The organism is Halomonas sp. WWR20 (genome assembly GCF_054602495.1).
In genome coordinates, this window is sequence record NZ_JBTRHR010000005.1 from 56,796 (window position 1) to 114,175 (window position 57,380).

Sequence of the window (57,380 nt, forward strand, 5' to 3'; positions counted from 1 at the left end):
CAACGGGCTGGGTTGTGCTCCACTGCCTCCGGGGCGTCAAGCCCCGGAGGCAAGAGTCACTCAAGATAGGTATAGCCTTCCAATCCGGCGACCAGATCGGCCATGAACAGCTCGCGCTCGTCCTGTGGCAGGCCGCTGCTTTTCAGCTGCATCTCGAGGTGCTCGCGCAGCACCTTGGCGTCGAAGTTCACGTAGTGCAATACATCGGCCACGCTGTCGCCGTACTGCAGGTTCGAGAAGCGCATCTGGCCGTCGGCATCGAGGGCGGCATCCACCGAATCGGTATCGCCGAACAGGTTGTGCAGATCGCCGAGAATCTCCTGATAGGCGCCGACCAGGAACAGTCCCAGCAGCTTGTCGTCCTGGTCGTCCCATTCGGGCAGCGGCAGGGTGCTTTCCAGGCCTTGGCCATCGACGTAACGGTCGATACGTCCGTCGCTGTCGCAGGTGATGTCCTGGATCACGCCGCGGCGGGTCGGCTCGCGGTCCAGCCCGGTCAGTGGCAGCACCGGGAAGACCTGCTTGATGCCCCACACATCGGGCAGCGACTGGAACAGCGAGAAGTTGACGAACAGCTTGTCGGCGAGTTTCTCGCCTAGCTCGTCGGCAATTTCACGGTGGGCGCGATTGCGGCTGTCGAGGCGCGAGCGCAGGCGCTGACAGGCGGCGAAGTACACCGCCTCGCCCTCGGCGCGGGCGTCCAGGTCGGCCATGCCCATCACGAAGCGCTCCTGTAGCTCGCCGATGGCCTGGACCAGATCGTGATACGCCTCGACCTGGCCGCGCGGCTCGCGCATGGTCTCGAGCCGATCATAGACGCGCCACAGTTCGTCGACTTGCGGGTCGTCCTCGGCGCGCCGGCGTGGAGGTGCGGTCTCGCCGATGCGCTCCTCGTCGATGACGTTGGTGACCAGCACCGCATGATGCGCGGTCAACGCCCGGCCGGATTCCGAGATCAGGTGCGGATGGGGCAGTCCGGCGGCCTCGCAGGCCTGATGGAACGCCCACACCACGTTGCTGGCGTATTCGCGCATCGAGTAGTTGATCGAGCAGAAGCTGCGCGAACGGGTGCCTTCGTAATCGATGCCCAGCCCGCCGCCGACGTCGACGGTATCCACCGGTGCGCCCATCTCGCGCAGGCTCTGGTAGAAGCGTGCGCACTCGCGCAGGCCGCGCTGGATGTCGCGGATATTGGCGATCTGCGAACCGAGGTGGAAGTGCACCAGCTGCAGGCTGGCAAGCGCTCCGGCGTCGCGCAGTCGCTCGACCACGCCGAGGATCTGCGTCGCGGTGAGGCCGAACTTGGATTTCTCGCCACCGGAGTCCTGCCATTTGCCCTTGCCCACCGACGCCAGGCGTGCGCGCAGGCCGATGCGCGGGCGCACGCCGATACGCGCGGCCTCCTCGAGGATCAGATTGAGCTCGGAGAACTTCTCCACCACCAAGTAGACCCGGTGGCCGAGCTTCTCGCCCATCAGCGCCAGGCGCACGTACTCGCGATCCTTGTAGCCGTTGCAGACGATCAGCGACGAGTTGTCGGTGGACAGCGCCAGCACCGCCAACAGTTCGGGTTTGCTTCCGGCCTCGAGGCCGACACGGCCGCGGCCGCGCTCCTGGGTGGCGAGGATCTCCTCGACCACCCGGCGCTGCTGGTTGACCTTGATCGGATAGACCGCGGTGTAGCCGCCCTGGAAGGACTCCTCGCGCATCGCCGTATCGAAGGCCGCGCACAGCTGCTCGACGCGGTCGTGCAGGATGTCGGTGAAACGCACCAGCACTGGCAAACGCAATCCGGCTTGGCGCAGCTGATCGACCAGGGTGTCGAGCGACAGGGCGGGACCCTCGACCTCGCTGCCCAGCGGGCGCACGACGGCATGGCCGCGGTCATCGACGTCGAAATAGCCACTGCCCCACTGATCGATATTGTAGGTGCGGCGGGCCTGGGCGGCGGTAGCAGTCATTGAGCTCTCCTGCGAAACGGCGTGACCTGCAAAGAGGCCTGAACAAGAGTGGCCGGACCTGAGGCCGGTCGTGGTGCGAAAAGCAAAGGGGCCGCATTATGACGCTGGCGGCCCGGTATTCCTATGGTTTGTTTGCAAAGTGTCTGCGCTTGCCCAGAGGGTGTTAGAAATCGGCGCGTGCACAAATCCGGTCAAGAGCCGGTTCTAGCCTTGTCTGGATTGCGCGTATCGGCTTCCCAGACGAAACCTGGCTGAATCGGCGTGGCGACTATTCAGCATCGGGCAGCCCCAGGGCGCCGTGGACGATACGTTGATGCAACAGGGTGCGGTACTGTTGCGGGTCCTTGGGCGTCAGGGCGTGCGCGGGCGGGTCGACATAGACGACCAGCAGCCGGGACAGCCAGTAGCGTAGCGCGGTCATGCGCAGCATCATCGGCCACACGCGGCGCTCGTCATCGCTTAGCGCACGGCGCGCCTGATAGGCGCTAAGCAGCGCGGTGTAGCGCAGTCGGTTGAGCGTACCGTCGTCTTCACTGGCCCAATCATTGACGACGATGGCCAGATCGAACAGCAGGTCGCCGGTGCAGCCATTGTAGAAATCGATGATGCCGCCCAGCCGATCCCCGTCGAACAAAGTATTGTCGCGGAACAGGTCGCCATGCAATGCGCCTTGGGGTAGCTCCGGCGTGGCGGCAAACGTCTCTTGGTAGGTGTCGATCTCTTCCGCCATCAGCCGCTGATCGTCAGCGGACAGATAACCCATCACCTTGGGGTGGGTCGCTGTCAGCCAGTTCAGGTCGCGGGGGTTGGGGCGCTGGCCCTCGAAGTGCTGTGAAACCCGGTGCATGCGCCCCAGAGCGTCGCCGAGAGCTTGGCACTGCGCCAGGCTTGGCGCATGCGGGCTCTTGCCGGGCAGGCGTGGAAACAGCAGCGCCGGCTTGCCAACGAGACGCTGCAGGGCGACGCCTTCGCGGTCGTGTACCGGGCCGGGTACCGGCAGGCGATGTTCGGCGAGGTAATCCAGCAGGTCGACGAAAAACGGCAGCTCCTCGTACTCGCCCTGCTCGAAGAGGGTCAAGACCATGCGGGCCTGATCGGTGGTCACGAAGAAGGTGGAATTCTCCGTGCCGCTGGGAACGTCTTCCAGCGATGCCAGCGAGCCGACATCGAAGCGTTCCAGAAAGGTCGCAACCTGCGACTCGCTCAAGGGGGTGAATACGGCCATGTCTCTCTCGCCCGGATTGCCAAGCGCGCTATTGTAGCGGCTCGCTGCGGGCAGTCCTACCGTATCATGAGGTGACCGGAGCGAGGCCGGCTACCAGCGGATCAGCACCCAGCTCGGCGGTACCACCCGGTTGGCATCGTCTGCACGTTCGAAATTGCCGTTCCCGTCCCTGTCGATCAGATAATATGACGGTCCCGCGGCAGGTACGATCTCGATGGCGTAGAGCTGGCCATTGATACGGTACTCCTTGACGGTGCGATCGTCCTCTTGGCGAATAGTGACGTCCGGCGCCGGGCCTTCGCCTTCCTGTTGCTGAGCGGACACGAGTGGCGTGGCGAACAGCGTGAGCAGGCCCAGCGCCAGGGCGGGAGCAGTGCGCAGTATCTTCATGGCAGGTTCCTCAGGGCCAGATGCAACAGGATTTGCTGTTACTAGTGTATGACCAAACGCTACGGACAACTACCTTTCTACACGTGGCGAGCCGCGGTTTTTCCACGTGTTGGTTAATGCGTGTGAGGTTTGTCGAGCCTGGCGATGTCGCGCTGGGCCAGTGCCCAGGCTATGGCCAGGCAGGCGAGAATGCCGCCCATCAGCATCGGGAATGTCGCACCGGCTTGAAGCAGCAGGCCGAACACTGCGGGGGTCAATCCCGTGGCGAAGACCATGGCCGCGCTGAGCGTGGCGCGAACGCGCCCCAGATGCTCGCTGCCCCACAGCATGACCAGCAGCGAGTTGACGACCGGTTCCTGCAGGCCCACGGTCAGTCCGCTGCCCAGCATCAGCGCCCAGATTCCCAGATCGCCGCCCAGGGTGACGACGGCCAGCAGGCCCAGCGCAAAAGGCACCAGATAGAGCCGGGCGAGCAGCCGCGCACCCAGGCGGTCGACCCAGCGTCCGCCGAGCAGCGCGCCGGGAAAGCGGATCAGTCCGCGCCCGGTCAGCGCCAGCGCATAGGTGGCGATAGCCGCGTCCAGATCGCGGGTCATCTGCGCCTGGTAGAGAAAGATGCCGGTCATGGTCACCGGCAATAGCAGCAGGAGCGGCAGCAGACGCCAGAAACGCGCCTCGCGCAGCGGACGCGGGCCTCTGGGTCTCGCCGAAGTCGCGTCTACCCGCACGGTGGCAGACGGCCAGTGAGCTGTGCGTGTGAACAGCCACAGCCAGACAAGCGCCAGCAGGGCGGTCAGCGCCCACCACAGCTCGCGCCAGCCGAACCACACCAGCAGCACTGCGACGAGGGGCGCGAGCACGACCTCGCCCAGCGGCACACCGAGGCTGACCACGCCCAGCGCCCGGCCTCTGAAGTCGGGGAACTCGCGCCCTGCCAGCGTCATGCCGAAATGCAGCAGCAACCCCTGACCGCATAGCCGCACCAGGCCGAGTCCGAGCAGCGCCAGCGGCACCCAGGGCGACAGGGTGAGAAGCAGCGCCCCGAGCAGCACCCCGCCGACGATACCCAGCGCGTAGCGCCGTGGAGCGACCCAGTCGAGGCGCGGCCCCACGTACAGCATTGCCACGCCGGCGCACAGCGACAATAGCGAATAGGCGGTGCCGAACCCGCCGAGGCTCAAGCCGAGCCGCTCGGCGATCGGTGCCTGGAACAGGCCGATGAAGAAACTCTGACCCAGATTGCCGCTGAACACGGCGAACAGCGCGATGCCCAGCAGCATGCCCTGTTGACGAAACAGTTCTCGATAACCCACTCAGGCTCCTGCCGGCAGTCCATGAAGTCAGAACCCATCATAGCCGAGTCGCGAAGCAGAGTGCGCCTGACGCCGCCGCCGCCCTTGCGTATCATGGGGGGATTGAATGTTTCGCAACGGATGCCTTTTCCATGGCCAGCACTCCCATCGTCCTCGTCGACGGTTCTTCCTATCTGTACCGCGCCTTTCATGCATTGCCGCCGTTGAACTCCTCCAAGGGTCAGCCCACCGGCGCCATCAAGGGCGTGATAGGCATGCTCAAGAGCCTGATCAAACAGTACCCGGACAGTCCCATGGCGGTGGTCTTCGACGCCAAGGGCAAGACCTTTCGCGACGAGTTGTACGCGGAGTACAAGGCTCACCGGCCGCCGATGCCCGACGATCTGCGCGACCAGATCGAGCCGCTGCATGCCTGTGTTCGCGCGCTGGGCCTGCCGCTGTTGTGCATCGAGGGAGTGGAGGCCGACGACGTCATCGGCACCCTGGCGCGCCATGCCACCGAAGCCGGGCGCGACGCGGTGATTTCCACCGGCGACAAGGACATGGCCCAACTGGTCAATGGCCATATTACGCTGGTCAATACCATGAAAAACGAGACACTCGACGCGGCCGGCGTCGAGGCCAAGTTCGGTATCCCGCCGGCGCTGATCATCGACTATCTGGCGTTGATGGGCGACAAGGTCGACAACATTCCCGGCGTGCCCGGCGTCGGTGAAAAGACCGCGCTGGGGCTGTTGCAGGGCATCGGTGGCGGTCTGGACACGCTGTATGCGGATCTCGACCGGGTCAAGGCGCTCGGCTTCCGGGGTGCCAAGTCGCTGCCCAAGAAGCTCGAGGAGCACCGCGAGCAGGCCTTTCTCTCCTATCGGCTGGCGACGATCAAGACCGATTGCGAACTGCCGGTGGGGCTGGAGGATCTCGACATCGCTCATCCCGATCGCGAGGCATTAAAACAACTCTATAGCGAGCTGGAGTTCAAGGGCTGGCTCTCCGAGCTGCTGGCCGGCCAGGATACAGGCGTCGACGACGTGGCCTCAGGCACCGCGGCCCGCCGCACGCCGGCGGGCGGCGAAGTGGGAGAGAGCTTCGATAGCGATGCGCCACCGGCCAGCGTCTCCGCCTGCCAGAACCGTTTGATTCTTACCCAGGCCGAGTTCGACGATTGGCTTAAGCGGCTCGCGGCGGCCGAGGCGTTCTGTTTCGACCTGGAAACCACCAGCCTCAACTACATGGAGGCCGAAATCGTCGGCGTGGGTCTAGCGCTGGAGCCCGGCGAGGCGGCTTACATCCCGCTCGCCCACGACTATCTCGACGTGCCGGATCAGCTCGATCGCGACAGCGTACTCGCCGCGCTCAAGCCGCTGCTCGAAGACCCAGCCAAGGGCAAGATCGGTCAGAACCTCAAATACGACATTTCGGTGCTGGCCAACTATGCCATTCGCGTGGCGGGGCCGCTCACCGATACCATGCTCGAGTCCTACGTGCTCAATTCTACCGCCACGCGCCATGACATGGATTCGCTGGCACTGAAATATCTCGGCCAGAAAACCGTCAGCTTCGAGGATATCGCCGGCAAGGGTGCCAAGCAGTTGACCTTCAATCAGATCGCTCTCGAGCAGGCGGTGCCCTACGCCTGTGAGGACGCCGACGTTACCCTGCGCCTGCACTGCGCGCTGCGCCCGCGTATCGAGGCCGAAGGGCGGCTGGCGGAAGTGCTCGACATCCTGGAGCGACCGCTGATCCCGGTGCTCTCACGCATGGAGCGCACCGGTGTGGCACTCGATGTTGAGCGCCTGCATACCCAGAGTCGGGAGCTCGAGGCGAACATTCGCAAGCTGGAGGCGGAAGCCTTCGAGCTGGCCGGGCGTGAGTTCAACCTCGGCTCGCCCAAGCAGTTGGGCGAGATCCTCTTCGAGGAACAGAAGATCCCGGTGATCAAGAAGACCCCCAAGGGCGCACCGTCTACCGCCGAAGCGGTACTCGAGGAACTGGCGCTGGACTATCCGCTGCCCAAGGTGATCATGGCCCATCGCGGACTGAGCAAACTCAAGTCGACCTATACCGATAAGCTACCGCTGCTCATCAACAAGCGCAGCGGGCGCATCCACACCAGCTATCATCAGGCGGTCACCGCCACCGGGCGGCTGTCCTCCTCGGACCCCAACCTGCAGAACATTCCTATCCGCACCGAGGAAGGGCGCAAGATCCGCCAGGCGTTCGTTGCCCGGCCCGGCTACGCCATCGTGGCCGCCGACTATTCGCAGATCGAGCTGCGCATCATGGCGCATCTCTCCGAGGATAAAGGGCTACTCGACGCCTTCGCCGAGGACCGCGACATCCATACCGCCACTGCCGCCGAAGTGTTCGGCACCACGCCCGACAGGGTGCTGCCCGATCAGCGCCGCAGTGCCAAGGCGATCAATTTCGGGCTGATCTACGGCATGAGTGCCTGGGGGCTGGCCAAGCAACTGAGGGTCGAGCGCAAGCAGGCGCAGACCTACATCGAACGTTACTTCGACCGCTATCCCGGCGTGGCGCGGTTCATGGACGACATTCGCGCCCAAGCCGCCGCGGACGGCTATGTCGAGACGGTATTCGGCCGGCGTCTCTATCTGCCGGAGATCAACTCGCGTCAGCACGCCCGTCGCCAGGCCGCCGAGCGCACTGCGATCAATGCCCCCATGCAGGGCACCGCCGCCGATGTCATCAAGCGCGCGATGATCGACGTCGACGCCTGGCTGCATCCGCTCGAAGGCGAGAGCGAGTTCGATGCCTGGATGGTCATGCAGGTCCATGACGAGTTGGTCTTCGAGGTCAAGGCCGAGCAGGTCGAGGAGTTCATCGGCGCGGTGAAGCAGCGCATGCAGAATGCCTGCTCGCTCAAGGTCCCGCTGATCGTCGAGGCGCAGAGCGGTGCCAATTGGGACGAGGCACACTGACACACTGCGACTGAACGGCCCGGGACTGCCGGTCGCTGTTTTCGCGTGGTTCAGGGTTCTTGCGGGGGAGGAAAAACCACATCGAAGCCGCGAGCGTCGAGCTGGCGAATCATGCTGGGACGGCCCTGCTCGTCGAGGTCCACCAGCCCGATGCCGGATCCGTTCCACAGCCGCTCGCCGGCCTTGGCCCGGTCCGGGTCTCGCGGACGGATCTCCATGGGCCGGCGCTGGGTGAACCAGTTGAGCGGCGAGCGCGGCGAGTACAGCCAGCGGTTGGCGCGATCGAACCAGTCGAGCAGAGTGTCGGGGAAGGCGTTTTTCACTCCGCTGGAGGTGATCTGCCAGAGTCGGGGGCCTTCGCGGCGCTGACGGATGCGCACGTCATAGACGAAGGAGTAGTGCACGTCGCCGGAAAGCACCACGTAGTGCCCGGGGGTACGCGAATGACGAAAAATATTGAGCATCACGCTGGCGGCGCCCCGATGGGCCATCCAGTTTTCGGCGTCGACCAGCAGCGGCTTGCCGATCAGGGTGAACAGCTTCTGGATCACCTCGATCAGCTTGACGCCGAACATCGGCGCCGGCGAAACGATGACGACCGAGGGTGCGTCCAGAATATGCTGCTGCAACTCCGACAACGCCTCCCAGTCCATCAGGCCCGAGGGGCGGGTGGGGCTTCTCTCGCTGCGCCAGCGCCGGGTGCGGGTGTCGAGCACGATCAATGGCGGTGAGCCGGGGATCTGGTACTCCCAGCCTTCGAACCGCAACAGTTGCTGAATCATGGCGTCATGGGGCGCGGCGGGCAACCGGTCCTGACGGCGCGCCGCATCCTCCAGCAATCGGGCGGTTTCCTCGAGTGGCGCGGCCAGGCGGTCCGGATCATTGCCCCAGCCCTGGCAGAGCAGGTAGCCCAGCAATGCGTTGCCGATGATGCGGCGCGAGAAGGGATGGCCGTAGGCGGTCGTCTCCCAGTCGGCCGTCAGGTTCCAATCGTCGGTGATATCGTGGTCATCGAAGATCATTAGCGTCGGCAGGTGTGCCAGCAGCCGTGCGCCCGCCGGGAGCCCCTCGACGAAGCGCTGAAGAACGGCTTTTTCCTCCTCGAAGCTTCGAGCGTTGTCGGCATCCAACGGCGGCGGTGTCATCTCGACCAGCCGCCAGGGCACCGGTGACCACACCAGCAGGTACATGGCGATGATTTCGCCGAAGGTGATCAGGTGATTGTTGGCATTGTCCGACGTGAACACGGGTTTGCGCACGCCGCTGAAGAGGCGTGCGCGCAGGGCGGCGCTGCCTTTGACATTGGTGGGCAGCAGTTCCTGGCGCCGATAGTAATGGGCATCAGTCCCATGCAGCGCCTGGCTGTCGTCCACCGTGGCGCCCTCGAGGGGTTCGTCGAACAGCCCCAGACGGCGGATAAGCGCATGAATCGCCACCAGCATCGGGCCGGCCACATCGTCGGCGTAGATCTGATCGCCAGTCATCAGCAGCCAGGCGGGCCACTCCTGCGGCGTGTCGCGCCGCTCTGCGAGCCAGGCATCGGCACGCACCAGCCCATCCGGCCCGTCGTAGTGAGGACGACGGCAGGAGCCGTGCAGCAAGCGATGGTGACGCGCGGCGATCACGAAGGCGGGCAGCGCCGCGCCGTCGTGCAGCAGATGCGGCGCCCAACTGGCAATGCCGGTGTCGCCCTGCTCGTCGATGAGCTTCAGATCGTAGGCGATGCGCACCCCGGTGGGGAGTGGCGTGTCCAGGGCGACATCGATCAGGTGCAGCCAGGCGTGACGTCCTAGCGGGAGGCGTCTGACGCGGCGCTGATTTAGCGTCAACCGGCGCGGCGGCTGACCGGCGGGCTGCAGCACAAGCTTCATTTCGAGCGCGCGCGAGCCCACCAGCCAGATCAACAGCCGCTGGGGGGTGATTCGCCTGAGCAGAGGCCCTGCGAGCACGGCGGGAAGAGACTCACTAGTGCTGTCGGGACCCATCAAAGTCGACCTGCAAGAAGCGTGAATGAAACGATGGCGTTGCCTGGCGTTGCGCTGGGGGCAATCGGCTTCGGCGGCGATGGCCTCGGTATCCGGCCTTAGGCGCCTCCGTTGGCGATACTAACATCACTTGCCTGGGGCCGCTTAGTTGACCGGCGGCGCGAGCGGCCCGTCTTGGCAGGGAGACGTGGCTTCTCCGTAAAGGGTAACGCATCCCTTTCCCGGCGTAGAGTGCCGCGTCGGCATTGGCCATGACGGCTACCGCCGTGTCGCCATGCTCCGGCCACAGCGTCACGCCAATACTACACCCTACGCGGGTATTGCCTCCCGGGGTCCCTGAGGGGGTCGGCCCATTCGGCTATCGAGAAGGCTGTTGTTAAATCGATTGCAGGAGCCATCCTCCCGCCCCGCAGCCGAGCACCACCAGCCACGGCGGCAGTTTCCAGGCCGTCAGCGCGATAAAGGCGAGCAGAGCCAGGGCGACGTCTCGCGGCTGATGGATCGCGCTCGTCCACACCGGATGGTAGAGCGCCGCCAGCAACAGGCCGACCACTGCAGCGTTGATGCCCATCAGCGCTGCACGCACATGGGTGTTGCGGCGCAACGGCTCCCAGAACGGCAGCATCCCCGCCACCAGCAGAAACGATGGCAGGAAGATGGCGAGCAAGCACAGTACGCCGCCGAGCCAGCCGCCGGCTGCCGGATTCATCGCCGCACCGAGAAACGCGGCAAAGGTGAACAGCGGACCGGGCACGGCCTGTGCCGCACCATAGCCGGCCATGAAGGTATCGCTTGTGACATCGCTGGGCACGACTTCGGCCTGCAGCAGCGGCAGCACGACATGCCCACCCCCAAAGACCAGCGCGCCCGCGCGGTAGAAGGTATCGATCATATGCATTGCCTGGCTCGGCCAAGCCGTTGCCAGCAGCGGCAGCCCGACCAGCAGCACGCCGAAAATGCTCAGCCAGAGACTGCCCGTGCGACGATCAAGGGACGTAGACACAACGTCATGTTCGCGGGTGGGGGGTGGCCTGCACAGCAACAGCCCGGCGACACCCGCCGCCACGATAGCGCCGATCTGTATCCCCGGACCGGACCCCAGCAACAGCATGCACGCCACTGCCGTCATCAGAGTCTGGCGGGCAATATCCGGACAGAGCGTGCGCGCCATTCCCCATACCGCCTGAGCAACGACGGCAACCGCGGCGATCTTGAGCCCTTGCAGCAGCCCGGCGGGGGCAGCCTCGCCCCAGGTCGCAAGTCCCAACGCGAAGAGTATCAGCAAGATTGCGGACGGCAGGGTAAACCCGGCCCAGGCCGCCAGGACGCCGGGATAACCGGCCTGGAGCAGGCCGATGGCCATGCCGACCTGGCTGCTGGCGGGGCCGGGCAGGAACTGACAGAGCGCCACGAGATCCGCATAGCGCTGCTCGCTGAACCAGCGGCGGCGATTGACGAACTCGTCGCGAAAATAGCCCAGGTGAGCGACGGGGCCGCCGAACGATGTGAGCCCCAGACGCAGGAATATCCCAAAGATCGTCCACGCACGGATGTGGCCGGCGGGCGGGGCGGCAGCAGATGGCGAGGAGGCCATACAGACTTCTCCGATGTTGAGCGGGGCATGACAGGCTAGTGGTACGCCATGACATTTACATCACCAGAAGGCGCCCTGCGTTGCGCCTTTCGGCCAGTGGCCTCTACGAACAAATCGTTACGCGCGTTTTTAACATAGGTGCTCTAGCGGCAGCTGAGCATTCACTAACATGCAGCATCTGGCATCGAGTGCTTATTGGTCGATTTGCATGCGGTGTCATACAACTGAGATATGCATGGCGTGTAATGCCGCCCACGGACGGGCTTATGGTCATTGAAGCTCTCGCCGTGCCATCAGGGAGATAGAATCACCATGTACCCAACGACGCAAACGACGACTTTTCCCACTGGGCAGACGGCCCACCTTTTCTTGTCCCGAGACCTGCTGGTCATGGCCTCTGCGCATGAAACCCGTGAGACGACGCGTTACCGGCAACTGTCGCTGCGCTTTTTGCCGTTCAATACCGGCATTCACCGCCTGCTGGCAATGCTCGCCAGCGAAAGCGAGCAGCGCCTTGCAGCGCTGTGGCAGGCAGCGGAGAAATTGCAACTGAGTGACGAATTGCCAACACCGGAGCCTGCCCGGACTTCACCGGAGACGGCTCTGGCACAGCAGTTTTTCGTGACGAATGAAGCCATGGCGGCCGCAACATTGACGCAGGCGTTACATGACCAACAGCAGTCAGTGCTTTTCTATCGCCAACTGCGTGAAGGCAGCGGGATGATGGATCTCGACCGCCTGCTCGCGGCGTTCACCAAGCAGGCATTGATGCAGTGCCGCATCCTGCAGGAAAATCAGGGCCTGCTGGGAGTCAATATGCAAGCCTGCCGCAAGCAGCATGCCGCATGATGCATCAGCCCTGTCGGTGACGCCCCGGTGGCGCCATCGCCGGGGCGGTAAACTCCCCCAGCTCTTCCCAGCCCATGTTGCCGCCGGTAATCACCACCACCACATCGCCCGTCGGCGGCAGATCGGGCAACCGACCCTCGAGTAGCGCGGCGATACCGACCGCCGCACCCGGCTCGGCAAACAGCTTGCTGTGGCCGAGTAGCCACTGCATGGCCTGGTAAATGCCTTCCTCGCTGACACTGATCAGGTCATCCACATGCGCTCGGCACAGGGCATAGGTGTGCCGTCCGACCAGGGCGGCGCCGAGGCTGTTGGCCCGGGTACCGAGCGCGGGTAGGCGGGTCGGGCCGCCATGGGCGAAAGCGTAGCCCATGCTTGCCGCGCCGGCAGGTTCCACGCCGATCAAGCGAATATCGGGACGCAGAGCGCGAATGGCCACGCCGAGACCCGAAAGCAGCCCACCACCACCGACCGGGCACAGAATCGCCGCGGCATGCGGGGCCTGCTCGATAATTTCCAGAGCCAGTGTGCCCTGGCCGGCAATGATGCGTTCGTCGTCGTAAGGGTGGACCAGCGTCAGTCCGCGCTCCTCGACGAGTTGCTCCATCAGCGACCAGGCCTCGTTGATGCCACCGTGCAGGATCACTTGCGCGCCGAGCGCGCGGGTACCGGCCACCTTGAAGGGGCTGGCGTCCTCGGGCATGACGATGGTCACCGGTGTATGTGAGGCTTGCGCCGCCCAGGCCAGGCCCAAGGCATGATTGCCCGCCGAGACGGCACCCACGCCCTGGGCAAGCTCGCTTGCGCTGGCGGTGCGCATCCAGTTGAGCCCGCCGCGAGCCTTGAACGAGCCGGTGCGCTGAAACAGCTCGGCCTTGAGACGGATGGGGCGCTGATAGCGCTCGGAGAGTCCGAAATCCGTGAGCATGGGGGTCGCTTCCAGCCTATCGGCGGTTCTTTCGCGGGCTTGCTGTATCTGCTCGAGGGTGACCATGGCGGAATCTCCGAAGCGTTAGGCAATCTGTCGCGTAGCGAACGCATGGCATTACACTGGCCAACAATTGTCCGCCCTTCAAATGCATTGTTCAGAAGCATGAGGTTTAACACTCCATCGATGGTCCTGGCGGGACTCATTCTTCTGCTATTCCCGTTAGGCGCAGCGGCAACGCTGGTGCGCATCCCAAGGACGCTGGTCTTCTGCCATTTGTCATTCAGCACGCCGGTACAGCCCCAGGGGCCGCTAAGTGACCTGGAAGTGAACATGGCATCGGCCGATATACTGGCCCGCGGCGAGCGTGGCTGCGGAGCAGACCGGGCGTTTCACGTTCTGGACGACAGACGCTCAGTCTGACCTTCGGAAATGTTTTTCAGTCAGCCGTGGCGCGGACGATAATATTCGCTTTAGCGAATGGGACAGCTGTTTTTCGACGATCTCGAAGCTCAGCCAGGACAGTGCAACAATGACCGGCAGGCAGAGTGCCAGCGTCGTGTAAGGGGGGATGCCGAGCCGCTGGCGCAGGACGTAGTCACCGACCCACAGCACGATGATGTGAACCAGATAGACCGAGTAGGACCAGTCGCCCATCGCCTTGAACACGCGGTTGCCTCCGAACAGGGCCTCCATCGAAATGAACGAGGCGACCAGCAGGGCGCTGGGAACGCCCCAGGTCAAAAGGCGCAAGTCGTTCTGGTCGTTGAATGACAGCGGCGTGGCGAAGGAGGCCGCGGCGATGAGGGCGGGGGACCAGGTGGCGGCCGGGATCCAGCCGCGCTTGTAAATTACGCCGATAACGATGCCGAACAAGAATTCGAAAATGATCGGGTTGGTGTAGAAGTCGCTGACGAACGACTGCGTGGCGAGCAATGGGCACATTATCACCACCAGTCCGGCGGCGACCCACAGGCGATAGCGTTCGGCGACCAGAAGCGATAGCGCAAAGATCACATAGAACAGCATCTCGAAGTTCAGCGACCAGCCCACCGGCAAGATTGGATAGAGACCGAAACCGCCGGGGTTCTCGCTCGGCAGAAACAGCATCGACATCACCAGCTCCTTGGCGCTGAGCCCATAGACCGGCATGACGTCACCAGCATAGTAGATGATCAATGCAGTGATTGCTGTATAGAGCCAGTAGGCCGGTACAACACGGGCGATGCGGTTGAGCAGGAACTTGCGCGACGGGATGTGCTTGCCGGCGGTGGAGACGTAGATCACGAAGCCACTGATCACGAAAAAGATATCCACACCCACCTGACCTCGGGTCGAAAGTAGGTGTCCCATCAGTCTGTCGGCTTCGAAATCGAAAAAGACCTGCATGAAATGATGAAACACCACCAGCCATGCAGCGAATGCTCTGAGTGCCTGTACCGAAATTAGCATGACAACGTTGTCGTCCTTCCAAGAATTTCCATGACGTCCTTGACCGTGAACGGCGTTCTAGCGATACGGGAAGAGGGACCATGCAAGACGAGAAAAGATCAGTCGGAGCAATAAAAGACAATCGACAGTGAGTTACGCTCAATAAACCTAGATATGAAAGCCGAGAACGACTCACCGAGCTTCCAAGCCAACTTTACTGCGTGCAGTTCTATGCAGCGCACAAGCCATACTCGGTACGACGCAGCGGCATATCCGGCCGCAGAGATAACTTGAAAAGGGGTGGTCCGGCGAAGCTTGAGAGTATTGGCAGGCCCCATCCTTCTGCTGGTCATGGCGACGATACGGGTGGAGTCGCGCTGGGCGTCATGGACTTTTTAGTGTCGGGTGAATACGAAGGCAGTGCGGCGGCGGCTAGTGCGGGCGACACAGCCATAGCACAACGCCGCGATGCTCACCGCGGCATTGTGTTACGACCGATCACTTTCGATGGCGAAGCCGGACGCTTACATCGCTTCCTTGATACCGCGTTTGATCAGCCACCAGTTGACGGGGTAGGACGTAATGAAACCGGCGATCATGGCGATCTGCATCATGAACCAGAATTCTACCGAGGCGACGTGCAGGCGCTCGCCCAGCAGCGTGGCGAACAGGTAGAAATGCGCGAAGGCCATGAAGCCGTACATGCCGACCTGCCAGGCGGTCAGCGACAGGAAATCCGCCTTGGTCGCCTGAACCAGTCCCTGGCCGGGCGATAGCCCGCGCATCGGTTTGATGGTGAAATACTGGAAGGCGATGCCGAGCAGGAAGGCCAGCGCATAATCGAGAATCCACACCGCGTACATCTTTTCGCCGAAGATCGTCTGCCAGCCCAGCCAGATGGCGATGACGGGGAAGAACAGTGCCAGTGATTCGGCAATGATATCGCCCAGCGTACAGCCACTGCCGCAGTGCAGGGCGCCCTTGGCCACCTTGAGCGGAAACGGAGTCTTGGCCTTGTGTGGCGGTGTCTCGTCGTTCTGCATCGCCGGATGGGCCACTTCATGGGCCGCCAGGCGACCGTACTTGAGGTAGAACGCCACGATCACCACGTGGCCGAACAGCGCGCACAGCGGCCACACGTAGTTCATGATCGACATGTGCTGCGGATGGCGGCGTACGTCCATGGCGATGTAGGCGGCGCAGGCCAGGCCCAACAGGACGGATATCCAGGCGAGTAGGTGTAGCCAGGTCGGTATCATGCAAGAACTCCTTTTCATTGCCGGATGGAACCGATCAGTCAAAACCGAGCGTCGCTAAACTGATGGATGAAACGGCTGGGCAACGTCCAGCCTTCTTAACATTAGTGACTCCGGCGGTGATGTCGCAAACCGTCGGAATAATCGACCCGATAGATGAAGTTATATCGCCCCGTCATGTCTGAAACTCTTAGGAACATGCCTAGAACTACGGGAAAGAACGCATGATGCCGGCGGGTGCGTCTCGCTGCGTTTGTCGTCCCCGCCATCCTCACCTAGGGTTGTGGTAAACCCGTCCGTGCCTATCCCAACCAGAACCTGCATGGACGCGCTTCGCGGCCCTGACCCTTGCCGCATTTACCAGACCGTACCGCTACCGATGAGGAGTCGGCATGATGGACCATTCCGAACACGCATCGCCCGTGTCTCGCGCCGAGGCATCGTCCTCGATGGCTGAAAAGACCCGGGTTTCTTTTACCCTCAACGGCGAACCCTGTGAGTTGTACGTCGAGCCCAATGTGGTACTGCTCGATGCGCTACGCGAAGTTCTCGATCTGACCGGCACCAAGAAGGGCTGCGACCACGGCCAATGCGGCGCCTGCACCGTGCTGATCAACGGCCATTCGGCCAACTCCTGCCTGACGCTGGCGGTAATGCAGGAAGGCAGCGAGATCACCACCGTCGAAGGGCTGGCCAGGGGCGAGCAGTTGCATCCGGTTCAGGAAGCCTTTATCGAACATGATGCCTATCAGTGCGGTTACTGCACGGCCGGGCAGATGATGGCGACGGTATCGATGCTCGACGACACGCGCATCGGCAGCGACGACGCTTCGGTCAAGGAGGCGATGAGCGGCAACATCTGCCGCTGCGGGGCCTACAAGAACATCCTGAGCGCGATTCAGTCGGCACGCCAGAAAGTCTGAGGAGGCATCAACCATGCGCAATTTCTCTTATCAGCGCGCCGGTGATGTCCACCAGGCGTGTTCCCTGCACGGCGCGGCAAGTGAGGCGTATTTCGTCGCGGGCGGCACCAATCTGATCGACATGGTCAAGCTCGATATCATGCGCCCCGAGCGCCTGGTCGACGTCAATCAGCTGCCACTGACCGATATCGAGGTCCTCGGCGACGGACGTCTGAAGATCGGCGCGCTGGTCAGCAATACCGACCTTGCTTATGACGACCACGTGACGTCTCACTACACGGTGCTCTCCGAGGCACTGCTGGCGGGGGCCTCGACCCAGCTGCGCAATGTCGCCACCACGGCGGGCAACGTCATGCAGCGCACCCGCTGTCCGTACTTTCGCAACCCGGCGCGGGCCTGCAACAAGCGTGAGCCGGGCAGCGGGTGCGACGCGCTGGCCAAGATCAATCGCAACCACGCCGTACTCGGGACCAGCGACCAGTGCATCGCCGTGCATCCTTCCGACATGTGCGTGGCGATGCAGGCCCTGGGGGCGACCATCACCGTCGAGGGGCCCGAAGGGTCACGCGAAATCCCTTTCGAGGACTACCACCTGTTGCCGGGCGACACACCGGAGCGTGAGCACGACCTCAAGTACGGTGAGTTGATCACGCAAGTGACCCTCGACGCACCGATTCCCGGGGCGAGGAGCCACTATCTCAAGCTGCGCGACCGTTCCTCCTTCGAATTCGCGCTGGCCTCGTGTGCCGCCGTGGTCGCTCTGGATGGCGACACTATCCGAGAGGCACGCCTGGCGTTGGGCGGCGTGGCCACCAAACCATGGCGGGCCCACAAGGCCGAGGAAGCCCTGAAAGGTCACCCGGCGACGCGGGAAACGTTCGAGCGTGCCGCCGAGATCGCGCTCGAAGATGCCACGCCCTATCGCGACAATGCGTTCAAGATTCCCCTGGCCAAGCAGGCCATCGTCCGCGCATTGACTACGGTGACCCAAGGTTGAGGAGAATTTCATGACGGAAGCAGTCATTGGCCACCGCACGACCCGCGTCGACGGCAAGCTCAAGATGACCGGCAAGGCGGACTACGCCGCCGATCACAATCTCGCCAATCAGGTATATGGCTATCCGGTGCCCAGCACCATCGCCTGCGGCAAGCTGCTGGGGCTCGAACTCGACGAGGCGCTGGCGGCGCCGGGAGTGATCGAGATCGTCCATCGCGGCAACCTCCCTACGCTGGCGCGCTCGGCCAACAATCCGGCGTGCGGCACGGCGCAAAAGATCTACCGTTCGCCGAGCACCATGGGCGAGGAGAACAAGGTGGGCGAGATCCGCCTGCCGTTCGAGGACGATGGCATTCACTACGAAGGGCAGTACATCGCGCTAGTGGTCGCCGATACCTATGAACATGCCCGCGCGGCGGCACGCCTGGTCAAGGCGCGCTATGAAGAGCATGCGGCCGTGCCCGGGCTCGATTTCACCGACGCTGAGGGCGAAGAGGCCGAAGACGAGGCCAACTCGCGCGGCGATCCCGTGCAGGCGTTCGATGCTGCACCGGTCAAGCTCGATCAGACCTATTACATCCCCATGGAAACTCACGTGGCGATGGAGCTGCACGCCTCGATCGCCACGTGGGAGAACGACCGGCTGACCATGTACGAATCCACCCAGGGGGTGATTTTCCAGCGCAACGCCCTGGCGCAGATCTTCGCCATTCCCCCCGAGAAGGTCACGGTCATTGCGCACTACATCGGCTCGGGCTTCGGCAGCAAGCTGTTCATGTGGCCGCATGCGGTGATTACCGCCGTGGCCGCCCGGATGGTGGGCCGCCCGGTCAAGACGGTGCTGTCGCGTCAGCAGAACTTCTGCAATGCCGGCAGCCGCCCGGCGGCGCGCCAGCACATGCGCATCGGCGCAGACCGTGACGGCAAGCTGCTGTCGATCCGTCACGACAGCCAGAACGAGACCTCGTTCGTCGACAGCTACACCGAGTCCGTGGGCAGCGGCACGCCGCGCATCTACGCCTGCGACAACGTTGCCGTATCTCAGCGCCGCGTCTCGGTCAATCACGGCACGCCGACCTCGATGCGCGGCCCGGGCGAAACCACCGGCAACTTCGCCCTCGAAAGCGCTCTGGACGAGTTGGCCGTGGCGCTCGACATGGACCCGCTCGAACTGCGCCGAAAAAACTACGCCGAGAGCGATCCCATGGCGCAGCTGCCCTGGTCGAGCAATCATCTGCGCGACTGCTGGGAGGATGGTGCCCGGCGCTTCGGCTGGGATCGGCGCAACCCGCAGGTCGGCTCGATGCGTGACGGTAACGAGATCATCGGCTGGGGCATGGCCACCGCCACCTGGGAGGCGATGCGCAGCCACTGCAGCGCCCGCGCCGAGCTGTTGGCCAACGGTAAGGTGCAGATCGCCTGCGGCACTCAGGATATCGGCACCGGAACCTATACCGTGGTCGCTCAGACCGCCAGCGAACTGACCGGCGTGCCGCTCGAGCGCATCGAGGTCAAGCTGGGCGACTCGATGCTGCCTGCCGGACCGCTCTCCGGCGGCTCGATGGCCACCGCCACCACGCTGCCGGCGGTCGCCGGCGCCACGCGCAACGCCATCGCGCAGTTGAAACAACTGGCCGTCGGCGAGGGCGCGCCTTTCGAAGGCAAGGAGGCCGATGCACTGACCTTCGAGAACGGCGAGCTGTCCGATGGCAGTCGGTCGGTCGCCTTTGCCGAACTGCTCAACACGCTGCAGCGCGGCATGGTCGAAGGCGAGGCCAGCAGTGCGCCGGGCGACGAGCAGAACCAGTATTCGTTCCGCTCCTTCGGCGCACACTTTATCGAGGTGCGCTGGGACCCGGAAATCTCCCTGCTCAAGGTGGCGCGCGTGGTCAGTTCCATCGATGTGGGCCGGGCCATCAACCCGCTCACCGCGCAAAATCAGGTCGAAGGCGCCATCGTCATGGGCCTGGGGATGGCGATGTTCGAAAAGACCGAATTCGATGAGGACGGCAATATCTACAACAACAACTACGCCGACTACATCGTGCCGGTGAACGCCGACATGCCCGATATCGAGGTCGAGGTACTCGACAATCCCGACTTCAATTTCAACGAGTTCGGTGCCCGGGGGATCGGCGAGATCGGCATCACCGGTGTGGCGGCGGCCGTGGCCAATGCGGTGTATCACGCCACAGGCAAGCGCTTTCGTGAGTTGCCGATCACCATCGCCAAGCTGCTCGAGACCTAGCGAGCACCTCGTCGGCGGCGCGCCGCGTCGCCGACACTATCTTCCTGACCGTGATGTCGGCGCTTGCGCTGACCCAATCTAGCTGCCGGCTGCGGCCGGATACGATGCGATGAGGTTTTCCGGCATGACAGACAAACCGACTCGACCCGACGATTCCCAGGCTGGCGACACCGCCCGCGATAGCGTCCAGACCTATCAGGCGACATCGCCCTCCCGGCGCCAGTTTCTCAAGACGGTAGGCACCTCTGGTCTTGCCGCCGCCGCCGCGCCGGCCTTGGCGCGTGTCGATTACGTCAATGATTACCACCAGGAGCCCGAAGGCAAGCGCGCCGACGCAGACGATGCACCGGCCGAGGGCCGGCAGCGCATCACGCTCCACGTCAATGGCCGGCCGTACACCCTCGACGTGGCGCCCAATATGGTGCTGCTCGACGTGCTGCGCGACCCACTGGAACTGACGGGTACCAAGAAAGGCTGCGACCACGGCCAGTGCGGCGCCTGCACGCTCCACGTCAACGGTGTGGCGATCAACTCCTGTTTGAGCCTGGCCATTGCCCACGACGGTGACGAGATCGCCACCGTCGAGGGGCTGGCGCAAAACGGCCAACCGCACCCGATCCAGCAGGCCTTCCTGGAGCAGGACGCCTACCAGTGCGGTTACTGCACCTCAGGACAAATGATGAGTGCAGTGGCGATCATCAACGACCCCAGCGTCGGTACCGATGATCTAGCGGTACGCGAGGCGATGAGCGGCAACATCTGTCGCTGTGGGGCCTACAAGAACATCCTCAGTGCCATCCAATCGGCGCGCAAGCAGATGAAACCGGCCTAGGAGGCACGACATGCGTCATTTCGACTACCGGCGTGCCGATAGTGTCGACCAGGCGGTCGCCACCTACGGCCAGGCCCAGGCGGCATCGTTTCTCGCCGGCGGCACCAACCTGCTCGACATGGTCAAGCTCGACATCATGCGTCCCGAACTGATGGTCGACGTCAACCGGCTGCCGCTCAACCAGATCGAGTCGCTCGGTGACGGACGTCTGCGGGTCGGGGCGATGGTCACCAACGCCGCGCTGGCGCGTCATCCACGCGTCGAGCAGGAATACACGGTGCTCTCCGAGGCACTGCTCTCCGGCGCCTCGACGCAACTACGCAACAAGGCCACCACCGGCGGCAACGTCATGCAACGCGTGCGCTGTCCCTATTTCCGCGACGGCATCTCGCCCTGCAACAAGCGCGATCCCGGCTCCGGCTGCTCCGCCATCGGCGGTTACAACCGCACGGTGCATGCCGTGCTCGGGACCAGCGACCAGTGCATCGCCAGTCACCCCTCCGACATGTGCGTGGCGATGGCGGCGATCGGCGCCACGGTCCACGTCGTCGGGCCCAATGGCGAGCGCGATATCGATTTCCTCGATTTCCACCTGCTGCCAGGCGACAAGCCCTGGCAGGAATTCGCCCTCGGCAACGAGGAGTTGATCACCCATGTCACCCTCGATGCGCCGATCCCGGGGAGCCGTTCTGCCTATCTCAAACTGCGCGACCGGGCGTCGTACCAGTTCGCCCTGGCCTCGAGCGGCGCCATCGTGGCGCTGGACGGCAATACCATCCGCGCCGCGCGTCTCGCCATGGGCGGCGTAGGGACCAAGCCCTGGCGTGCGCTGGAGGCGGAGCGCTTCCTGCAGGGCCAGCCCGCCACCCAGGCCAGCTTCGAACAGGCCGCGCAGATCGCCATGCAGGGGGCCCGGGCCTATGAGCACAACGCTTACAAGATTCCGCTCGGCCAGCAGGCCATCGTACGGACTCTGACTACTCTGACCGCCGAATGAAGGACTGCCAGGAGAGCTGACACATGAGCGACAGCATCATCGGTGCCGCCAGGCCGCGTATCGACGGTCCGCAGAAGCTGAGCGGCCAGGCGAAATACACCTCCGACAATCATCTCGACGGCATGGTCTATGCCTACGGCGTGTTCAGCACCATCGCCCGTGGCGAGATCATGAACATCGATACCCGCCTGGCCGAGCGTTCGCCGGGGGTAATCGAGATCTTCCACCACAATCATTTCCCGCAGCTCTATCACACGCCGAGCAGCATGGCGCAGGAGAATAAGGTCGACGAGGTGCGCCTGCCTTTCGAGAACAACCATGTCTATTACGGCGGGCAGTTCGTGGCCCTGGTGGTGGCCGACACTTTCGAGAACGCTCGTGCCGCGGCCTACAAGGTGCGGGTCGACTACCGCGAGGCGCCGGCAATCGCCAATCTCGCTCAAGGCCTCGAGCAGACCGGCACCCAGATGCACGAGGATTCGAAGCACGTCCGCGGCGAGCCCGACCCGGCCTTTCAGAACGCGCCGCGCAAGATCGATGCCACCTACATGACGCCGGTCGAGACCCACAACCCGATGGAGATGCACGCCACGGTGGCGGCCTGGAGCGGCGGCAAGTTGACCATGTACGACACCACCCAGGGGGTGGTGAATGCGCGTAACGTCTACGCCAAGGTGTTCGGGCTCTCGCCGGATCGCGTCGAGGTGCTCACACCGTTTCTCGGTTCGGGCTTCGGGAGCAAGCTCTGGCCTTGGCCGCATGCCATTGCCGCCGCGGCGGCGGCCCGCGAAGTGGGGCGTCCGGTGCAGCTCGTCGTGCCGCGCCAGGAAATGTTCACTACCACCGGCCAGCGTCCGGAAACCCGCCAGCGGTTGCGTATCGCCACCGATGACGATGGCCGTTTGGTGTCACTGAGCCACGATTCGATCTCGACCACCTCGACCGTCGATCAGGTCAAACTCTACGTCGAGTCGTGCGGCAAGATGACCCAGGCGCTGTACAGCTGCGACAACCTGCGGGTCACCCACGCCACCACCCGGACCAATCGCGGCACGCCCACCTCGATGCGTGCCCCAGGCGCTGCGCCGGGACTGTTCGCGCTGGAATCGGCGATGGACGAGATGGCGATCGAGCTGGGCATGGATCCGCTCGAGTTCCGTCGGCGCAACTATGCCGACACCGACGAGAGCAAGGGGCTGCCGTGGTCGAGCAATCATATCCGCGACGCTTACGATCAAGCCGCCGAGCGCTTCGGCTGGGACCAACGCAACCCGCAAATCGGCTCGATGCGCGACGGCCACGAGATCATCGGTTGGGGCATGGCCAGCTGTAACTGGGAAGCGATTCGCCGCGCATGCGATGCGCGCGTCTCGTTGCGTGCCGATGGCACGGCCTTCGCTTCCTGCGCGACCCAGGACATCGGCACCGGCACTTACACCATCGTCGCCCAGGCGGTGAGCGAGGTCACCGGTCTGCCGCTGGAGCGCATCGAGGTCGAGCTGGGCGATTCTTCCTACCCGTCGGGGCCGATTTCCGGCGGTTCCTGGGCCACCGCCACGGCGCTGCCGGCTATCGCCGAAGCCGCCCGTCAGGCGATCGATGTGCTTAAGGAGTACGCCACGGCGGACAGCGGCGTATTTGCCGGAGCCAAGGCCGACGACCTGACTTTCGAGAACGGCCAGCTCAAGCACGGCGATGGCAGGACGGCGACCTTCATCGACGTGCTCAGGGCGCGCCAGTTGGCCAGTGCCGAGGGCGAGGCCCACACCGGCGGGGCGCCCACCGACCAGTATGCCTTCCGCTCGTTCGGCGCCCACTTCGTCGAGGTTCGCTGGGATCCCGGCATCTCCAATCTTCGTGTCTCGCGGGTGGTCAGCGCCATCGATGTCGGGCGTGCCATCAACGAGCTGACTGCGCGCAACCAGGTCGAGGGCGCTATCGTGATGGGCATCGGCATGGCGCGCTTCGAGAAGACCGAGTACGACCCGCGCAACGCCATGCCGGTCAACAACAACTATGCCGAGTACATCGTGCCGGTGCATGCCGACCAGCCCGAGATCGATGTCATCCTGCTCGACTATCCGGACTACGAATTCAACGAGTTCGGCGCCCGCGGCATCGGCGAGATCGGCATCACCGGCGTCGCCGCCGCCATCGCCAATGCCGTTTACCATGCCACCGGCAAGCGCATCCGCGAGCTGCCGATCACCATGGACAAGCTGATGGAGGTGTGACGCGCGGCGCCACCGGCCGGGCGCAGACCATGGCGCCTGCCGAGCATGCCGCGGCTGGCCGTGTCAGGTGCGGCGGGGGCGGGCGCCATCAAGGAGTAGCTTCACGCACTGTTCGGCCCGGGCGCGTAGAGCGTCCGGGCTGTTGTCGGCGGGCAACTGCAGCATGGCGCGCAGGTGGTGCTCACCGAGCAGCATGCCGATGAACATGCTGGCGGCAGCGGCGGTGTCGGCCAGTTCCAGCCGTCGATGCTCGACCTGATGACGGAAGTAGCGGGCCAGCGTGCTGCGCAGACGTCCGGGGCCGCTATCGTAGAACAGTCGGGCGAGCTCGGGCTGGCGTGACGCCTCGGCCGCCACCAAGCGATAGGTGTCGAGTGTATCGCGACACAGGATGATGCCCAGCAGGTGCTCGCCGATGGTTATCAGCGCCTGGGCCGGCTCGCGGTCCCAGTTCTCCTGCGCGTCGAGTACGTCGAAGATTCGCCGCGCACGACGCTCCATGACGGCCTGGAACAGGCCCTCCTTGTTACCGAAATGCTTGTACAGCGTCGCCAGCGATCCGCCGGCGCGGGCCACGATATCGCCCACGCCGACATTGGCGTAGCCATGTTCGAGGAACATGGCCTGAGCGGCGTCGAGCATGGCGTCGCGGCGCTTGCGGCCGCGTGGGGTGGCGGGCGGGACCGGGACATCGGGCATGGCGGTTGTCTACATCCTGGGTGGAGGGGAGAGCATAGCGTGCTATCCGATACACTTAAAGTAGTGTAGTCTACACTACATTTAGGGTGTGGCGGATGGCGATCGCATGAGAATCAAAAGAAAAATCTACACGGTAGTAGCGTTGCTCGCCCTGATCGTTGCGGGGCTGGTCTGGGGCGTGCACTGGTGGCAGACCGGGCGCTACTTCGAGGAGACCGACAACGCCTACGTGCATACCGACAGCGTGGCGATTCGCGCCGAAACCAGCGGGCGGGTGATGACGGTGCCGGTCAAGGCCAACCAGCATGTGCAGGCCGGCATGTTATTGGTCGAGCTGGACGCTACCGATGCCCGGGCGCAGCTCGCTCAGGCCACCGCGGCGCTGGCGGTGGCGAGGGCTGACGAGACGCGCATGCAGCGCCAGTACACGCTTCAGGAGGCGCAGATCAAGGAGGTCGAGACCCAGATCGCCTCGGCCCAGGCCGAAGTCGATCAGGCGCAGTTGCATCTCGAGCGGTCCCGGCGCCTGGCCTCGCAGAAGTATACCTCCGAGCAGCAGCGTCAGGATGACGAGGCGGATCTCGCGGTGGCCCGCGCCAACCTGGCAGCGCGCCGGGCCGCTGTCGTCTCGGCGCGCAAGCAGCTCGAGGTCATCGAATCCCAGCAGGAGAGTGCCCGGGCCAGCCGCGAGGCGGCCGAGGCTGATCTCGCCGAGTCGCGTCACCGGCTCGCCAAGACTCGCCTGAAGGCTCCCATGGATGGCGTGGTGGGCAATCTCAGCGTCGAGCCGGGCACCCTGGCCCAGCCGTCGTTGACGTTGATGCAACTGGTGCCGGTACAGTCGGCGTATGTGATTGCCAACTACAAGGAGACCCAGACGGCGCGCATGCGTCCGGGCCAGCCGGTGCACGTACATGTCGATGCCTATCCGGACATCGCCTTCGAAGGCGTGGTGAATAGTCTGGCGCCTTCTACCGGGGCACGCTACAGCCTGCTTCCCCAGGACAATGCGACCGGCAATTTCAACAAGATCGTCCAGCGAGTGCCGGTACGTATCCACCTGACGGGGCCCCGGGAGGCGCTCGGGCAGTTGCGCGACGGCTTGTCCGTGGTGCCCGAAGTCGATACGCGAGAGCTAAAGCCGCGTGCTGACGACACGCAGGACGCGAGCTGAGCGTGGCGGGCGGCGCTGCAGCCGAAGGGACGGTGGCGAAGGGGCCGACAGCGACCCCGGGGCAGCCTCCCCAGGAGATGCCTTCCTGGCGTACGCGGCTGGGCTTCATCGCCGCGGTGTTCGGCATGTTCATGGCGATTCTGGACATCCAGATCGTCGCCAGCTCGCTCAACGAGATCCAGGCCGGAGTCTCGGCCAGCAGTGAGGAGATCTCCTGGGTCCAGACGGCCTATCTGATCGCCGAGATCGTGATGATCCCGCTGTCGGGCATGCTCACCCGTATCTTCTCGACCCGGGTGGCATTCGTCGCCTCCTGCGTGGGCTTCACCCTGGCCAGCCTGGGCTGCGCGATGGCCTCCTCGATCGAGTCGCTGATCGTGTTGCGTGCTATCCAGGGTTTCATGGGCGGAGCGATGATTCCCATCGCCTTCGCCATCAGCTTCACCATCTTTCCGCGGCGCATGATGGGCTCGGTGCAGGCGGTGATGGGGCTGGTGGCGACGCTGGCGCCTTCGGTGGGGCCTACCGTCGGTGGCTATCTCACCGAATTCGGTAGTTGGCACTGGCTGTTTCTGGCTAACGTGATCCCCGGGGTGCTGGTGTCGCTGACGGTGTGGAAACTGCTCGATATCGACCGTCCCAGCCATGGGGCCTTGCGCCATCTGGATATGATCGGCCTGGCACTGATGGCGCTGTTTCTGGGCACGCTGGAATTCACCCTCGAGGAGGGGCCGGGCGATGACTGGCTCTCCAGCGGCCTGATCCTGGCGACGACCACCATCTGCGTGCTGGCCGCCATCGGCTTCTTCTGGCGCACCCTGCGCCACCGCCATCCGGTGGTCGACCTGCGGGTATTCGCCAATCTCAACTTTGCGATCGGTGCCGGACTGGGCTTTCTGATCGGTATCGGGCTTTACGGTCTGGTCTATCTCTTGCCGCTGTTTCTCGGCACGGTACGCGGCTATTCGGCGCTGCAGATCGGCGAGGTCATGGCGGTGACCGGGGCCACCATGTTCCTGACCGCCCCGTTTGTCGGGCGCGCCACCGACCGGGTCGATCTACGTCTGCTACTGCTGTGCGGGCTGTTGCTGACCGGGCTGGGTACGCTGATGAATTCCGATCTCACCGCCGAGTCGGGGTTCGATCAGTTCTTCTGGGCCCAGGTGGTGCGTGGGATGGGCCTGGTGATGTGCCTGATTCCCACCTCGCGGATTGCGTTCGGCACCTTGCCGCCGCAGGAGATCGGCAACGCCAGCGGTCTCTACAACGTGATGCGTAACCTGGGCGGGGCGGTGGGCCTGGCGATGCTCGACACGGTACGTGACCGGCGCATGGATTTTCACTGGAACCAGCTCATTCCCGCCATCGATGAAAGTCGCGAGGTGGTGAATGCCACCCTGGCTCAGTATCAGGGCCTGCTCAGCGCGGTCAGCGATCCGCAGGCCGGGGCCGTGGCCATGCTCAGCCGCACCCTGCAGCAGCAGAGCATGGTGATGGCCTACAATGACATCTTCCTCTGGCTGGGAATGGTGTACATTATGGCCGCCCCGTTGATTCTGCTGCTCAAGAAGCCCGAGCATTGAGCCGCTGCACGACGCAATGCTCGCGGACGTTATGGGCGCAGCTCTATCGGCTGAGCATCGACCGGAATCTTGAACAGCACATAGGGAGGTTGACGTTCATCCTCGCCTTTATACGTCGCCTGACGGTGCAACTGGTTGGCAGTGACGTACAACTCACCCTCGGGTCCCAGCGAAAGGGTGTCGGGCCATAACAGGCGCGGGTCGTGTACCAGTGTCTCCCATTTCCCGCTGCCGGTGTCGTAGCGATGAATGGCGTTGTGCTCGTAATCGGTCGTGTAGAGCCGGCCGCTTGCGTCCATCAACATGCCATCCGAGGCCCCGCCTTTCGAGCCGAGGTCCTGTACCGCGTCGGTGGCACCCTGGGCCGATGTCGAGCGCTCGCGCAGCAAGCGGGTCGGCACGCTGTAGAGGTGATGACCGGAAAGCGCCGAATAGTAGAGCGTCTCGCCATCCGGCGACAGGGCGATGCCGTCGGCAGGCACGCGGCGGATATTCTCCTCGCTCTCTGCGGTGGCCAGCGTCAGCCGCTGACCTTCCACCATCGGCACGAAATCCGGCTCGGCCTGGGTCGAGGCATGCCCGCTCAGCTTGCGCCAGGCTTCACCGGAGGCGAGATCTACCACGATGATCGCCCCAGGGCCGGAAAACGACGAGTCGGTGATGTAGGCGAAGCCGCCTTCACCCTGGGTGAAGTCGAAGCGCACGTCGTTCAGGTAGGTGGAGTCGAGGGCCGCCTCTTCGGGGAGTACGATGGTGCGGTCGACCTCGTCAGTGGCGAGATCCACCGCGACCAGCTTGGCGCCATTGTTCAGGCGGCCCGAAGCGGAATAGCCCGAGTCGGGCAGCCGGCCGGTATCGAGCAGCCACACATGCCCATCGCCCGGGGCGACCACGCTCTGCACGCTGATCAATGATTCGCCGGGATTGTCGGTATCGGGCTGATTGAAATCAGCGCTAGGGTAGGGCACTTCCTCGCCATCCTTGAGTTCGGCGACGGTGAACTCGATGCCATCGCCCCAGCGCGGATAGCTGACGAAACGGCGCCCGTCCTGGGTCACCGTGATGCCGGTGGGCATCTGATCGTAAAACAGGAAATCGGGCGTCATCTCGCCGAGGGGCTGCTCGGTGGCGAAATCCACGTCGGCCATCTCGTTTTGGGCCATGGTCAGCAAAGGCAGGGCCGCGAATGTCGTGCCGAGCAACAGCTGGCCTAGAGTACGGTGGGTCTTCATAACGGGTCCTTGTTTAAAGACGAACCGTAACAAGGTAGTGAATAATATCGCTGAGCGCGATAATGCGGAGCGGTTGTCACCAGCCCCAGAACATCAGCCACCAGGCCAGCAGAATCACGCCGGCGGCGCCGCTTTGCCACTGCGCCATGTCTATGCCGTAGCGGGGGCTGGTGCACGGCTTAGGCATGCCGCATGCTGTACGTCATGTCCTCTCTCGATTTCGTTAATACTCTGCGGCTTCAACTGATGGAGCGCCGCCACCGGGCTCTTATCTGGCTGAGCGGTACTCCCGATCAGTGTCGCGCGCGGGCGCAAGCCCTGTGGGATGCAGCCGAGTGGTTCTCGCCGCTATGGGTGGGCGCCGATGGCGGACCCGGCGGAGCTTCCGTGCTGCCGCCCGCCAAGGCGCGGACCCGGCTGGGCCAGGAGCACGAGCTGATCGTCATTGATGCCGTCTCGCCCGGTGCGGGATTCGATCCCGATGCCTTCGGGGCGCTGTCGGGGACGGTGCGCGCCGGTGGCCTGCTGGTGCTGATGACGCCCGAAACCTGGCGGGAAGGCGTGCCGGCACCGGATGCGGATTATGCACGTCTGGCACATTGGCCGCATGAGACCGCCATCCTGTCGGCACGCTATCTGTCACGCTTGGCGCGTTGCCTACAGGCCTCGCCGGCGGTGATTCCCTGGCCGGTATCGAACGAGCGTCCTCACGCGGCTCTCTGCACCAGCACGACATCGGCGTCTCTGTCGCCAGAAGTCCCGGCTGATGATGCCGAGTGTCTGAGTGCCGATCAGGCGCTGGCGGTGGTCCATCTGACCCGATTGCGTCGGCGTCGGCCGTTGGTGCTGAGTGCCGACCGTGGCCGTGGCAAGAGCGCGGCGCTGGGTATCGCCGCCGCACGGCGGCTGCTCGCGGGCGAGGCTCGGTTATGGGTCACTGCGCCCCGGCCGGCGGCGGTCGAGCCGCTGTTCGCGCGGCTGGTGGCGCTGCTGCCGAATGGCCGACGTCACGGCAACCTCTTCGAGATAGACACGCAGGCGGCACGGGGCGAAGTGCGCTTTCTGGCCCCGGATGCGGTGGAGGAGGCGTTGCTTGGACCGGTAATCGACCGCCAGTCGCCGCCCACGCTGTTCGTCGACGAGGCGGCGGCGATCCCCACGCCGCTGCTGGGGCGTTGGCTCGAAGCCTTTCCTAGAATCGCCTTCGCCACGACCGTGCATGGCTACGAGGGAACCGGTCGCGGTTTCCAGCTGCGCTTTCGCGAGCGTCTCGAGCGCCAGGCGCCGTCCTGGCGGGCGTTGCAGCTCCAGCAGCCGATCCGATGGGCCGAGGCGGACCCGCTGGAGACGATTACCCGCGAGCTGCTGCTGCTCGATGCCGAGCCGGACGATACGTCGGCGGTGAGCGCGGCCATGACGTCGCAGTCGGTGACGTATCGGTTCCTCGAGCGTGAGGCTCTGGCTCATGACGAGGCGGGACTGCGTGGCGTGTTCGGGTTGTTGGTTCAGGCCCATTACCGCACCACGCCGGCCGATCTGCGTCAGTTGCTCGACGGGCCCGATATCCAGGTGCTGGGAGCCTACGCCGGTGTTGTATGCGTAGGGGTGTGCTTGGTACAGGCAGAGGGCGGTTTTCCCCAGGCATTGGCGGAGCAGATCCACACCGGCAGACGCCGCCCGCGCGGGCATCTGCTGGCCCAGTCGCTGGCGGCGCACGGGGGATGCCGGGAGGCGGCGGAGCGGCGCTGGTATCGCATCGTGCGCATCGCTGTGCATCCGGCGGCCCGTCGCCTGGGGATCGGTGCCGCCATGCTTGAGCGGCTGGCGGTACGGAGCGATGAGACAGGCATCGAGCAGTTAGGAGTGAGTTTCGGTGCCGAGCCCGAACTGATCGCCTTCTGGCGCTCGCAAGGGTTCGCCGCACTGCGCTTGGGGCTGACCCGTGAGGCGTCCAGTGGTGAACACGCCCTGATGATGGGGCGCCCTCTGTCGTGTGACGCCAAGCGCTTCATGCAAACCCTGAACCATGACTTCTCGCAGTTGCTTCCCAGTCTACTGGCCCATGAACTTGTCGCATTCGACACCGAGGTCGCCCTCGCGCTACTGGCCGAGGGCGCAGCGCCCGAGGTCGATGCGGCACTGCTGGCACGTGTCGGTTGGTTCGCCGCAGGCGGCGGTGAACTGGCGCTGGTGCGACCCTGGCTGGCGCAGGCGTGGCTGGCCTGGTGGCGTGGTCCGTACCGGGATAAGGAGCCGGAGCTGACATTGCTGGCCGCGCCGCTGTTTCAAGGCGAAGGTCAGGATATACGCGGGCGCAAGGCCCGCCTGGCACACTGGCGCGAGCTGGCCGGATGCCTCCATCGCCGCCTGCAGAGCTAACGCTTAAAGCCCTGGAATGCCGATTGGCCCGGGCATGTCCGGAATCGGTGAGCAGCCGTTCAGCAGAACGAGAAGTACCAAGGCGCAGAAGATCTGCGTGATGAGGCGTGACATGGACGGACACCGGCGGGACGAGGAGAGGTCATACTAGCGACAATCGATGTGGCGGACCAGACGAATGGGCTTGCGTTGGCCGTGCCAAGGGGTAAGGTGGCAGGGACTCAAGCCGGAAGCCTTCCCGTATGAACGATCATCTGCTGCAGTTATCCCCGGTTCCTGTCTGGCGCCATTTCCGCACCCTGTGCAACACGCCGCGCCCTTCGGGCCACGAGGCCGAGCTGGTCGCCAAGCTCGAGCAATGGGCCGAGGCCCAGGGGCTCGCCCACGAGCGCGACGTATTCGGTAACCTGCTGATCCGCAAGCCCGCTACACCGGGTTGCGAGGCGATGCCCGGCATCGTCCTGCAGGGCCATCTCGATATGGTCGCCCAGGCCAATGCCGACCATCCCCACGATTTCACTCGCGACCCCCTCGTCACCTATCTCGAGGAGGGCTGGCTGCGCGCCAAGGACACTACGCTCGGCGCCGACAATGGCCTGGGCGTCGCCGCGGCGCTGGCGATTCTCGAGGACGACGAGCTGCGCCATGGGCCGCTGGAGGCATTGTTCACCCTCGAGGAGGAATCGGGCATGGGCGGGGCGCTCAACCTGGCCGAGGAGTGGCTGCAGGGGCGCTATCTGCTGAATCTCGATTCCGAGGACCGTGGCCAGGTCTACATCGGCTGCGCCGGCGGCGCGGACGTGGTGGTCGAAGCCAAGTTGCCCACCCATGGACTCGGCGGGCACGAAACGATGTGTCAGGTGGCGCTGACCGGTCTCACCGGCGGCCACTCGGGCATCGACATCGACAAGGGACGGGGCAATGCCAATCGCCTGCTGGTGCGAGTGTTGCGGGCGCTGGAGCCGTTCGGCATCCGCCTGGCGGCCTACCATGGCGGGACGTTGCGCAACGCCCTGCCGAGGGAGGCCTTCGCCCGCCTGGCATTGCCGAGCGACGAGGTCGATGCGGCCCGTGAGCGCCTTGCCGAGCTGGAAACCGAGCTGTTGGCCGAACTGGCCGGGGTGGATGAGGGGCTAAGGCTTGAACTGTTGCCCGACGAGGACGACGAGGCGCTGACCGAGGCGGCCAGCCAGCGGCTGGTGGCGGCACTGCATGCGGCGCCTTATGGCGTCGAGCGCATGAGTGTGGAAGTCCCCGGCGTGGTGGAGACCTCCAGCAACCTCGGTGTGGTCAAGCTCGAGCAGGGACGATTCCACCTGAGTGCACTGGTGCGTTCGCTGCGCGATAGTGCGACGCGGGATCTCACCGATCGCTTCAAGGCGCTGTTCATGCTGATGGGCGCCGATACCCGGATCGAGAACGGCTATCCCGGCTGGACCCCCAATCCCGAGAGTCCGCTGCTGGCGCGCTTTCGCCGTCTGCACCTCGAGCGCCTCAGTGTCGATCCCGAGGTCCGCGTGATCCACGCCGGGCTCGAGTGCGGCATCTTGGGCGGCAAGTATCCGCAACTCGACATGATCTCCTTCGGGCCGCAGATCCGCGGCGCGCACTCGCCGGCCGAGCGGGTCGAGGTCGACTCCGTGGAGGAATTCTGGGGTTTGCTGCGCGGATTGATCGAGGACATCGGCAGCGGCCGCGCCGCCTGATCCTCGGCGTCGCATTCACGACGTCGCGTATCCGTCACGTCTTACCGCGCCCAGTTGCCACGAGCGTCTGGGCGCGGTGCGCTTACGCATGCAAATCAGCGCATGCAAAGATCAGCGTTGACCGATCAGGCCTTTTCCGTCTCGAGCAGCTGGCTTTCGCTCACATCCGCCTGGCCGAACACCTGACGCAGGTGGGCGCGGTACTCGGCGATATGGTGCTCGATGTCCGGTGCCTTGATGACGTCATTGGCCAGGTAAGTGGGCAGCGCCTCGAGGCCGATGAATTCCTGCGACTTGTGAAAGGGGAAGTAGACGGCGTCCACGCCGCGGCCTTCGAAGAAGTTACCGGACTCGTCGAAGGCCTCGCGAGGTGCGTTCCAGGTCAATGACAGCATGTAGCGACGCCCCTGCAGCAGCCCACCGCTGCCGTAATGGCGGCTGGCGTCATGGCGCGAACGGCCATCGTTGGCATACAGCGAGCCGTGACCGGCGGTAAGAACCTCATCGAGGTATTGCTTGACGACCCATGGCGCACCCATCCACCAGCCGGGCATCTGGTAGATGATGGCATCGGCCCACAGGAATTTCTGCACTTCGGCTTCGACGTCATAGCCGGTATCGACATGCGTCTCCTGCACGGTATGACCGAGCGCCCCGAGCTCCTCCACTGCCGCCTGGTGCAGGGTGGCGTTGTAGCGTCCCCCCGAGTGGGCAAAGGCCTTCTTGCCGTCGATCAACAGAATCTTCATGCATTGCTCCTCGTTACGAATGTCACCGCAGCGGCAACTGAGGCGATGCAGTGTCGATGTCTTAGACGAAAGGATAAAGCCCGTTAACTGCAAAAGTGCTTTGAGCGGTGCGTAACAATGCTTACAGGCGCAGCCGTGGCGCGAGAAAATCGAGGAAGGCACCGATTCGCGCCGCCAGGGCGGTATTCCGGTAGTAGACCGCCTGGACCGGTGCGTATTCCTCTCGCGTCACGTCGTCCAGGACGGTTTGTAGCCGCCCGGCCTGTTGATCCTCGCGAGACAGGAAATCGGCCAGATAGGCGATACCCAATCCGGCCACGCTCATTCGCAGCAGAGCCTCACCGCTGGAAGCGGCCAGGGTGGGACGGATCTCGCGCCCGTCGCCGATCGGCCAACGGTTGAGATGAGCGGGATGGGTGAATCCCAGCAGTTCATGGGCGGTGAGATCCTCGGCTCTGCCGGGGACGCCACGGCGCGCCAGGTAGGCGGGACTGGCCACCAGCCGTCGGCGGCTTCTTCCCAGCGGCCGCGCCTGTAGAGTGGAATCCTCGAGCTTGCCGATGCGAATGGCGATGTCGGTACGCTGCTCCAGCAAGTCGATATTGGTCTCGTGGGTGGTCAGTTCCAGGCGCATCCGGGGGTAATGGGTACGTAAGGCCGCCAGGTGAGGCACGATCTGATGCAGCAGGAAGGGGGTAGCGGCATCGACTCGCAGGCGTCCGGCAGGATCACGGCGGCGCACGGCCAACGCTTCCTCGGCGGATTCCATTTCGGTCAGCGCATGGCGCGCCTTATGGATGAAGGTTTGCCCTTCCTCGGTGACCTCCAGCCGCCGTGTGGTACGGTGGATCAAGGTCGTTTCGAGTGTCGTTTCCAGACGCGACACCGCTCGCGACAGGCGCGCCGTGCTGGTCCCGAGCATCTCGGCAGCGGCGGTGAAACTGCCGGCGTCCACCACGGCCAGCAGCAGTTCCAGATCTTCCCAGCGGCTTTTCATCTCGTTCCCTGTCGACAGCATTCGGCACAGCATACCGGCGTTGCCCCGGAAGGCAGAAATCGCGGATGCGACCAGGCCGTGGGGCATGCCGAAACCCGGGACGCAGTCGAGAAGCGCGCCCCGGTTAGAGACTCGAGCGTTATTCTAAAAACGCCAGGATACAGGCGCGCTCAACGGATCAGCGAGTGAACATTCCTTCCTGCTCGGGCTGTTGATCCTGACGGACGGCTTCCAGACCCGCCGCGGAAATATAGCCCTGCTGGTGGGCATGCTCCGCCATCGTGGCGCTATCGGCGGCTAGTACCAAGGCGCAGTTGGCCTGGGCCACGTCATCGGCAAGGCGCTGAATGGCCTGATCGCGCGAGGCGTCGTGACTGACATTGCGGATATAGATGGCGGCGATGCGATCGGGATTTTCTCGGACGATCTGCGCGTAGACCTCGGGATCGTGCTGGCCACTGTCGCCGATCAGCACGAAGGGGGACTTGTCGTAGAGCGCCATGATCTTCCTGATGAGATGACGTTTGTGATCTTCCGCCTTGCGCGGCAACGGGCGCTGCAGCGTCAGGCCCCATTCGCGCAGAAACAGGATGGGCCCCACGGGGATGCGGTTGAGATTAAAGAACTCTTCGAGGATCTCGTAGATGCTCCAGGGGCCGCGCGAGACGTAGACCATGGGCCGTTGCCGGTCGCCCTCCTTCCCGTCGTAAAGGGCTTGATAAAAGGCGGCGACGCCGGGAAAGGCCGTACGCTGGTGAGCTTTCTTGAGAAACAGCCGATACAGCATCTTGAGCTTGTTGGCCACGCCGGTGTACATGACAGTGTCATCGATATCGCTGATGACAATGAGATCGGTAGCGTTTGGCGGGATATAGATATCGGCGTTGGCACACACTGAGTTTCTGTCGTCGGCAAGAATATTCAGCTCTGCGGTATGCCAGATGCGGTCGGTGGGCAGCTCGTTCTCGATGCGCAGGTGGGCATGAAAATACCCGTCCCGATCCGTTTTGACCACGGTGCGCGTACCGGCCAGATCGATGGCGACGGCGGTATCCTTGATGCCCCAGCGCACCATGCGCCGGAACACGTCGATGATGTCACGGCGCAGCGTCCCCGCCGGAACGTTCCTGCCCAGTTCGGGCTGGTGAAATACTCGGCCCATCAGGAAGACTTCCTCCCGCGAGCCGTAGCCGCGATAGGTATGAATCACCCAAGGCCCCTGACGCTGTTCCTTTCTTATGGGCCGCGACACGATGTGCAGCAGTTTCTTGAACACGTACATAAGATTGCTGGAAAAGCGTTCGCGCATTTCCATTCCCTGGCGTTAAACAGCGTGACTGGAGTCAAGTTTCTTGGCTTATCTGTTGAAACTGGTACAAAAACGCCACGGTTTCAACAGAAAAAGCCCACCCCGCCAAGCGGAATGGGCTCGTTTATTGTCTCGGCGAAACGATCAGGCGTGCTGTTCCGTATGGCGCCCTTCGCAAATCTCTTCGACCAGCTTGGCACAAAAGGCCTTCAGGTCATCCGGCTTGCGGCTGGTCACCAGACCATGGTCGACGACGACTTCCTGATCCACCCAGTTTGCCCCGGCATTCTTGAGATCTAGGGAAACGGAAGGGAAAGAGGTCATGGTGCGCCCTTCGACGACACCTGCGTTGATCAGTAGCCACGGCCCATGACAGATCGCGCCTACCGGCTTGTGATCCTCGAAGAATGCCCGAGCGAAGGCGACCGCCTTGTCGTCCATGCGCAAAATATCGGGATTGATCTGACCACCCGGCAGCACCAGCGCATGATAATCGCTGGGACGGGCCTCATCCAGCGACTTGTCGACCTGATAGCTGTCGCTCCAGTCGGTCTTGTCCCATGCCTTGATGGTATCCTTCTCGGGCGAGACGATATGAACTTCCGCGCCCGCTTCGCGCAGAGCATCCCGCGGCGCGGTCAGCTCGACTTCCTCGAAACCGTTGGTGGCAAGAATCGCTACCCGTTTACCTTGCAGTTGTTGAGCCATCGTGACCTCCTAGTCGTGATGTTCATGAATGGATGATGAATAAGACCGCTACACGATCGAACTATCCATCATGCTCTTACTGCGTGTCTTACCTCATTCAGCTTGGGACAGGCGCAGGAAACTTCAAGCGGATCCATGTCGCAATTTGTTGCACGTTGCGTATGGCAGGGCTTGCCGCGTGGGCGGGTTGACTGCAGGATGGGCAGGCACGACAGGCACTGTCCTGCCTGCTCACGGCTGCCGAGCCGTCGGCTTGTCCCTTACTCATGCAGGATGTTCCGTGTTCAGCTCCGTTTCGCTATCCGCATTGCCCGCGTCACTGCTCGTTGTCTTGTTAGTCGCTTTGGCGGTGAGCCTCGTCATGCTCAGCCGGCTTCGGCTAAGGCTACGTTATCGGGAAGAGGAGGCGGACGTGTTTCGCCAGCGAATGGAAACGGCCCAGACGGACCGTGAGCGGCTGGAGCGCGAGCTGGCGCAGAGTGACACGCTGCTCGACAGCGTGCGTGAGCAGCATGCCGAGTTGCAACGCCAGTTACACGAGCGCGAGCGACGCCTGATGGATACCGGCGAGCGCTTGGCGGCCCTGCGTGAGCGTCATGCACGCCTGGAGGTCGAGCGTGACCAGGAGCGAGAGCACCATGGCGAGAAGCTGCGGCTGCTCGAGGAGGCGCGCGACCGCCTGAGCCGCGACTTCGAGGCCTTGGCCGGGCGCATCTTCGACGAACGCCAGCGCACCTTCACGGCCCAGAGCCGTGAGAGCCTGGAGACGCTGCTCAAGCCGTTTCGCGAGCAGGTCGGCCATTTCCAGCGCCGCGTCGAGGAGTTGCACGGCCAGGAGATGCGCGAGCGCACCACGCTCAAGGCCCAGATCGATCATCTTGCCTCGCTCAACCGTCAGATCACCGAGGAGGCCGCCAGTCTCACCCGGGCGCTCAAGGGCGACAAGAAGATGCAGGGCAATTGGGGCGAGGTCATGCTGGAGTCGGTGCTGGAGCGGTCAGGCCTGCGCCGCGATCAGGAGTATCGGCGCGAGGTGGCGATCCAGGCCGAGGAGGGCCGGTTGCGTCCCGATGCGGTGATCTATCTGCCCGACGACAAGCACTTGATCATCGATGCCAAGGTGTCGCTCAATGCCTACGTCGGCTATGTCAATGCCGAAAGCGACGGGGACCGGGATGCGGCGCTCAAGGCGCATCTCCAGGCCGTACGCCAACACGTGCAGACCCTGTCGCGGCGCGACTATCAGCGCCTGCCGGGGCTCAACTCGCCGGATTTCGTGTTCCTGTTCATGCCCGTGGAACCGGCCTTTGCGCTGGCCTTCCAGCACGACGACACGCTGTTTCAGGACGCCTTCGCCCAGGATATCGTCATCGTCACGCCGACGACCTTGCTTGCCAGCCTGCGCACCGTGGCCAGTCTGTGGAGCCTGGAGCGCCAGAACGAGAATGCGCGGCTGATCGCCGAGCGCGCCGGGCGTCTGCTCGACAAGTTTCGCGGCTTCGTCGACAGCCTCGATGAGGTGGGACGGCATCTGGAGCGCGCCCAGGGCAGCTATCGCCAGGCCATGGGTCGACTGACGAACGGACAGGGCAGTCTGGTCAACCAGGCCGTGGCACTGCAAGGGCTTGGGGTACGTATGAAACGCGAACTGCCGGTTCATCTGACCCAGGCCGCCGCCGCATCCACGGCGGATGTACCGAGCGACGTCGCCTACAAGGCGACCGATCTCGACGATGATCCGGCCTTGGGCGGGCCGCGGTAGCATGCTCTATGCCAGCACAAAAAAAACGCTGCCTTCCGGCAGCGCTCTTCGATGCGAATCGGCTTGGCGACTTCAGCCCAGGTACGCGGAAAGCATCCACACGGTCTTTTCCTGCTCACCGATATAATCGCTGATCTGAGACGCAGTCCCTTCGTCGCCCGTGTCGCCTGCCACGGCGACGATCTCGCGCTGCAATTCGATCAGCGCCTGATAGCCCTGAATCAGGCCACGCACGCAGTTCTCACCGCTATGGACGTCCTTGTCTTCCTCAATGCGCGACAGCTTGAAATAGTCGCTATAGGCGTGAATCGGCTGGTAGCCCAGCGTCAGGATACGCTCGGCGACTTCATCCACCTTGGTGAGCAGGTCGGTATAGATCTCTTCGAACTTGTTATGCAGCTCGAAGAACTGCGGCCCCTTGACGTTCCAGTGGTAGCCCCGCGCATTCATGTAGAAAATCTGATAATTGGCCAGCAGTGCGTTGAGTTTTTCGGCAAGCTGGCTGGCGTTGGTTGACTGCAGACCAATGGCGTTGGTATCGGACATGCTGTTACCTCCTTGCTAAATGATGCTGCTAGTGTAGAACGTGGCATCGACGCCGGAAAACGCATAATCACTATGACCGGCATGGGCCTACTCTATGAAATGATGATGTCCCATGGCGTTTTCAAGTCATCAACGGACGCAACACGATGTTGCCCGTCATGCATTGATTCCATGCCGGTCCCTCAGGCAAGTCTTAGCGCTTGATCAACCACAACCGGCCAATGGCCTCGGCGCGGTCGGCGAGGAGTTCCGCGCAGCGCGTCAGCGCGTCGTCCAGCGTCAACGGGCCATCGGCCAGCGCGAAGGCGGCGGTGACTCCTTCGTCATGTGCAGCCTGCCAGCCGGGCCCGAGACTGCCGGCCAATACCAGCGTCGGCACGCCGAGCTGACGCGCGCGCCGCGCGATGCCTACCGGGGTCTTGCCCGAAAGGCTCTGTCCATCGAGACGGCCCTCGCCGGTAATCACCAGATGGGCGTCCTCGGCCAGTTGCTCGAAGCCGGCCTGCTCCATGACCAGTTCGATGCCTGGGCGTAGCGTTGCGCCGAGAAAGGCGCGCGCGGCGAAGCCCATGCCGCCGGCCGCGCCCGCGCCCGGCAGGTCGCGATAATCCTCGCCGAGCGTGCGGGCGGCGCGGTCGGCGAAATGCTCCAGCGCGATATCGAGACGGCCGATGTCGGCTTCGCTGGCGCCTTTCTGCGGGCCGAACACCGCGCTGGCACCGCGTGTCCCCAGTAGGGGATTGTCCACATCGACGGCGGTTTCCACGACGAGACCGGCCAGACGCGGGTCGAGACCCGACAGATCCAACTGCTCGAGTTGAGCCAGCGCTGCACCGCCGGGCGACAGTTCGTGGCCGTGGCGATCCAGCAGCCGGGCGCCCAAGGCACTCAGCATTCCGGCGCCGGCATCGTTGGTGGCGCTGCCGCCCAGGGTGAGGACGATTTTCTGTGCGCCGGCATTGAGCGCCTCGCGGATCAGCTCGCCCACGCCGTAAGTGGTGCTGTGCAGTGCGGTGCGCTCGCGGCGAGACAGCTGCTGCAGGCCGCTGGCCTGGGCGAGCTCCACGTAGGCGGTGCGCGACTCGGCCAGCCAGCCCCAGCTCGCGGTGATCGGCCGGCCCAGGGCATCCTGAACCTGCGCCTCGCGGCGTTCGGCCTGCGTGGCAGCGAGCAGGGCGTCGAGGGTTCCCTCGCCGCCGTCGCCCATTGGGCACTGGTGTAGCGCGGAAAGCGGCAGGACCCGGCCCAGCCCCTCGGCGATGGCGGCGGCGGCGTCACGGGCCGAAAGAGCATCCTTGTAGCTGTCGGGGGCGATGACGATCTTCATGACGGTATCTTCATGATGGCAGGGGGCTCCTGAATACGCCTCGGTGGGCATCATTGTGAATAGCCAAGCCTGCATGCTAACGCGACGGGCTGGCAGGGTCACCGGGCCGCCTGGCCCGGATCGACGGCGGCGAGCAGGGCAGAAATGCCGAATGCGACGTTGCGCAAGCGATAAGCGCGCCATGGCCTGTTAGACTGAGGATATGCTATCTGCCGGGAGGAGGCGTCATGTCCATTTCGTGTCGGTTCTGGCTGTTGCCCGCCCTGGCGGTGCTCGGCGGCTGTCAGTCGCTGTCGCCCAGTGATCCGCTTGCCGTTCAGCCGCAGACCGCTCTGCCCGAGGCGTGCCAGTGGCAAGCGCAGGGCGACTCTCTGGCGTGGCTGCGCGCGACCAGTGAAGCGCTCGAGGCCGAGGGGTACGTGATTCAGGATACCGATGCCGAACTCGGACTGGTCAGCGCCGAGCGAAGCACCGCTCAGCCCGGTCTGGGCGCCGTGGATCGCAGTTTCTGGGGACGCTCCGGCTTCTGGGGCAGCTTTGGCCTGGGGGGACGGCACGGTTATTCGTTGGGCTACTTCCAGCGCTTTGGCGGCGACCCGGTGCGGATAGAGCGGGTCTCGGTCACCTCGCCCGAGGATACCGTCAGGGTGACACGCGATTCGCAGGTGGTCGATGTCGACGGTTACCTGCTCGATGCCCGGCCGGACATATCCGCAAGTTTCTGTCAGCGTCTTCGCGAATCCATCGAGTCACGCCTGGCCCGCCGCGAGTCCCAGGCCTCAACGGCAGGGGGCGCCTCATGATTCGCTTGCAGCGTACCTTGACGACCCTTCTGCTTCTGGCTGCCTTGATGGCACTGAGCGGCTGCGCGTTCTCTCCCACTCAGCCCGAAACGCGCAGCATCGCGGTAGCCGCCGAGCGCGACCAGGCGCTGCGTGCCGGACTGGAGATGCTCGTCGAGCGCGGTTTCGTGATTCGCCACGCCGATGCCGACCTGGGACGTGTCGACGCCATCCTCGCCTCGCGTCCCGCCTATGAGGTGCGCTATGACGTGGAGGCCGAAAATGGTTCGACGCGCATTGCGTTGTCGGGGCGGCGCGGCGGTCAGCCGCTGGCGCCGATCACTTTAGATCCACTGCTCAACGACGTCTCGGCGCGCCTGGGACTGGCGCCCTGACGAGCGCCGGCCACCGTGCGGCGGTTAACGCTCGGAGGCGTTCTCTTCGAACAGCGGGCGTAGCCGCTCACGCAGGCGGGCGAGGGTGTCGTCGTCGTAAGGCTCCGGTATTCCCTGCCCCCACACCGGGGCCGGCCAGGCGACGTCGTCACGGCGTCGCGCGATGACGTGCAGATGCAACTGCGCGACCTGATTGCCGAGGGTGGCCAGGTTGAGCTTGTCGCCGGCGGTGACCTGCATCAATCCCTGGCCGAGCGTCGTGGCTTCCTGCCAGAGACGGGCCTGGTCGGCGCTCGACAGCTCATAGACCTCGCTGACGTCGGCCTGGCGCGGCACCAGGACCAGCCACGCAAAGCGTCGGTCATCCATCAGCCTGACCTGACATGGCGGCAAGTCGGCGAGAAAGTGGGTGTCGGCTTCGAGGCGGGGATGCAAGGTGAAGTGAGACATGAGAAAGGAATCGTCGCAGCGGCAGTGGCGATTCATGGTACACCCTTCGCCTGACACGTTCGATGCGGCATTCACGTACAGGGAGACGATGCATGGGATTGTGGGAAGGGCTGGCGCTGGTGGTAACCGGCATGGTCGCCGGCTTCATCAATGTGCTGTCGGCAGGGGGCTCGATGCTGACCCTGCCGATGCTGATGTTTCTGGGCATGCCGCCTCAGGTGGCCAACGGCACCAACCGGGTCTCGATTACCTTGCAGAGCATCTCCGCGGTGAGTGGCTTCTTCCGTGCCGGTGCCCATGAGATCGGGCTCAGTCTGCGCCTGTCGCTGCCCGCCGTCGTCGGCTCTCTGCTGGGGGCCTGGCTGGCCATGCAGGTGCCGGACGTGCTGTTCGAGGCGGTGCTGGTCACGGCGATGGTGGTCGCCTCCGTGATGCTGCTGCTGCCACAACCGGCCCTGGACACACGCAAGCTGACGCCCGAGCGGCTGTCTCCGGTGGTATATGTGGCCATGTTCGTGATCGGCCTGTACGGCGGTTTCATCCAGGTCGGCGTCGGCGTGCTGTTCATCGTCGTGCTCTACCGTATGCTCAGAATCGATCTGGCTCAGGTCAACGTGTTCAAGGTCTTTATCGTGCTGATCTATACCTTGCCGGCGCTGGCACTGTTCATGTTCAACGGCCAGGTGCGCTGGGGGCCAGGGCTATTGCTGGCGGCCGGCAGCATGACCGGAGCTTGGCTGGCGGTACGGGTCAATATGGGGCCTCGCGGCGCCTTGTGGGTCAAGTGGCTGACCCTGGCCGTCATCGTCGCCATCGTTCTGCGCCTGTTGCTGGGGTGAACCTGCCCGACGTCAGGAAGCGGAATTTTCTCTCTCCGCCTGCTACGTTTCGTAGTGTAGCTTCGCTGTGTTCAGTTCCGTCAATAAGCAAGGAGTAAGGCATGAAGCGTATGGCATGGTTGGCGACAGGCATGTTGGTGCTGGCATTGCTGAGTGGCTGCAATACCCTCCGTGGTGCGGGGGAGGATATCGAGCGGGGCGGGGAAGCCGTTCAGAACGCTGCCAGCTAGCGGTTTAGCCCATGTCGGGCAGGCGGGCAGTGCTGTTCTGTCACGATAAATGGCAAGATCGCTCAAGCCCTGTTAGGCTAAAAACCACGTTCCGCAACGGAATGGGCAACGCTCTGGAGAGCGTTATGAATCTCATGTTAAGGAGGACTTCGTCATGAAAAAACTTTTCGCACTGACATTCGCCATGCTGGTTTCCGCCAGTCTGCTGGCCGGCTGCAACACGATCGGTGGCGCCGGTGAAGACATCGAGCAGGGCGGTGAGGCCGTTCAGGACGCCGCCAACTAAGCAGGACTTCCGCCCGGCGCAAGCCGGGCGGAAGGGTATTGTCGTTATCCCTTCTCTCCCTTCTCTCCCTTCTCTCAGAGCTTGTTTTCGAAGCATTCGTCTAAGGAAGCGCTGAATACATCGTCGAGCAATACATCATCGAGCAAGATGAAGCGCAAGGCGCCGGAACACTTAAGGCGAGACATAATATTGGGTTAGGCAATTTTCGACCGGGCTGGCCCTCCAGTACCGCGCAACGCCGCGATTCGCTCGTGCAGACATCTAGGCAGTGTTCCTAATAGCGTTCGTCATGTAGACGCTTGCGCGGCTCTCCCTTACCTCCTGGTGGCCCAGGGATTCTTGGGCATTGCGGGAATCATCCCTGCCCGACGTCACCGATGATTCCGCTATTCTCATGCCCGTTCGGCAAGGAATGTCGTAATTGCCCGGTTTTGTTTCCTATACTGGTCATGACGCTTTAGCCCATGCATGCTGTGCGGCCGTGTCATGCGTGGTCGTCTGGCCAAAAGGCCGGACGTGCGTGATAACAACTTAGGGTGCTAGCTAATATGACGACCGTTCCTGGCAGGCCAAGGCTGTGGCCGAGTCACGCTAGCGACGTACGCCCTTGAATCCGCCATTCACCGACGGAGAGCGCTTGTGGCAAGACAACCTCATCAAGACCAAGACCCAACCCCGGATTCGCAGGAAGCATCCGAGGGAATTCCCGCGCCGGAAGGCCCGGCAAACCTCATCGACACCGACTATGTAATCGGCCAGGACAACGTGGCCTCGCGCAAGTTCGGCCTGGATTTCGACCTGCACGGCAAGGTCTTCACGATCTCCTCGCTGGTGATCCTGTTCTTCGTGATCATCACACTGGCGTTACAGGATCAGGTAGACCCTATCTTCAATGGCGCGAAGGATTGGCTGACGGGTAACCTGACCTGGTTCTTTCTGCTGGCAGCCAATATCTTCGTGATCCTGACCGTGGTGCTGATCTTCACGCCGCTGGGAAAGGTGCGTCTTGGCGGGGCGGACGCCAAACCCGACTACAGCTACGCGGGCTGGTTTGCCATGCTGTTCGCCGCCGGCATGGGCATCGGGCTGATGTTCTACGGTGTCTCCGAGCCTCTGACCCACTTCGGCACGTCCCTGGGGGGCGTCGAGCTAGGCGACAATGGCGTGCGGACCGACTGGGCGCCCCTGGGCGCTGCCGCAGGCGATGAGCAGGCCGCCATCTCGCTGGCCATGGCCGCCACGATCTTCCACTGGGGCCTGCACCCCTGGGCCATCTATGCGGTGGTGGCGCTGGCATTGGCACTCTTCTCGTTCAACAAGGGTCTGCCGCTGACCATGCGCTCGATTTTCTACCCGATCCTGGGCGAGCGCATCTGGGGGTGGCCCGGTCATGTCATCGATATCCTGGCGGTGTTCGCCACCCTGTTCGGCCTGGCCACTTCGCTCGGCCTTGGCGCCTCCCAGGCTGCCGCCGGGCTGAGCTACCTGTTCGGGATCCCGAACACGACCGTTACCATGGTGATATTGATCATGGGTATCACACTCGTGGCGCTGGGCTCGGTCATGGCGGGGGTCGACAAGGGCGTACAGCGCCTGTCGCAGGTTAATATGGTACTGGCCTTCCTGCTGCTGCTGTTCGTGATCATCGTCGGGCCGACGCTGATGATCGCTACCGGCTTCTTCGAGAACCTAGCCTCCTACATCACCCATCTACCGGCGCTGTCCAACCCCTTCGGTCGCGAGGATGCCAACTTCAGCGAAGGATGGACCGCTTTCTATTGGGCATGGTGGGTCAGCTGGTCGCCCTTCGTGGGCATGTTCATTGCCCGTGTCAGCCGTGGCCGTACCGTACGTGAGTTTCTGATCGCCGTACTGCTGGTGCCTTCGCTGGTCTCGGTGCTGTGGATGACCGCCTTTGGTGGCACGGCCATCCATCAACTGGTGGCCAGCGGCTTCGAAGGGGTCCGGGACGCGGATCTGGAGCTGCAGCTGTTCACGATGCTCGGTCAGTTGCCGTGGACGGCTATTACCTCCTTCATCGGCATCGTACTGGTCATGGTGTTCTTCATCACCTCGTCGGATTCCGGCTCGCTGGTGATCGATACCATCACCGCTGGCGGCAAGGTCGATGCACCCAAGCCTCAGCGGGTGTTCTGGGCGCTCATCGAAGGGGCGATCGCCATTGCCTTGCTGCTCGGCGGCGGGCTGACCGCGCTGCAGGCGGCGGTCATCACCACCGGGCTACCCTTTACCCTGGTACTGCTGGCGGCGTGCTATGCGATCATCAAAGGGTTGATGAGCGAACCCAAGAGTCACTGATGACTTGATGTATCGAGCAGACAACACTCGACAAAACCAAGGCGGCCTGAGGGCCGCCTTTTTCGTGCCGCGGGGGAGGATTCGGGTGGGGATCAGCTCCAGAGGTCACCGATAGGGGTCTGTGGCGTGTAGTGTCGGGCAATCTGTGCCTGCAGCAGTTCCGCCGTGGCCAGCGCGTCTATCAGCGCATGATGGCCCTGATACGCCGGGAGCCCATAGCGAAGACGACTGTCATTCAGGCGAATCGATGCCGGTGGCCGTCCCGTCCAACGTCGGAACCGGGCCCACATGGATTGCCGGTGACGACGCGCTTCGAGCGACATGGTATCGATGACCGGAAACAGGGCGCCCTCACCGCGGCGCGCCTTGATCGCCGCATCCAGGAAGGGGCGCTCGATATGCCGGTAATGAACCACGACCAGGCGACCGGCCAGGGCTTCCAGCATATCGTCGAGGATCGCGTCGAGATCGGGCGCTTCGGCGATCTTCGAATGGGTGATGCGGTGGAACTTGATCGACTCTTCGCTAAGCGAGCGCGAGGGGCGAACGATCCAATAGCGGCGCTGGGCCAGCGCGATTCGCTGCAGGGTGAAGGGCACCAGACCGAGGCTGACGATGGCGTGGCGCTGTTCGTCGAGGCCGGTGGTCTCCATGTCCATCGCCACCATCGGTGTCTCGCCGATGGGCGTGTCTGCGGCCAGGGTATCGGCGCCAAAGAAACGCTTGAGGCTCGGGTCGCGCGCCGTATCGGCGCGATGAGCCAGGTACTCGGGCCAGTCGGGGCGGTGCGGGGTATGGCGCAAGAGTGACATCGCAGATCAACGCTGACGAGGCATGGGGTAGCGAAAGCCGAGGAACTTCTGAGCATTGCTCAGCACGTGAAAGGCCTCCTTGAGGTTGTGTCGCTCGCTGTCGGAGAGATTCTCCGGTTCGATATTGTTATCCGGGGTGCGTTCGTGCTCGATATCCAGCATCTGGTGTCGGATGCGCACCATGCTGATGAACTCCAGTGCATAACGGATTCGTTCCCCGCTGCCTTCGGGCAAGAGCTGGGTCTTGGCGATATCGTCGAGGCGCTCGAAGGAGTTCTGGGCACGGGAGCCGCAGGCCAGGGCATGGATGCGAATCAGGTCGACCATGGGGGCCGTGCCGCGACGCTTCAGATTGATCGAGTTGTTGTGCTTGCCGTCCTGCTCCATCACGAAGGTGCGGAAAAAGCCCAGCGGTGGCGTACGGTTGAGGGCGTTGCGCGCCATGGCGCCCAGAAACAGCGGACTCTTTGAGGCCTTCTCCGCCACCAGGTCCTGCAGTTGCTCCACGAAGGCCTCTTCGCCATGCACGCTATCCAGGTCGAAGAAGATCGAGCTGTGCAGCAGTCGCTCCGGACTGGGCTGATCGATCCAGTCGCTGAAATAGCGTTTCCAGACCTCAAGCGGCTGGCGCCAGCGACCATTGGTGGCCATGATATCGCCCTTGCATAAGGTGTAGCCGCAGGCATCCAGCCCATCGCTGACGATTCTTGCCATTTCGGCGAAATAGGCGTCGTGCTGCTCGGGGGCGAAGCTGTCGTCCAGTACCAGGGCATTGTCCTGATCGGTGACGATGGATTGCTCGTTGCGTGCCATCGAGCCCAGCGCCATGAAGCAGTAGGGTATCGGCGGCGGCCCGAGTTCTTCTTCGGCGAGCTCCAGCAGACGGCGGGTGAAGCTGCGGCCGATGGTCGCCAGTGCGCTGCCCACCATCTGCGAGTTGGCGCCCTCGGCCACCATGCGCACGAAGGCCTCGCGCACACTGGCGCTCAAGCGTGCCAGCGCCTGGACGCTGGTCTGGTTGAAGATGTTGCTGACCAGATACAGGCTGCTGTGCGTCTCGTAGCGGATGATATCCGACAGATGCAGCACGCCTACGGGCCGTCGCCGGTGCAATACCGGCAGGTGGTGGATATTGTTGCGCAGCATGCACAACATCGCCTCGTGGACCGATTCGTCGGACTGGATGGTGATCGTCCGGTTGCTTAGCACCTCGCCGACCGCGATTTCGGTCGACCGTCCCTCGGCCACTACGCGGGTACGAAAGTCGAGGTCAGTGAGGATGCCCGTTATCGCCCAGATCTGCCCGTTGCTGTCGGTAAAGGCATGCGAGCTCTCCTCGTCGGCGGTGTCGTACACCAGAACCGACGTGACATTCTCCTCGCCCATGCGCTGTGCGGCCTCCTGCACCGAGGCCGAGGCTGCGAGCATGACCGGACGGCGGGTCACGAGCTTGCGCACGCGAGTGATCATCATGTCGTTGTTCTTGCGGTGCTGGTCGACCGTGGCCTCGAGGCGCGGCCTTTCCAGCTCGACGAAGTCGGCGAAATTGTCGTCTTCTTCACACAGGCGGGAAAAGATGGCGTCGGGGATATAATAGATCAGGGTGTCTTCGATGGCGCGAGCGGGAAAGCTCACCTGATGGCTTCGGAGCAGACCGAAGTGGCCAAAAATATCACCTTCACTCAAGCGGTTGTAGAGGTCCCCGTTGCGGCGAAAGATTTCCACCGCCCCGCTGCGGATGTAATGCAGGTCGTGGATTTCCTCGCCATAGCGATGGATATCCGTCCCTGCCTGAAAATAGGCCACTTCGATATGGCCGGCGATCTCGTCCAGCAGCTCATCGGAGAGCGCGTCGAAGGGCGCGAAGCGTCCCATGTGTTCGCGGATTTCCAGCAGTTCGACATCCATGTGACACCTGAAATCAGTGGCCTGTAATGCTCGAGTCTGACGCGCCCTTTTGGCTAACACAAGGCGGCGCTTCACCTATGTCTGTATGCGGTTGTCGATAATGGCTGCGACGCATTGCATCGGGCCACAGAGTGGCGGAAGCTGACCCAAGTTTTCAGCACCTGCAAACTCTACGCTTCGACCTTCAGCCAAGCTCCGGGGATCATGTCATGCCATTCGACCCGACGTCTTCCAGGCACACTGACGAGAAGACCCACGTTTCGTCTTCCCACCCACCGGTGCCGGATTACGAAGATGCCAGCAGCCGACCTTCTCGCGACCTGCCGGGCCCCGATGAGTTGCCCATCACCCTGACCTTCAACGATACGGCGTACGCCACCGTACTGGCGACGCCTGCCGATCTGGAATCGCTGGCGCTGGGGTTCGCCTTCTCCGAGGGCGTGATCCTGCGTCGCGAGGAGGTGACGAATATCACGCTGACTCCGTCGCGTCACGGTTTTCGGGTGCGCCTCGACGTCGACCCCCGGGTGGCGCGCCGTGCCGAGGAGGGGGCGCGGGTCACCCTCTCCACCAGCGGTTGCGGTGCCTGCGGGGCCCAGAACGAAGCGCAGGTCATGTTCGGTCTGCAGCGTCTCGATCCCCGGCCGCCACCGCCGGTGGTGCACGTACAAAATGCCCAGGCCGCGCTGTCGCAACGTGCCCAACCCGGACTGCATCTGGCGCTGGGGCTGGATGAGGCGGGAGAGGTCTACGCCATGGGGCAGGACATCGGGCGGCATAATGCGCTCGACAAGCTGATCGGACAAAGCCTGGCCTCGGGAAGGTGGCCGGCACTGGTGATGATGTCGAGCCGCTGCAGCCTGGAACTGGTGCAGAAGACCGTGCATGCCGGCATTCCGGCACTGGCCACGTTGTCGCACCCTTCGCGTCTGGCGATCGACATGGCGCGGCTCTGCGCGCTGACGCTGATCAACTGCCACCGGGGCAAGCGGCTGGAACTGCTGAGTAGAAGCTAGCCGACGCCGGTCGGGCCGCGATCACGTCTTTTCCGCTTGCGCGCCGAAGGTGAAGCGACGTTCGAGTTGCTCGAACCCCAGGTCGGTGACGATGGCCAGCAGGCCGACCACGGCGGCGCCCTGGATCACGTAGGCGAGATTGTTGCCGACCAGGCCGGCGATAATCGGCGTGCCCAGACTCTGGGCACCGACGGTCGAGCCGATGGTCGCGGTGCCGATATTGATGATCACCGAAATGCGAATACCGGCGACGATGACCCGCATGGCCAGCGGCAGCTCGACACGCCACAGCACCTGGCGGGCATTCATGCCTGTGCCGCGTGCAGCCTCCAGCGTGGCGGACGGCACGGTGCCCAGCCCGGCGATGGTGTTCTGCACGATGGGCAGCAAGCCATAGAGAGTCAGCGCCACCAGGGTCGGCGTAAAGCCGAACCCCGCCAGCGGTACCACGATCGCCAGCACTGCGGCGGGCGGGAATGTCTGGCCGATGGCGGCCAGCGCCGATACCATCGGCTCGAACTCCCGCCCGATGCGTCGGGTCACGAACAGCCCCGCGCCCACACCGACGAGAATCGAGATCGCGGAAGACGCCATAACCAGTTGCAGATGATCGAGCGTCAGCTGCAGGAAGGTTTCGCGCTGGTAGACGACGACATCGAGATCGGGAAAGGCGGCACGGAACAGCGGTTCCAGATCACGCATGCACAATACCAGTACCACCAGTAACAAGCTAAGCCCAGCCAACAGCAACCGCCGACGCAGGTCGGGATGAGGTGCCGGCAGGTTCATGGCTGTTGACCCATCACGCCGCTCATCGAGACTTCACCGCAGAGTCGGCCGTGTTCATCGACGACCGGCAGGGTGAAGACCCGAAACCACACCATGCGCGACAAGGCCTCCTTCAGCGTCATGTCGGGTGTCGCGCACCAGTCGGCATGGACGCGCAGAGGCTGCTCCAGCGGTGTGTCGCCCATTGCCTGGTGTGCTCCGTACAGCGCTACCGGCCGCTCCGCCGCGTCGACTCGCCAGACGTGGCCGCAGGCGCTGAGCGCGAGTTCCAACTCTTGCCGGGGGGCACTCTCGGCGAGCCGGGGCGCCTCCCGCGCGTATTGATGCACCCAGCGTCGAGAGAGCAGCTTGAGGCCCAGGTCCGATTTGCCGATGAAGTCGCGTACGAAGTCGTCGGCGGGATCGATCAACAGTTCGATGGGGCGATCGTACTGCACCAGGCGTCCGGCATTGAGGATGGCGATGCGCGAGGCCAGCTTGAGTGCTTCATCCATGTCGTGGGTCACGAAGATGATCGTCTTGCCGGTCTGGCGATGCACGCGCAACATTTCTGCCTGCAGGACATCGCGGGTCAGCGGGTCCACGGCGCCGAAGGGCTCATCCATCAGCAGCACCTCGGGGTCCGCCGCTAGCGCCCGGGCCACGCCGACGCGCTGGGCCTGGCCGCCGGAGAGCTGGTGCGGGTACTTGTCGCGGAACGTGCTCGCGTCGAGCTGGAACAGCGCCATCAGTTCGTCGATGCGGTCATCGATGCGGGCCTTGGGCCATTTGAGCAGTCTGGGCACCACGGCGATGTTCTGCGCCACGCTCCAGTGCGGAAAAAGACCGATGGACTGGATCGCGTAGCCGATGCGGCGGCGCAGCTGCTCCGCGGGTAGGTGCGTGACATCCTCGCCGTTGAGAACGATGCGGCCACGGCTCAAGGGAATCAGGCGGTTGATCATGCGTAGCGTCGTCGACTTGCCGCAGCCTGACGGCCCGATCAGCACCGCAAATTCGCCGTTGTCCACGGTCAGGGAGACATCCTGCACCACATCCTGGCCATTGTAGGTCTTGGCGAGGCCTTGCAGCTCGATCATGGAAATCCTCGCTCATGAAGCGCGTGAGTCGCGCGCCGGCTGGCTGAGAGTCACCAGCACCTGGAATACGAAATCGACACCGACCGCCAGAGCGATAGTCGGCAGTGCGCCAAGCAACACCAGGTCGATGGCGTACTGCCCGAGTCCCTGGAAAATGAAGGCGCCGAGCCCGCCGGCGCCAATCAGTGCGGCGACCACCGTCAGGCCAATGGCCTGAACACTGACGATGCGCAGCCCGGAGAGGATCACCGGCAGTGCCAGTGGCACCTCGACGCGCCACAATATCTGACGCGAGGTCATGCCCATGCCGCGGGCCGCTTCGAGCGTGGCGGCCGGCACGCCGGCGAAGCCGGCATAGGTATTGCGCACCACCGGCAGCAGTGAGTAGAGAATCAGGGCGATGATGGCGGGTGTCGCGCCAATGCCTTTCACACCCAGTTCACGCAGCAGAGGGATCGCGTCGCCGAGCGCCGCAAGCGGCGCCACCAGCAGAGCGAACAGTGCAATCGAGGGGATGGTCTGGAAGAAGTTGAGCAGCCCGAACAGACCGGCACGCACCCGGACCCGGCGCCTTGCCAGCAGGCCCAGCGGCATACCGATGACAAGCGCCGGCACCAGCGCGGAAATCACCAGACGCAGGTGGGTGAGAAACTCGGCGGCGAAGGTATCGCGAATATTGAAATACTCGCGCATGAGGGATAAGTCATTGAAGTGGCCGGTAACAAAGAGTGTGGCGATTGCGGCAAACAGCGTCGCGGCGTAGAGGCCCCGGCCGAGCATCCCCAGGCGTTGGCGCTGCAACGCATCGAGAGCGGTCAGGGCGCTGCAGAACACCAGCACCCAGAACGCCGCCCCCATCGACACCCGGGCGGCCGGCGATGTCTGGTCCAGTGCCCGGGTGGCGTAATCGCCGATTCCGTAGAGTACCAGCAGCAGCAAGGGCAGAGCGGCGGCCAGCGCCAAAGGGGGCGCGAGCCGACGAGGTAGCGGACGGTGCAGGCAGGCCAGCAGCATGAGTACGGCGAGACCTGCCATCAGCCCTTCCTGCCAGGGCAACAGTGCCTGCCAGAGCATAACGGGCTGGCCTGAGGTCAGGCGGTTGCTGGCCAGGGACGCGAAGGGCAGCAGCAACGTGCCCAGTGCGCCTGCGACCCACAACGTCAGCAGCACGCGATTGGCGATCCAGCGCCGTTGACCAGCGGCTGGGTCCCGGCTTGCCACGGAGGTCATGAAAACGCTAGTTCAGCAGGTCCTGCTCTTCCAGGTAGCGTCGGGCGACCTGCTTGGCAGGCTGGCCTTCGACCTGGATCTGGCTATTGAGAGACTGCAGCGTTTCGCGGTCCAACGATTCGAAAACCGGCGCCAGCAGGTCGTCAATCTCGGGATGCGACTCGAGAACGGACTGACGAATGACTGGGGCCGGTGCGTAGACCATCTGCACGCCTTGGGTATCGTCCATGACCACGAGATCGGCCGGCTGGATGGCGCCATCGGTGGCGTAGACCATCGCGGCATTGGTGCCGTTGGTGTTGCCGGCGGCGGCACGGATGGTTGCCGCCGTATTGCCTCCGGCGAGGACCAACAGCTGATCCTGATCCAGTTCGAAGTCATAGGTCTGCTGGAAACTCGGCAGCGCGGCCTGACTGTCGACGAACTCCGCCGAGCCCGCCAGCTTGACATCGCCGCCGTCACGCACCCAGCGGGCGAAGTCGTCCAGGGTCTGCAGGTCGTTCGGCTCGGCGACGTCACGGCGTACGGCGATGGCCCAGGTATTGTTGGCGGATGCCGGCGTCAACCATACCAGATCGTTTTCCTGGCGATCGTAATCGCGGATCTTGGCGTAACCTGCATCTGCGCGCTTCCAGGCCGGATCGTCGGTGGTATTGGTGAAGAACGCGCCGTTGCCGGTGTATTCCGGATACATATCGATTTCGCCGGAGAGCAGGGCTTGGCGCACGATGTTGGTCGGGCCCAACTGCAGGCGGTTTTCGGTATCGATACCGGCATTATCGAGCACTTCGATGATCATGTTGCCGAGCAGCTCGCCCTCGGTATCGATCTTCGAGGCCACGCGGACGGGGTCGGCGGCGAAAGCCTGGCCCGCGGTCAATGCTGTTGCGGCGATAAGGCCGAGAAAAGTGCCAAATCGGGTCATGTTTCCGCTCCCTAGTCAACATGCGTGTCGTGGTGAATCATGTCGCCGGTCGTTGGGGCAGGCCAGTAACTCGACATGACAATCCCTTGCGGGACTCAGTCTAACCAGCCTGGCCAAGCTGCACCAGTCGGTTATCTTTCTTCCGGGGCCCCCATGGGCAGATGGCCGGGCTGGGCCTGCACTCGCGCCAGCCAGGTGCGGATGGCAGGATAGGCCTCGAGATCGAAGCCGCCTTCGGGGGCGATATGGGTGTAGGCGTACAGGGAAATGTCCGCCAGGGTAAAATCCTCACCGACCAGAAACGGTTGTTCGCGCAGAGTCGACTCCATTACCGCCAGGGCGCGGTGGCCGCCTTCCTGCTTGGCACGGTACTCCGCCTCGCGTTCCGGCGGCAGGCCGAGATAGCGGGCGATGAAGCGGGCCACGGCGATATACGGCTCGTGACTGTACTGCTCGAAAAACTGCCACTGCAGCATGCGCGCATGCGGGAAATTGCCGCTCGGGATCAGTTCGCTGCCGGCGGCCAGGTAGTGAAGAATGGCGTTGGACTCGGCGAGCATGCGGCCGTCATGACACTCGATTACCGGAATCTTGCAGTTGGGATTGCGTGCCTGGAACGTCTCGGTGCGAGTGTCACCGGCGAGAATGTCGACCTCGATCCAGCGGTGGGGCATATCAAGACGATGCAGCAGCCACTGCACCTTGTAGCAGTTACCGGAGCGATAGTCGCCGTAGACCGTCAGCATGTGTTCTCCTGGGGGAGGCAGAGTTTCGTCCAGCGTAACCGCCGTCGATCGAGATGGCGAGTTGGAACTCTCCGGGAATCGGCCTAGGGTGAGAGTCGTTGCCCCTTCGCGACCGCTGGAGACGAGAAACGTCATGATCCGATATCTTCTTCCTGTACTGCTGGGCGCCGGACTGCTCAGTGCCTGCCAGTCTCGCATGCCGCCCGAGGCGCCGCCCTCACCACCACGGGTCGCCGCGGCGACACCGGATACCTCGGGTATCGACACGACCTGCGGGGCCGAAGCGGTGCAGTCAGCCGTGGGGCGGGCCTTGGACGAGGCGCTACGCGAGCGCCTGGCGAGCGAGAGTGGCGCCGCTCGGGTACGGACGATGCGCCCCGGCCAAGCCTACACTATGGACTATCGCGAAGACCGGCTGAGTGTGCGCGTCGATGCCCAGGGACGTATCGAATCGCTAAGCTGTGGCTAGGCTGAACCACGTGCCGCGGTATGCGGCATTCGACATTTTCATCCGTATCGCCCGCAAGGAGGCGGCATGACCCAGGCCCACATAGTGTCTCAAGGTACCGTTCACTGCTTTCCGGTAGGGTTGCGTGACGCGCGCAACCGTCTGGTCAACGCAGAGATTTCGGCGGTGGTCTACGATGGGCGGCGCCTGATCCTGGCCAGCGACAAGCCGATCCCCGGGGCCGGTCGTTCGGCGGTGTTCGCCATGGAGATCACCGAGCATGGCGTGCCCGACGATACGACGCTCGATTACCTGACGGCCGAGGCCATCGTGCGCGCCAACAAATACGAGGATTTTGCGCTGACGGCCGATGGTCGGCATATCCTGGCGACGACGGGCTTCGATCGCATCGATGACGCAAGCCACGACCTCAACGCCTATAACCATCTGCTGATCTGGCCACTGGGTGAGCCCGACAAGGTGCAGGTCGTCGACCCCGACCCCCGCGACGGCGTGGAAGGATCGCTGGAGCTACGTGCCAAGCTTTCTGCGGCCATCGGCACGGCCTACTACAAGATCGAGGGGCTGGCGGCGATTCCCGGGGCTCGCGGTGATGGTTTGCTGTTGTTCGGCGTGCGCGAAAGGGGGAATGCGCATGACGATTTCGAATACGTCTCGCATCTGGTGGGCGCACATTATCAAGTCAACGCCAGCGGCAATCTGGAGTTTGTCGACGAACTGCGCGAGTACTACCGTTTCGATCCGGACACGCATCCCGAGGTGTGCCATGTCTGCGGTCTGTCGAGCCTGGAATACGACCCGCATCATGATCGTCTCTACCTGTTGACCAGTTTCGAGACCCAGGATGACCAGGGCCACGAACGCATCGGAGGGTATCTATGGGTCATCGCGCTTGCCGATCTGGCGACCGGCCAGGCGCCGGAGTTGGTGACGCTGACGTCCGGCGCTCCTCTTGAGTTCGAGCACAAGGCGGAGGGCATGGCGGTGCTCGACGAGCACCACCTGTTCGTGGTCTATGACAATGATCGTCACTTGGGGCTGGGCGATATCGATACCCGCGACGAGCGCGAGGCCTGTGAGGCGCCTTACACATTGCTCGAGATCCACGACTGACGGGGCATCCCTCTGCGGCGGATGCCCCGCGTTAGTCTGGTGAGCGTTTCAATCGTCGCCCCATACCTCGCGCGCTACGTCGACGACGAACTCGAGCTTGGCCCATTGCTGGTCCTCGCTCAGCGCATTGCCGTGTTCGGTGCTCGAGAAGCCGCACTGCGGGCTCAGGCTCATCTGCTCCAGCGGCATGTAGCGTGCCGCCGCATCGATGCGCTGCTTGATGAAGTCCTTGGATTCGAGCGCGGCGATCTTGGAGGACACCACGCCCAGCACCATCTGCTTGTCTTTGGGCAAGAAGCGCAACGGGGCGAAATCGCCGGAACGCTCGTCGTCGTACTCGAGGAAATAGGCGTCCACGTCGAGTTCGTTGAACAACACTTCGGCCACCGGCTCGTAGCCGCCTTCGGCGAACCAGGTGCTGCGGAAGTTACCGCGGCATAGGTGAATGCCCACGGTCATGTCCTCGGGGCGACTGTCGATGGCGGCATTGATGAGTTCGGCGTAGCGACGCGGCAGTTCGTCGAGGTCCTCGCCACGCGCAGCGGCGGCTTCGCGCATCTTGGCATCGCAAAGATAGGCGAGGTTGGTGTCGTCGAGCTGCAGATAGCGGCAGCCGGCCTGATAGAGCGAGTCGATCTCGTCGCGGTAGCACTGCGCCAGATCGGCGAAGAATACGTCCAGGTCGGGATAGGCCTCGATGTCGATGGAGGCGCGTCCGCCGCGGAAATGCACCATGGTCGGCGAGGGAATGGCCACCTTGGCCAGCGCGCCATCCTGCACGTGGCGCTGCAGGAACTGGTAGTTCTCGGTCTCGATGGCGCGCGCGTGGGCCAGCTTGCCGGTCACCGACAGCTTGGGCGGAGAAAAGCCGTCGCTGCTGGGCTTGGCGTTGGGGTTGGAGGCGATGTTACCGGTGACGGTCACGCCATCAAGCTTCTGCAGAAAGTCGAGGTGGAAGTAGGCGCGACGGAATTCACCGTCGGTCACGCTCTTGAGACCCACTTCCTGCTGCTTGCGTGCGATACGCGCAATGGCGTCATCTTCGACACTACGCAACTCGGCATCGCTCAGCTCACCGTGGGCGTGGCGGCGGCGGGCTTCGATCAGGGCCGCGGGACGCAACAGACTACCGACATGATCGGCGCGGAAGGGTGGGGGCAGCTTGGCCATTCAAGACTCTCCTGAAGAAAACGTACAGGCTAACGATATGGGACTCACTTCACCAGTGAACCCTTTGCAAGTTGTTCATGAATCATTTTCCTGCCAGCGCTTGATCTCGATCTGCGACTTCACGACGTCGAGCACCTCGATGAGGACGTGCTCGGTGATGCGGTCGGTGCGCTCATCGACCTGCAGCCAGACATCGATGCCGCTGGCGGCCAGATCGCCCAGCAGGGAACTGAACTCGGGGGAGCGCAGCCCCATGACGGCTTCGTGCACGACTCGACTGGCGACGTCGCGCAGGCTGCTTTCCAGCGAGTCGGCCAGCGGTTCGCCGAGAGGGAGCCGCCGGAGACGGCGAATCTCGGGGCTTTCCGTTATGGTCCGACTGACCAGGCCGCCGACATAGCGGTGCACATCGGCGCGATTCTCCGCATAGGTCGTATCGAGCATGGCTTCCATGCGGCTGGATATCTCGTTCACCAGTTGCTGCTTGCGGGGCTGTATTACTTCGCTGGAGATGCGGTGGGTCAGGGCGTCGCTGCTTCTGATCTCGTC

General features: G+C 63.6%; 49 protein-coding genes (1 of these 49 only partly in view). 22 read left to right on the forward strand and 27 right to left on the reverse strand.

All coding sequences use genetic code 11. From position 1 onward, the window contains the following. Positions 1–56: 56 nt before the first annotated feature. The 4 genes from speA to ACW4DH_RS10760 form a co-directional block, all read right to left on the reverse strand. Complete coding sequence (gene speA / locus ACW4DH_RS10745) at positions 57–1,961, reverse strand: biosynthetic arginine decarboxylase (protein ID WP_459636392.1); 1,905 nt, start codon at positions 1,959–1,961, stop codon at positions 57–59. Between the two features lie 268 nt (positions 1,962–2,229). After that, entirely contained in the window at positions 2,230–3,186 is a 957-nt protein-coding gene (locus tag ACW4DH_RS10750; protein WP_459636393.1) for a homoserine kinase, read from the reverse strand. Positions 3,187–3,276: 90 nt separating this feature from the next. Beyond that, positions 3,277–3,576: a DUF2782 domain-containing protein gene (locus tag ACW4DH_RS10755; RefSeq protein ID WP_459636394.1), complete on the reverse strand. Its 300-nt coding sequence runs from the start codon at positions 3,574–3,576 to the stop codon at positions 3,277–3,279. Positions 3,577–3,689: 113 nt separating this feature from the next. Then, positions 3,690–4,889, reverse strand: a complete 1,200-nt coding sequence (locus ACW4DH_RS10760; RefSeq protein WP_459636395.1) for an MFS transporter — start codon at positions 4,887–4,889, stop codon at positions 3,690–3,692. 131 nt (positions 4,890–5,020) lie between these two features. On the opposite strand from ACW4DH_RS10760, the gene polA reads away from it, so the two are divergent. After that, positions 5,021–7,828 (forward strand): DNA polymerase I, encoded by a 2,808-nt coding sequence (polA, locus tag ACW4DH_RS10765; RefSeq protein ID WP_459636396.1) that lies wholly within the window; start codon positions 5,021–5,023, stop codon positions 7,826–7,828. Positions 7,829–7,878: 50 nt separating this feature from the next. Here polA and ACW4DH_RS10770 read toward each other — a convergent pair whose 3' ends face one another. Further along, positions 7,879–9,813 (reverse strand): metallophosphoesterase family protein, encoded by a 1,935-nt coding sequence (locus ACW4DH_RS10770; RefSeq protein ID WP_459636397.1) that lies wholly within the window; start codon positions 9,811–9,813, stop codon positions 7,879–7,881. A gap of 376 nt (positions 9,814–10,189) precedes the next feature. Beyond that, complete coding sequence (chrA, locus tag ACW4DH_RS10775; protein WP_459636398.1) at positions 10,190–11,407, reverse strand: chromate efflux transporter; 1,218 nt, start codon at positions 11,405–11,407, stop codon at positions 10,190–10,192. Positions 11,408–11,797: 390 nt separating this feature from the next. Between chrA and ACW4DH_RS10780 the strand changes: the two genes are divergently transcribed. Continuing rightward, a complete protein-coding gene (locus ACW4DH_RS10780; protein WP_459636399.1) occupies positions 11,798–12,256 on the forward strand; it encodes a hypothetical protein in 459 nt (152 codons plus the stop codon). Positions 12,257–12,260: 4 nt separating this feature from the next. Here ACW4DH_RS10780 and ACW4DH_RS10785 read toward each other — a convergent pair whose 3' ends face one another. The 3 genes from ACW4DH_RS10785 to ACW4DH_RS10795 all read right to left on the reverse strand — a co-directional run bounded on the left by ACW4DH_RS10785 (position 12,261) and on the right by ACW4DH_RS10795 (position 15,874). Continuing rightward, complete coding sequence (locus ACW4DH_RS10785) at positions 12,261–13,250, reverse strand: threonine ammonia-lyase (protein ID WP_459636400.1); 990 nt, start codon at positions 13,248–13,250, stop codon at positions 12,261–12,263. Positions 13,251–13,598: 348 nt separating this feature from the next. After that, entirely contained in the window at positions 13,599–14,636 is a 1,038-nt protein-coding gene (locus ACW4DH_RS10790) for an acyltransferase family protein (RefSeq protein WP_459636401.1), read from the reverse strand. 503 nt (positions 14,637–15,139) lie between these two features. Beyond that, positions 15,140–15,874: a DUF4396 domain-containing protein gene (locus tag ACW4DH_RS10795; protein WP_459636402.1), complete on the reverse strand. Its 735-nt coding sequence runs from the start codon at positions 15,872–15,874 to the stop codon at positions 15,140–15,142. Positions 15,875–16,263: 389 nt separating this feature from the next. Between ACW4DH_RS10795 and ACW4DH_RS10800 the strand changes: the two genes are divergently transcribed. The 6 genes from ACW4DH_RS10800 (at position 16,264) to ACW4DH_RS10825 (ending at position 24,102) form a co-directional block, all read left to right on the forward strand. Continuing rightward, complete coding sequence (locus ACW4DH_RS10800; RefSeq protein WP_459636403.1) at positions 16,264–16,794, forward strand: (2Fe-2S)-binding protein; 531 nt, start codon at positions 16,264–16,266, stop codon at positions 16,792–16,794. 13 nt (positions 16,795–16,807) lie between these two features. After that, the gene (locus ACW4DH_RS10805) at positions 16,808–17,791 is read left to right on the forward strand and encodes an FAD binding domain-containing protein (protein WP_459636404.1); all 984 of its coding nucleotides are present in this window, start codon (positions 16,808–16,810) and stop codon (positions 17,789–17,791) included. Positions 17,792–17,801: 10 nt separating this feature from the next. Then, a complete protein-coding gene (locus ACW4DH_RS10810) occupies positions 17,802–20,039 on the forward strand; it encodes a xanthine dehydrogenase family protein molybdopterin-binding subunit (RefSeq protein WP_459636405.1) in 2,238 nt (745 codons plus the stop codon). A 124-nt stretch (positions 20,040–20,163) separates the two neighbouring features. Further along, entirely contained in the window at positions 20,164–20,871 is a 708-nt protein-coding gene (locus ACW4DH_RS10815; protein WP_459636406.1) for a (2Fe-2S)-binding protein, read from the forward strand. A 10-nt stretch (positions 20,872–20,881) separates the two neighbouring features. After that, positions 20,882–21,868, forward strand: coding sequence for an FAD binding domain-containing protein (locus ACW4DH_RS10820; protein WP_459636407.1), 987 nt, complete (start codon positions 20,882–20,884; stop codon positions 21,866–21,868). 23 nt (positions 21,869–21,891) lie between these two features. Further along, positions 21,892–24,102, forward strand: coding sequence for a xanthine dehydrogenase family protein molybdopterin-binding subunit (locus tag ACW4DH_RS10825; RefSeq protein ID WP_459636408.1), 2,211 nt, complete (start codon positions 21,892–21,894; stop codon positions 24,100–24,102). Between the two features lie 63 nt (positions 24,103–24,165). Here ACW4DH_RS10825 and ACW4DH_RS10830 read toward each other — a convergent pair whose 3' ends face one another. After that, the gene (locus ACW4DH_RS10830) at positions 24,166–24,801 is read right to left on the reverse strand and encodes a TetR/AcrR family transcriptional regulator (RefSeq protein ID WP_459636409.1); all 636 of its coding nucleotides are present in this window, start codon (positions 24,799–24,801) and stop codon (positions 24,166–24,168) included. Positions 24,802–24,907: 106 nt separating this feature from the next. On the opposite strand from ACW4DH_RS10830, the gene ACW4DH_RS10835 reads away from it, so the two are divergent. Both ACW4DH_RS10835 and ACW4DH_RS10840 read left to right on the forward strand, forming a co-directional pair. Continuing rightward, the gene (locus ACW4DH_RS10835) at positions 24,908–25,975 is read left to right on the forward strand and encodes an HlyD family secretion protein (RefSeq protein ID WP_459636410.1); all 1,068 of its coding nucleotides are present in this window, start codon (positions 24,908–24,910) and stop codon (positions 25,973–25,975) included. 2 nt (positions 25,976–25,977) lie between these two features. Next, entirely contained in the window at positions 25,978–27,558 is a 1,581-nt protein-coding gene (locus ACW4DH_RS10840; protein ID WP_459636411.1) for a DHA2 family efflux MFS transporter permease subunit, read from the forward strand. Between the two features lie 29 nt (positions 27,559–27,587). On the opposite strand, the gene ACW4DH_RS10845 is transcribed toward ACW4DH_RS10840, so the two are convergent. Continuing rightward, positions 27,588–28,790, reverse strand: coding sequence for an L-dopachrome tautomerase-related protein (locus ACW4DH_RS10845; RefSeq protein WP_459636412.1), 1,203 nt, complete (start codon positions 28,788–28,790; stop codon positions 27,588–27,590). A gap of 192 nt (positions 28,791–28,982) precedes the next feature. Here ACW4DH_RS10845 and ACW4DH_RS10850 point away from each other — a divergent pair, with 192 nt between their 5' ends. Both ACW4DH_RS10850 and ACW4DH_RS10855 read left to right on the forward strand, forming a co-directional pair. Next, the gene (locus ACW4DH_RS10850; protein WP_459636413.1) at positions 28,983–31,169 is read left to right on the forward strand and encodes a tRNA(Met) cytidine acetyltransferase TmcA; all 2,187 of its coding nucleotides are present in this window, start codon (positions 28,983–28,985) and stop codon (positions 31,167–31,169) included. A gap of 242 nt (positions 31,170–31,411) precedes the next feature. Next, the gene (locus tag ACW4DH_RS10855; protein ID WP_459636414.1) at positions 31,412–32,875 is read left to right on the forward strand and encodes an aminoacyl-histidine dipeptidase; all 1,464 of its coding nucleotides are present in this window, start codon (positions 31,412–31,414) and stop codon (positions 32,873–32,875) included. A gap of 125 nt (positions 32,876–33,000) precedes the next feature. On the opposite strand, the gene ACW4DH_RS10860 is transcribed toward ACW4DH_RS10855, so the two are convergent. From ACW4DH_RS10860 to ACW4DH_RS10875, 4 genes are all read right to left on the reverse strand, one after another. Further along, positions 33,001–33,624 (reverse strand): NAD(P)H-dependent oxidoreductase, encoded by a 624-nt coding sequence (locus tag ACW4DH_RS10860; protein ID WP_459636415.1) that lies wholly within the window; start codon positions 33,622–33,624, stop codon positions 33,001–33,003. A gap of 121 nt (positions 33,625–33,745) precedes the next feature. Beyond that, on the reverse strand, positions 33,746–34,621 hold the full coding sequence (locus tag ACW4DH_RS10865; protein WP_459636416.1) for a LysR family transcriptional regulator: 876 nt from the start codon (positions 34,619–34,621) through the stop codon (positions 33,746–33,748). 178 nt (positions 34,622–34,799) lie between these two features. Then, positions 34,800–35,930 (reverse strand): App1 family protein, encoded by a 1,131-nt coding sequence (locus ACW4DH_RS10870; RefSeq protein ID WP_459636417.1) that lies wholly within the window; start codon positions 35,928–35,930, stop codon positions 34,800–34,802. A 144-nt stretch (positions 35,931–36,074) separates the two neighbouring features. Continuing rightward, positions 36,075–36,638: a type 1 glutamine amidotransferase domain-containing protein gene (locus tag ACW4DH_RS10875; protein WP_459636418.1), complete on the reverse strand. Its 564-nt coding sequence runs from the start codon at positions 36,636–36,638 to the stop codon at positions 36,075–36,077. Between the two features lie 412 nt (positions 36,639–37,050). On the opposite strand from ACW4DH_RS10875, the gene ACW4DH_RS10880 reads away from it, so the two are divergent. Beyond that, positions 37,051–38,400 carry a DNA recombination protein RmuC gene (locus ACW4DH_RS10880; protein WP_459636419.1) on the forward strand — a complete coding sequence of 450 codons (1,350 nt, stop codon included), beginning with the start codon at positions 37,051–37,053 and terminating at the stop codon, positions 38,398–38,400. Positions 38,401–38,472: 72 nt separating this feature from the next. Here the strand turns inward: ACW4DH_RS10880 and ACW4DH_RS10885 are convergent, their stop codons facing one another. After that, positions 38,473–38,946, reverse strand: a complete 474-nt coding sequence (locus tag ACW4DH_RS10885; protein ID WP_459636420.1) for a Dps family protein — start codon at positions 38,944–38,946, stop codon at positions 38,473–38,475. Positions 38,947–39,139: 193 nt separating this feature from the next. After that, positions 39,140–40,273, reverse strand: a complete 1,134-nt coding sequence (locus ACW4DH_RS10890) for a glycerate kinase (protein ID WP_459636421.1) — start codon at positions 40,271–40,273, stop codon at positions 39,140–39,142. A 227-nt stretch (positions 40,274–40,500) separates the two neighbouring features. On the opposite strand from ACW4DH_RS10890, the gene ACW4DH_RS10895 reads away from it, so the two are divergent. Continuing rightward, the gene (locus tag ACW4DH_RS10895) at positions 40,501–41,076 is read left to right on the forward strand and encodes a hypothetical protein (RefSeq protein ID WP_459636422.1); all 576 of its coding nucleotides are present in this window, start codon (positions 40,501–40,503) and stop codon (positions 41,074–41,076) included. Further along, on the forward strand, positions 41,073–41,450 hold the full coding sequence (locus ACW4DH_RS10900; RefSeq protein ID WP_459636423.1) for a hypothetical protein: 378 nt from the start codon (positions 41,073–41,075) through the stop codon (positions 41,448–41,450). The genes ACW4DH_RS10895 and ACW4DH_RS10900 overlap by 4 nt, the downstream gene beginning before the upstream one ends. A gap of 24 nt (positions 41,451–41,474) precedes the next feature. On the opposite strand, the gene ACW4DH_RS10905 is transcribed toward ACW4DH_RS10900, so the two are convergent. Further along, on the reverse strand, positions 41,475–41,900 hold the full coding sequence (locus tag ACW4DH_RS10905; RefSeq protein WP_459636424.1) for an HIT domain-containing protein: 426 nt from the start codon (positions 41,898–41,900) through the stop codon (positions 41,475–41,477). 92 nt (positions 41,901–41,992) lie between these two features. Here ACW4DH_RS10905 and ACW4DH_RS10910 point away from each other — a divergent pair, with 92 nt between their 5' ends. The 4 genes from ACW4DH_RS10910 (at position 41,993) to ACW4DH_RS10925 (ending at position 45,574) form a co-directional block, all read left to right on the forward strand. Next, positions 41,993–42,739 (forward strand): sulfite exporter TauE/SafE family protein, encoded by a 747-nt coding sequence (locus tag ACW4DH_RS10910; protein ID WP_459636425.1) that lies wholly within the window; start codon positions 41,993–41,995, stop codon positions 42,737–42,739. Positions 42,740–42,840: 101 nt separating this feature from the next. Continuing rightward, positions 42,841–42,969 (forward strand): entericidin A/B family lipoprotein, encoded by a 129-nt coding sequence (locus ACW4DH_RS10915; RefSeq protein ID WP_459636426.1) that lies wholly within the window; start codon positions 42,841–42,843, stop codon positions 42,967–42,969. Positions 42,970–43,123: 154 nt separating this feature from the next. Further along, positions 43,124–43,255 carry an entericidin A/B family lipoprotein gene (locus ACW4DH_RS10920; protein WP_459636427.1) on the forward strand — a complete coding sequence of 44 codons (132 nt, stop codon included), beginning with the start codon at positions 43,124–43,126 and terminating at the stop codon, positions 43,253–43,255. Between the two features lie 639 nt (positions 43,256–43,894). Further along, complete coding sequence (locus ACW4DH_RS10925; protein WP_459636428.1) at positions 43,895–45,574, forward strand: BCCT family transporter; 1,680 nt, start codon at positions 43,895–43,897, stop codon at positions 45,572–45,574. A gap of 92 nt (positions 45,575–45,666) precedes the next feature. Here ACW4DH_RS10925 and ACW4DH_RS10930 read toward each other — a convergent pair whose 3' ends face one another. Then, positions 45,667–46,386, reverse strand: a complete 720-nt coding sequence (locus ACW4DH_RS10930; protein WP_459636429.1) for a 3'-5' exonuclease — start codon at positions 46,384–46,386, stop codon at positions 45,667–45,669. Between the two features lie 6 nt (positions 46,387–46,392). After that, a complete protein-coding gene (locus ACW4DH_RS10935; protein ID WP_459636430.1) occupies positions 46,393–48,294 on the reverse strand; it encodes a DUF294 nucleotidyltransferase-like domain-containing protein in 1,902 nt (633 codons plus the stop codon). Positions 48,295–48,503: 209 nt separating this feature from the next. Here ACW4DH_RS10935 and ACW4DH_RS10940 point away from each other — a divergent pair, with 209 nt between their 5' ends. Continuing rightward, positions 48,504–49,310, forward strand: coding sequence for a formate dehydrogenase accessory sulfurtransferase FdhD (locus ACW4DH_RS10940; protein ID WP_459636431.1), 807 nt, complete (start codon positions 48,504–48,506; stop codon positions 49,308–49,310). Between the two features lie 21 nt (positions 49,311–49,331). Here ACW4DH_RS10940 and ACW4DH_RS10945 read toward each other — a convergent pair whose 3' ends face one another. The 5 genes from ACW4DH_RS10945 to ACW4DH_RS10965 all read right to left on the reverse strand — a co-directional run bounded on the left by ACW4DH_RS10945 (position 49,332) and on the right by ACW4DH_RS10965 (position 54,079). After that, a complete protein-coding gene (locus ACW4DH_RS10945; RefSeq protein WP_459636432.1) occupies positions 49,332–50,099 on the reverse strand; it encodes an ABC transporter permease in 768 nt (255 codons plus the stop codon). After that, positions 50,096–51,178 carry an ABC transporter ATP-binding protein gene (locus ACW4DH_RS10950; RefSeq protein WP_459636433.1) on the reverse strand — a complete coding sequence of 361 codons (1,083 nt, stop codon included), beginning with the start codon at positions 51,176–51,178 and terminating at the stop codon, positions 50,096–50,098. The genes ACW4DH_RS10945 and ACW4DH_RS10950 overlap by 4 nt, the downstream gene beginning before the upstream one ends. 12 nt (positions 51,179–51,190) lie before the next feature. Next, the gene (locus tag ACW4DH_RS10955; RefSeq protein WP_459636434.1) at positions 51,191–52,408 is read right to left on the reverse strand and encodes an ABC transporter permease; all 1,218 of its coding nucleotides are present in this window, start codon (positions 52,406–52,408) and stop codon (positions 51,191–51,193) included. Between the two features lie 7 nt (positions 52,409–52,415). Continuing rightward, a complete protein-coding gene (osmF, locus tag ACW4DH_RS10960) occupies positions 52,416–53,333 on the reverse strand; it encodes a glycine betaine ABC transporter substrate-binding protein OsmF (RefSeq protein ID WP_459636435.1) in 918 nt (305 codons plus the stop codon). Between the two features lie 131 nt (positions 53,334–53,464). Further along, a complete protein-coding gene (locus tag ACW4DH_RS10965) occupies positions 53,465–54,079 on the reverse strand; it encodes a glutathione S-transferase family protein (protein ID WP_459636436.1) in 615 nt (204 codons plus the stop codon). 133 nt (positions 54,080–54,212) lie between these two features. Here ACW4DH_RS10965 and ACW4DH_RS10970 point away from each other — a divergent pair, with 133 nt between their 5' ends. Together ACW4DH_RS10970 and ACW4DH_RS10975 are read left to right on the forward strand one after the other, a co-directional pair. Further along, positions 54,213–54,548, forward strand: coding sequence for an I78 family peptidase inhibitor (locus tag ACW4DH_RS10970; protein ID WP_459636437.1), 336 nt, complete (start codon positions 54,213–54,215; stop codon positions 54,546–54,548). A 66-nt stretch (positions 54,549–54,614) separates the two neighbouring features. Continuing rightward, a complete protein-coding gene (locus ACW4DH_RS10975; RefSeq protein WP_459636438.1) occupies positions 54,615–55,661 on the forward strand; it encodes a hypothetical protein in 1,047 nt (348 codons plus the stop codon). Positions 55,662–55,709: 48 nt separating this feature from the next. Here the strand turns inward: ACW4DH_RS10975 and ACW4DH_RS10980 are convergent, their stop codons facing one another. Then, entirely contained in the window at positions 55,710–56,831 is a 1,122-nt protein-coding gene (locus ACW4DH_RS10980) for a 5-methyltetrahydropteroyltriglutamate--homocysteine S-methyltransferase (RefSeq protein WP_459636439.1), read from the reverse strand. Positions 56,832–56,906: 75 nt separating this feature from the next. Beyond that, on the reverse strand, positions 56,907–57,380 hold the 3' end of the coding sequence (locus tag ACW4DH_RS10985) for an ion transporter (RefSeq protein ID WP_459636440.1). 552 nt of this gene lie beyond the right edge of the window; only the last 474 of its 1,026 coding nucleotides appear in the window; its start codon lies beyond the right edge, outside the window; it ends in the stop codon at positions 56,907–56,909.

Coding starts and splice junctions, on each gene's coding strand:
- ACW4DH_RS10855 (WP_459636414.1), top strand. CDS start 31,412: ATGAACGATCATCTGCTGCAGTTATCCCCGGTTCCTGTCTGGCGCCAT.
- ACW4DH_RS10845 (WP_459636412.1), bottom strand. CDS start 28,790: ATGAAGACCCACCGTACTCTAGGCCAGCTGTTGCTCGGCACGACATTC.
- ACW4DH_RS10755 (WP_459636394.1), bottom strand. CDS start 3,576: ATGAAGATACTGCGCACTGCTCCCGCCCTGGCGCTGGGCCTGCTCACG.
- ACW4DH_RS10885 (WP_459636420.1), bottom strand. CDS start 38,946: ATGTCCGATACCAACGCCATTGGTCTGCAGTCAACCAACGCCAGCCAG.
- ACW4DH_RS10980 (WP_459636439.1), bottom strand. CDS start 56,831: ATGGCCAAGCTGCCCCCACCCTTCCGCGCCGATCATGTCGGTAGTCTG.
- ACW4DH_RS10945 (WP_459636432.1), bottom strand. CDS start 50,099: ATGAACCTGCCGGCACCTCATCCCGACCTGCGTCGGCGGTTGCTGTTG.
- ACW4DH_RS10810 (WP_459636405.1), top strand. CDS start 17,802: ATGACGGAAGCAGTCATTGGCCACCGCACGACCCGCGTCGACGGCAAG.
- ACW4DH_RS10940 (WP_459636431.1), top strand. CDS start 48,504: ATGCCATTCGACCCGACGTCTTCCAGGCACACTGACGAGAAGACCCAC.
- ACW4DH_RS10820 (WP_459636407.1), top strand. CDS start 20,882: ATGCGTCATTTCGACTACCGGCGTGCCGATAGTGTCGACCAGGCGGTC.
- ACW4DH_RS10830 (WP_459636409.1), bottom strand. CDS start 24,801: ATGCCCGATGTCCCGGTCCCGCCCGCCACCCCACGCGGCCGCAAGCGC.
- ACW4DH_RS10910 (WP_459636425.1), top strand. CDS start 41,993: ATGGGATTGTGGGAAGGGCTGGCGCTGGTGGTAACCGGCATGGTCGCC.
- speA (WP_459636392.1), bottom strand. CDS start 1,961: ATGACTGCTACCGCCGCCCAGGCCCGCCGCACCTACAATATCGATCAG.
- ACW4DH_RS10890 (WP_459636421.1), bottom strand. CDS start 40,273: ATGAAGATCGTCATCGCCCCCGACAGCTACAAGGATGCTCTTTCGGCC.
- ACW4DH_RS10875 (WP_459636418.1), bottom strand. CDS start 36,638: ATGGCTCAACAACTGCAAGGTAAACGGGTAGCGATTCTTGCCACCAAC.
- ACW4DH_RS10935 (WP_459636430.1), bottom strand. CDS start 48,294: ATGGATGTCGAACTGCTGGAAATCCGCGAACACATGGGACGCTTCGCG.
- ACW4DH_RS10835 (WP_459636410.1), top strand. CDS start 24,908: ATGAGAATCAAAAGAAAAATCTACACGGTAGTAGCGTTGCTCGCCCTG.
- ACW4DH_RS10815 (WP_459636406.1), top strand. CDS start 20,164: ATGACAGACAAACCGACTCGACCCGACGATTCCCAGGCTGGCGACACC.
- ACW4DH_RS10865 (WP_459636416.1), bottom strand. CDS start 34,621: ATGAAAAGCCGCTGGGAAGATCTGGAACTGCTGCTGGCCGTGGTGGAC.
- ACW4DH_RS10750 (WP_459636393.1), bottom strand. CDS start 3,186: ATGGCCGTATTCACCCCCTTGAGCGAGTCGCAGGTTGCGACCTTTCTG.
- ACW4DH_RS10920 (WP_459636427.1), top strand. CDS start 43,124: ATGAAAAAACTTTTCGCACTGACATTCGCCATGCTGGTTTCCGCCAGT.
- ACW4DH_RS10805 (WP_459636404.1), top strand. CDS start 16,808: ATGCGCAATTTCTCTTATCAGCGCGCCGGTGATGTCCACCAGGCGTGT.
- ACW4DH_RS10800 (WP_459636403.1), top strand. CDS start 16,264: ATGATGGACCATTCCGAACACGCATCGCCCGTGTCTCGCGCCGAGGCA.
- ACW4DH_RS10860 (WP_459636415.1), bottom strand. CDS start 33,624: ATGAAGATTCTGTTGATCGACGGCAAGAAGGCCTTTGCCCACTCGGGG.
- ACW4DH_RS10825 (WP_459636408.1), top strand. CDS start 21,892: ATGAGCGACAGCATCATCGGTGCCGCCAGGCCGCGTATCGACGGTCCG.
- ACW4DH_RS10780 (WP_459636399.1), top strand. CDS start 11,798: ATGGCCTCTGCGCATGAAACCCGTGAGACGACGCGTTACCGGCAACTG.
- ACW4DH_RS10790 (WP_459636401.1), bottom strand. CDS start 14,636: ATGCTAATTTCGGTACAGGCACTCAGAGCATTCGCTGCATGGCTGGTG.
- ACW4DH_RS10930 (WP_459636429.1), bottom strand. CDS start 46,386: ATGTCACTCTTGCGCCATACCCCGCACCGCCCCGACTGGCCCGAGTAC.
- polA (WP_459636396.1), top strand. CDS start 5,021: ATGGCCAGCACTCCCATCGTCCTCGTCGACGGTTCTTCCTATCTGTAC.
- ACW4DH_RS10970 (WP_459636437.1), top strand. CDS start 54,213: ATGATCCGATATCTTCTTCCTGTACTGCTGGGCGCCGGACTGCTCAGT.
- ACW4DH_RS10795 (WP_459636402.1), bottom strand. CDS start 15,874: ATGATACCGACCTGGCTACACCTACTCGCCTGGATATCCGTCCTGTTG.
- ACW4DH_RS10915 (WP_459636426.1), top strand. CDS start 42,841: ATGAAGCGTATGGCATGGTTGGCGACAGGCATGTTGGTGCTGGCATTG.
- ACW4DH_RS10895 (WP_459636422.1), top strand. CDS start 40,501: ATGTCCATTTCGTGTCGGTTCTGGCTGTTGCCCGCCCTGGCGGTGCTC.
- ACW4DH_RS10955 (WP_459636434.1), bottom strand. CDS start 52,408: ATGACCTCCGTGGCAAGCCGGGACCCAGCCGCTGGTCAACGGCGCTGG.
- chrA (WP_459636398.1), bottom strand. CDS start 11,407: ATGGCCTCCTCGCCATCTGCTGCCGCCCCGCCCGCCGGCCACATCCGT.
- ACW4DH_RS10950 (WP_459636433.1), bottom strand. CDS start 51,178: ATGATCGAGCTGCAAGGCCTCGCCAAGACCTACAATGGCCAGGATGTG.
- ACW4DH_RS10975 (WP_459636438.1), top strand. CDS start 54,615: ATGACCCAGGCCCACATAGTGTCTCAAGGTACCGTTCACTGCTTTCCG.
- osmF (WP_459636435.1), bottom strand. CDS start 53,333: ATGACCCGATTTGGCACTTTTCTCGGCCTTATCGCCGCAACAGCATTG.
- ACW4DH_RS10965 (WP_459636436.1), bottom strand. CDS start 54,079: ATGCTGACGGTCTACGGCGACTATCGCTCCGGTAACTGCTACAAGGTG.
- ACW4DH_RS10770 (WP_459636397.1), bottom strand. CDS start 9,813: ATGGGTCCCGACAGCACTAGTGAGTCTCTTCCCGCCGTGCTCGCAGGG.
- ACW4DH_RS10900 (WP_459636423.1), top strand. CDS start 41,073: ATGATTCGCTTGCAGCGTACCTTGACGACCCTTCTGCTTCTGGCTGCC.
- ACW4DH_RS10785 (WP_459636400.1), bottom strand. CDS start 13,250: ATGGTCACCCTCGAGCAGATACAGCAAGCCCGCGAAAGAACCGCCGAT.
- ACW4DH_RS10905 (WP_459636424.1), bottom strand. CDS start 41,900: ATGTCTCACTTCACCTTGCATCCCCGCCTCGAAGCCGACACCCACTTT.
- ACW4DH_RS10850 (WP_459636413.1), top strand. CDS start 28,983: ATGCTGTACGTCATGTCCTCTCTCGATTTCGTTAATACTCTGCGGCTT.
- ACW4DH_RS10870 (WP_459636417.1), bottom strand. CDS start 35,930: ATGCGCGAACGCTTTTCCAGCAATCTTATGTACGTGTTCAAGAAACTG.